The sequence below is a fragment of the Perlabentimonas gracilis genome (assembly GCF_011174675.1).
GTDB lineage: Bacteria > Bacteroidota > Bacteroidia > Bacteroidales > Tenuifilaceae > Perlabentimonas > Perlabentimonas gracilis.
The window spans coordinates 1-55,338 of sequence record NZ_JAANIG010000031.1 but is presented as its reverse complement, the minus strand read 5'-3'; the positions used below and the strand labels follow the sequence as shown (position 1 = coordinate 55,338).

Annotated in this window: 38 protein-coding genes; 27 read left to right on the top strand and 11 right to left on the bottom strand. The window is 43.9% G+C overall.

Going from position 1 to position 55,338, the window contains the following annotated elements:
* Positions 1–261: 261 nt before the first annotated feature.
* The 8 genes from G8O23_RS12965 to lepB all read left to right on the top strand — a co-directional run bounded on the left by G8O23_RS12965 (position 262) and on the right by lepB (position 12,719).
* The gene (locus G8O23_RS12965; protein ID WP_166365514.1) at positions 262–2,145 is read left to right on the top strand and encodes a tetratricopeptide repeat protein; all 1,884 of its coding nucleotides are present in this window, start codon (positions 262–264) and stop codon (positions 2,143–2,145) included.
* A gap of 953 nt (positions 2,146–3,098) precedes the next feature.
* Positions 3,099–3,650: a hypothetical protein gene (locus G8O23_RS12960; RefSeq protein WP_166365512.1), complete on the top strand. Its 552-nt coding sequence runs from the start codon at positions 3,099–3,101 to the stop codon at positions 3,648–3,650.
* A 79-nt stretch (positions 3,651–3,729) separates the two neighbouring features.
* The gene (locus G8O23_RS12955) at positions 3,730–4,287 is read left to right on the top strand and encodes a hypothetical protein (RefSeq protein WP_166365510.1); all 558 of its coding nucleotides are present in this window, start codon (positions 3,730–3,732) and stop codon (positions 4,285–4,287) included.
* 41 nt (positions 4,288–4,328) lie between these two features.
* The gene (locus G8O23_RS12950; RefSeq protein ID WP_166365508.1) at positions 4,329–7,844 is read left to right on the top strand and encodes an OmpA family protein; all 3,516 of its coding nucleotides are present in this window, start codon (positions 4,329–4,331) and stop codon (positions 7,842–7,844) included.
* Between the two features lie 154 nt (positions 7,845–7,998).
* Positions 7,999–8,382, top strand: coding sequence for a four helix bundle protein (locus tag G8O23_RS12945; RefSeq protein ID WP_166365506.1), 384 nt, complete (start codon positions 7,999–8,001; stop codon positions 8,380–8,382).
* Between the two features lie 213 nt (positions 8,383–8,595).
* Positions 8,596–9,426, top strand: a complete 831-nt coding sequence (gene dapF / locus G8O23_RS12940) for a diaminopimelate epimerase (protein WP_166365504.1) — start codon at positions 8,596–8,598, stop codon at positions 9,424–9,426.
* Between the two features lie 1,145 nt (positions 9,427–10,571).
* Positions 10,572–11,288, top strand: a complete 717-nt coding sequence (gene dapB / locus G8O23_RS12935; protein WP_166365502.1) for a 4-hydroxy-tetrahydrodipicolinate reductase — start codon at positions 10,572–10,574, stop codon at positions 11,286–11,288.
* A 93-nt stretch (positions 11,289–11,381) separates the two neighbouring features.
* Positions 11,382–12,719 (top strand): signal peptidase I, encoded by a 1,338-nt coding sequence (gene lepB, locus G8O23_RS12930; protein ID WP_166365500.1) that lies wholly within the window; start codon positions 11,382–11,384, stop codon positions 12,717–12,719.
* A gap of 148 nt (positions 12,720–12,867) precedes the next feature.
* On the opposite strand, the gene G8O23_RS12925 is transcribed toward lepB, so the two are convergent.
* On the bottom strand, positions 12,868–15,783 hold the full coding sequence (locus G8O23_RS12925) for a DEAD/DEAH box helicase (protein ID WP_166365498.1): 2,916 nt from the start codon (positions 15,781–15,783) through the stop codon (positions 12,868–12,870).
* A 287-nt stretch (positions 15,784–16,070) separates the two neighbouring features.
* Here G8O23_RS12925 and bcp point away from each other — a divergent pair, with 287 nt between their 5' ends.
* On the top strand, positions 16,071–16,523 hold the full coding sequence (gene bcp / locus G8O23_RS12920) for a thioredoxin-dependent thiol peroxidase (protein ID WP_166365496.1): 453 nt from the start codon (positions 16,071–16,073) through the stop codon (positions 16,521–16,523).
* A 12-nt stretch (positions 16,524–16,535) separates the two neighbouring features.
* The gene (gene recA, locus G8O23_RS12915) at positions 16,536–17,564 is read left to right on the top strand and encodes a recombinase RecA (protein ID WP_166365494.1); all 1,029 of its coding nucleotides are present in this window, start codon (positions 16,536–16,538) and stop codon (positions 17,562–17,564) included.
* Positions 17,565–17,771: 207 nt separating this feature from the next.
* Here recA and dcm read toward each other — a convergent pair whose 3' ends face one another.
* The 3 genes from dcm to G8O23_RS12900 all read right to left on the bottom strand — a co-directional run bounded on the left by dcm (position 17,772) and on the right by G8O23_RS12900 (position 21,862).
* Positions 17,772–19,304 carry a DNA (cytosine-5-)-methyltransferase gene (dcm, locus tag G8O23_RS12910; RefSeq protein ID WP_166365492.1) on the bottom strand — a complete coding sequence of 511 codons (1,533 nt, stop codon included), beginning with the start codon at positions 19,302–19,304 and terminating at the stop codon, positions 17,772–17,774.
* On the bottom strand, positions 19,305–20,153 hold the full coding sequence (locus tag G8O23_RS12905) for a TdeIII family type II restriction endonuclease (RefSeq protein WP_166365490.1): 849 nt from the start codon (positions 20,151–20,153) through the stop codon (positions 19,305–19,307).
* Positions 20,154–20,248: 95 nt separating this feature from the next.
* Complete coding sequence (locus tag G8O23_RS12900) at positions 20,249–21,862, bottom strand: M28 family peptidase (RefSeq protein WP_166365488.1); 1,614 nt, start codon at positions 21,860–21,862, stop codon at positions 20,249–20,251.
* A 162-nt stretch (positions 21,863–22,024) separates the two neighbouring features.
* Here G8O23_RS12900 and G8O23_RS12895 point away from each other — a divergent pair, with 162 nt between their 5' ends.
* From G8O23_RS12895 to G8O23_RS12820, 16 genes are all read left to right on the top strand, one after another.
* Positions 22,025–24,340, top strand: coding sequence for a GAF domain-containing protein (locus G8O23_RS12895; RefSeq protein WP_166365486.1), 2,316 nt, complete (start codon positions 22,025–22,027; stop codon positions 24,338–24,340).
* A 252-nt stretch (positions 24,341–24,592) separates the two neighbouring features.
* Entirely contained in the window at positions 24,593–28,057 is a 3,465-nt protein-coding gene (locus G8O23_RS12890) for a PAS domain S-box protein (protein WP_166365484.1), read from the top strand.
* 28 nt (positions 28,058–28,085) lie between these two features.
* Positions 28,086–29,951, top strand: a complete 1,866-nt coding sequence (locus G8O23_RS12885) for a transporter substrate-binding domain-containing protein (protein WP_166365482.1) — start codon at positions 28,086–28,088, stop codon at positions 29,949–29,951.
* 37 nt (positions 29,952–29,988) lie between these two features.
* Positions 29,989–31,281, top strand: coding sequence for a radical SAM protein (locus G8O23_RS12880; protein ID WP_166365480.1), 1,293 nt, complete (start codon positions 29,989–29,991; stop codon positions 31,279–31,281).
* Between the two features lie 215 nt (positions 31,282–31,496).
* Positions 31,497–32,558 carry a cobalamin-dependent protein gene (locus G8O23_RS12875; RefSeq protein WP_166365478.1) on the top strand — a complete coding sequence of 354 codons (1,062 nt, stop codon included), beginning with the start codon at positions 31,497–31,499 and terminating at the stop codon, positions 32,556–32,558.
* A gap of 3 nt (positions 32,559–32,561) precedes the next feature.
* On the top strand, positions 32,562–33,767 hold the full coding sequence (locus tag G8O23_RS12870) for a sensor histidine kinase (protein ID WP_166365476.1): 1,206 nt from the start codon (positions 32,562–32,564) through the stop codon (positions 33,765–33,767).
* Positions 33,768–33,780: 13 nt separating this feature from the next.
* On the top strand, positions 33,781–36,660 hold the full coding sequence (locus tag G8O23_RS12865) for a PAS domain S-box protein (RefSeq protein ID WP_166365474.1): 2,880 nt from the start codon (positions 33,781–33,783) through the stop codon (positions 36,658–36,660).
* Between the two features lie 12 nt (positions 36,661–36,672).
* Positions 36,673–37,815, top strand: coding sequence for a hybrid sensor histidine kinase/response regulator (locus G8O23_RS12860; RefSeq protein ID WP_166365472.1), 1,143 nt, complete (start codon positions 36,673–36,675; stop codon positions 37,813–37,815).
* A 50-nt stretch (positions 37,816–37,865) separates the two neighbouring features.
* The gene (locus G8O23_RS12855; RefSeq protein WP_166365470.1) at positions 37,866–38,300 is read left to right on the top strand and encodes a response regulator; all 435 of its coding nucleotides are present in this window, start codon (positions 37,866–37,868) and stop codon (positions 38,298–38,300) included.
* A gap of 51 nt (positions 38,301–38,351) precedes the next feature.
* Positions 38,352–41,405 (top strand): PAS domain S-box protein, encoded by a 3,054-nt coding sequence (locus G8O23_RS12850; RefSeq protein WP_166365468.1) that lies wholly within the window; start codon positions 38,352–38,354, stop codon positions 41,403–41,405.
* A 29-nt stretch (positions 41,406–41,434) separates the two neighbouring features.
* Positions 41,435–41,824: a response regulator gene (locus G8O23_RS12845; protein WP_166365466.1), complete on the top strand. Its 390-nt coding sequence runs from the start codon at positions 41,435–41,437 to the stop codon at positions 41,822–41,824.
* Positions 41,825–41,881: 57 nt separating this feature from the next.
* Positions 41,882–42,556 (top strand): HAMP domain-containing histidine kinase, encoded by a 675-nt coding sequence (locus tag G8O23_RS12840; protein ID WP_166365464.1) that lies wholly within the window; start codon positions 41,882–41,884, stop codon positions 42,554–42,556.
* A 2-nt stretch (positions 42,557–42,558) separates the two neighbouring features.
* Positions 42,559–45,579, top strand: coding sequence for an ATP-binding cassette domain-containing protein (locus tag G8O23_RS12835; protein WP_166365462.1), 3,021 nt, complete (start codon positions 42,559–42,561; stop codon positions 45,577–45,579).
* Positions 45,580–45,648: 69 nt separating this feature from the next.
* Positions 45,649–46,521: a hypothetical protein gene (locus G8O23_RS12830; protein WP_166365460.1), complete on the top strand. Its 873-nt coding sequence runs from the start codon at positions 45,649–45,651 to the stop codon at positions 46,519–46,521.
* Positions 46,522–46,543: 22 nt separating this feature from the next.
* Positions 46,544–47,020, top strand: a complete 477-nt coding sequence (locus G8O23_RS12825; protein ID WP_166365458.1) for a hypothetical protein — start codon at positions 46,544–46,546, stop codon at positions 47,018–47,020.
* Between the two features lie 155 nt (positions 47,021–47,175).
* Entirely contained in the window at positions 47,176–47,763 is a 588-nt protein-coding gene (locus tag G8O23_RS12820) for a YqgE/AlgH family protein (protein ID WP_166365456.1), read from the top strand.
* Here G8O23_RS12820 and G8O23_RS12815 read toward each other — a convergent pair.
* From G8O23_RS12815 to G8O23_RS12795, 5 genes are read right to left on the bottom strand one after another with little or no spacing between them, the layout of a single operon-like run.
* The gene (locus G8O23_RS12815) at positions 47,760–48,614 is read right to left on the bottom strand and encodes an aminotransferase class IV (RefSeq protein ID WP_166365454.1); all 855 of its coding nucleotides are present in this window, start codon (positions 48,612–48,614) and stop codon (positions 47,760–47,762) included. The two genes, G8O23_RS12820 and G8O23_RS12815, sit on opposite strands and share 4 nt — an antisense overlap.
* Positions 48,615–49,046: an NUDIX hydrolase gene (locus tag G8O23_RS12810; protein WP_166365452.1), complete on the bottom strand. Its 432-nt coding sequence runs from the start codon at positions 49,044–49,046 to the stop codon at positions 48,615–48,617.
* Entirely contained in the window at positions 49,040–49,657 is a 618-nt protein-coding gene (locus tag G8O23_RS12805) for a rhomboid family intramembrane serine protease (RefSeq protein WP_166365450.1), read from the bottom strand. The genes G8O23_RS12810 and G8O23_RS12805 overlap by 7 nt, the downstream gene beginning before the upstream one ends.
* Positions 49,658–49,680: 23 nt before the next feature.
* Positions 49,681–50,718: a DNA polymerase III subunit delta gene (holA, locus tag G8O23_RS12800; RefSeq protein ID WP_166365448.1), complete on the bottom strand. Its 1,038-nt coding sequence runs from the start codon at positions 50,716–50,718 to the stop codon at positions 49,681–49,683.
* 15 nt (positions 50,719–50,733) lie between these two features.
* Positions 50,734–51,504 carry an AMP nucleosidase gene (locus G8O23_RS12795; protein ID WP_166365446.1) on the bottom strand — a complete coding sequence of 257 codons (771 nt, stop codon included), beginning with the start codon at positions 51,502–51,504 and terminating at the stop codon, positions 50,734–50,736.
* A 149-nt stretch (positions 51,505–51,653) separates the two neighbouring features.
* On the opposite strand from G8O23_RS12795, the gene G8O23_RS12790 reads away from it, so the two are divergent.
* Positions 51,654–52,109: a type I restriction enzyme HsdR N-terminal domain-containing protein gene (locus tag G8O23_RS12790; RefSeq protein ID WP_166365444.1), complete on the top strand. Its 456-nt coding sequence runs from the start codon at positions 51,654–51,656 to the stop codon at positions 52,107–52,109.
* Position 52,110: 1 nt separating this feature from the next.
* Here the strand turns inward: G8O23_RS12790 and G8O23_RS12785 are convergent, their stop codons facing one another.
* Together G8O23_RS12785 and G8O23_RS12780 are read right to left on the bottom strand one after the other, a co-directional pair.
* Positions 52,111–52,677 carry a GNAT family N-acetyltransferase gene (locus G8O23_RS12785; RefSeq protein WP_166365442.1) on the bottom strand — a complete coding sequence of 189 codons (567 nt, stop codon included), beginning with the start codon at positions 52,675–52,677 and terminating at the stop codon, positions 52,111–52,113.
* Between the two features lie 164 nt (positions 52,678–52,841).
* A complete protein-coding gene (locus G8O23_RS12780; protein ID WP_166365440.1) occupies positions 52,842–55,103 on the bottom strand; it encodes an OmpA family protein in 2,262 nt (753 codons plus the stop codon).
* Positions 55,104–55,338 lie beyond the last annotated feature (235 nt).

The window sequence follows — 55,338 nt, the reverse complement described above, 5'->3', positions numbered from 1 at the left end:
CGATATTTTGGAGCGAATCTATTTGATAGACTACTAGTTGCAGCTGTCGAAGATACTTGGTATGGAAAACTTAGGTACAATTACGGATAATCATATAATTTTAATAAGCAACTTAAACATTGTACTTCTATATCAATCGAACGAATCGGCCATTAGTAAAACCAAAACACCTATTGACCTGCAAAAAGAAAAGATTAATCAAAAAGTAGCTTGTATAATAGATTTTTAACTATTTTTGATCTACGGATAATTGTTCCACATATGATTCGAACCAGCTTTGCCCCAAAAATTAAGCTAATTGTTATTGCGCTTTTTACCTGCTGCTGGGGAACCATCTCAATGGCTCAGCAGATAAATGTATTGCCCAAGGAGAAGCAAGAGGATGTAGACAGATACCTTGAGCTAGTAGCACGGTATAAACAGGCCAACAACACAGAACAAGCCATATTTTACCTTAACCGGATAGCCTTTACCTACTGGGAAAACGGAAGCCTTCGCGAGGCTGTGTCCTACTTTCTCGAATCGGTTCCCCTGAACGAGAAAGTTCGTAACTACAACGATATTAAATCAATTTACAGCAACATTGCCTTAATTTATACCGACCTCGAACGGTTTGACCTGGCTTTGGAATATTTTAACAAAAGCCTTGAGGCCCGGCGCATTCTCAATAACAAATCGGATATAGCTGCGGGCTTAATCGATGTTGCCTATATACATGGCGCACTCCGACAGCATGAAAGGGCCATACCTTTGCTCGAAGAGGCTCTTGCATTATCAAGAGATTTGGGTAACCCACGTCTCACCCTGAACTGCTTACGTCTTTTAAGCTACAACTACGATCAGCTTGGTAACCTTGCCAAGGTTCAGGAGATGAACAACTTGTCGGCGCAAATAGAGCAACAGCTTACCCGGGCCGAGGTAAGGGAGCAGTACGAAGGCATTGTGGGAAAAACCGAAGCTGAGGTTGAACGCGAAAGGGTCCAGCGTACCGCTCAGGCGCTTGAAATGGAGCTCCAAAAAATTAGGGCACAAGCCACCGAGGACTCCTTGGGGTTTGCAATACAAGCGCAAAGGGACTCGCTGCTTCGGGTTGAGCAACTTGCCCGACAGCGCCAGCAGGAAATTGAGCTACTGGAGTCGCAACGACAGATACAGGAGCTTGCCGAGAAAGAGCAGCAAGCCCGACTACAGGCTCAGCAAACAACCATTTACGCCGGGGCAGCGGGTATCTTCCTAATGATTATCCTCTCCCTTTTCATATTTAAGGGATATCGCGATAAGCGCAAAGCCAACTCGCTTCTTAGCAGTCAAAACGAGGAGATAAACAAGCAGAAGAATCAGATTCAAAAGCAAAACGAGAATATCAACAAGAGTATTAACTACGCTCAGGGTATTCAAAAAGCGTTGCTCCCTTCGCAAAAAACGCTGGAGCAGTACTTTGTTGACTCATTTATATACTTTAAACCCCGCGATGTGGTTAGCGGCGACTACTACTGGTTTACACCAATCCGCAATGGTAATGCTGCCTACAATAAGGAAACCGATAAGTTTGCCATCTCGGCCATTGACTGTACAGGTCACGGGGTGCCGGGTGCGTTCCTGTCGATGATTGGCTACAACCTCCTCGACGAAATTATTGACAAGGGCATCCATAAACCTGGGCAAATACTCATGGAGCTAAACAAAGGGATTAGGCGCACCCTTAGGCAGGACGAGACCGATAACCGCGACGGTATGGATATGGCTCTTTGCGTTTGGGATCCCAAGGAGAGAGTGATTGAGTTTTCAGGAGCAAAAAATCCCCTCGTTTACATTGCCAACGATGAGCTATTTAGGATTAGGGGAGATAAGGAATCCATTGGTGGAGGCAGTACCAATACCGACTTGGAGTTTACTACCCACAGAATACCCATTGATTGTCCAACTTGGGTATACATGTTCTCCGATGGCTATATCGATCAGTTTGGAGGCAACGATGGTCGCAAGTTCATGATAAAAAACTTTACCGAGCTACTTGAGCATATCCATAAGCTGCCTGCCAATGAGCAACGCGAAATCCTGAAGATTACATTTAACGAATGGAAGCGCCAGGAATACCCTCAGGTGGATGATGTGCTGGTGATGGGATTTAAGATTGACTGCTAGCGGTGGTATAACTGACGGGGTGACTTTTCGCTAAGCGTAAAAGTAACCCCACCTGTACATTTAACACAAACTGCCTGCAATAATTCCTAGTGTTTCCCCCTTCAGTCTTCTCTCTTCGGTCAATTGTCTTTCAACTTTAAACTTTAAACTTTAAACGCAAAGACACTAAGGCGCAAACACCAAATCTTTAAACACATAAAACTATACTTCCTAATGTATTAAAGACGCAACCACCCTCTTTAGGCACTTAATACTCTAGGCACTTTATGAACTTTCTTTTCGGTCTTCGGACTTCCGACTTCCGACTTCTGACTTTCGACTTTCGACTTTTGACTTTCGACTTTAAACGCAAAGACACGAAGACGCAAACGCCTTATGTTTAAACACATAAAACTATACTTCCTAATATACAAACGACGCAACCACCCTCTTTAGGCACTTAAAACTCTAGGCAATTTATGAACTTTCTCAGTGGTCTTCGATCTTCTGACTTCTGACTTTCGACTTTCGACTTTCGACTTTAAACTTTAAACGCAAAGACACTAAGGCGCAAATACCTAATCTGTTAAACACATAAAATAATATTTCCTAATGTACAAAGGACGCAACCACCCTCTTTAGGCACTTAAAACTCTAGGCACTTTATGAACTTTCTTTTCGGTCTTCGGTCTTCTGTCTTCTGTCTTCGGTCTTCAATCCTCAATCTTAAATCTTCAATCTTCAATCTCCGCCCCCTCCGCCCCCGTGCCAACCCACCCATATAACCGTGCCATATATCACACTTTTTCAAACATTCATCCGCAATTTACCTCACTTACTCAATATTAAGGAGTTTAGCGGCAAAAAAAGATGAAAACTACTTGTATTATAATTTTTTTGCAATATTTTTACATAAGTTTTCAAAACGCAAACAAATTAGCAACTATACTACTAACAATTAAATTTTAAATCCTATGAGAAAACTATTACTTGGAGTAGCCATGCTACTTTTTGCCCAAATGGGCTTTGGACAAATGGTATCTGACCAAGCTGTGATTCCTGTTTCCGTAACCCTTAATTCAATTCTTCGCCTAACCGTTACTTCTGGTGGAAATATTGTGTTTGTTTTTAACACCATCGATCAGTATGAGAATGGTATTGGTGGAACCCCAAGAACAACCACAACCTTTCAGGTTTCATCATCGAGAGACTATAGCATTACCATGGTACCAGAGAACGGAACATTCATTGGCCTTGAGACAGGTAATACTACTTTTGCATTAAACAACGTTGGCTATACACTAGGAACCACTGATGGTGAGGTTATTGACACTGACCTACACGCATTAGCCGCTACCCAAGTATTAACCCCTGTAGCAGGTGCAAGTGCTGGTGGTAACCATCAATACACAATCCAATGGGAAGTTGGAACGGCTGGAGCAGGAATGGCAGCCGCTCTATCGGAACAAAGTTTGGAGACAGATATTTATGTTAACAACATTTTCTTAACCCTAGCACCAGATTAAAGTTAAACTATAGATGTTAATTGGGCAATAGAGCCAAGCGGAGTTCGTTTGGCTCTATTGATTGGTTAACTAAAAAGAAATGAATATTCCTACAAAGAGTTTCATTAAGATATATATGCTGGTCTTTGTATTGGCTGGGTTATTATTTGCCAATAGCTCTTCGGCAAGGCCTGTTAGACTGACCTACTCTGGAGGTTTTATTCAGCTCAACATTACATCGCTTGACCATTACAATAATGGCATTGAGTTGCCAAACTGGACAAGAATAAAAATTGTGATTGACACAACGGGGTATGACCTACCAGTAGGTACCTACACAGGTTGGAGGTTGTACATCTGGTCTGCAGACTCGGCAATTCAATCTGACGATGGGAATGATCCGTTAGATCTTGCATTGCTTACAATGCAACCTGTAGGCTTTTCAGCTAGTCACCCTGCCACAGAATATACATTTCCAAACTCTACTACACCTTATACACTTTCAAATTCTGAAAAAGTCTTTATCGAAGGGACTGTAATAGACGGATTTGTAGCAACATTCGGATTGACTTATGAGTTTGGAAAAACGGCCCCATTACTTGATTCGCCATGGGGGTTTTACTATACTCAATTATATTTTAAGTTAGAATTGTACTAACGAAACAATTAGAGAAACTACTAACTTACTCCAGGAAATAAATGAAAATATGGGTAAAACATATCGCATTATCTTTTGCTCTAATATTTTCACTAAATTTTGGCAGTTTTGCTCAATTCTTTCTTTACAACGAAGCTCCTGTTGATGTTGACGCAAGATTTTCTCGTCAAACCATTGAATCTGCTGCAAAGCAAACATTCTTCAATGCCCTAGTTATAAAAAACAACTCCAATAGACAAGAAACCTTTACCCTAAACTTCACAGTCCCCGAAGGATGGACAGTTATCGGTGGAGATAAAATCGAGATCAACCTTCCTCCCCTAGATTCAATTACTGTCCCCTTAAGAGTAGCCATTGGTAGTAATGTTAGAGGCGACATTGGCTACAATGTTATTGCTTCACTAACAGATACTAGAGGCAACACTATAAAAAACGAATACTGCTTTGTAAAAATACCCCGCACTGCAGATCTAACCATTCGCTATTCTAACAGAATTTTTTATCTTGACCCAACATCAAAGTCGGCTGAGTTTTCAGTAAGCATTCATAACAAAGGAAACCGGGAGGAATTAATAAATTTCCTCTTTGATGGCAATAGCTCTCTTACGGTTGGCGTACAACGTGAAGCATTATTTACAAAGGATGTATCCATACCACCCCATTCAGACAGCCTTCTAACCTTCAGGGTATCACTGGCAGATATAGAGCAATACGGGAGAACTATATTTGGTCTCAAAAGTATGATCTCATCGATTGACACAGTTTATCAAACAAACCTATGGTTTAAGCTAATAAAATCGACATTCGTTAATCAAATCCCCTCTAACGAAATCCCCTTGAGTATATCAGCGTATGCTCAAGGTATTGCAGACCCATACAACACTCCAGTTTACACTTTGAACCTTGAAGGGAAGCTTCTATTTGAAGGAGATAGTGAAATTGGATATTACTATAGGAATTTCTCTTCCCGCAAACCAGAAGACCTTTACCTATACAACAAAATGCACATAAGGGGCCAAATTAAAAATTGGACTATTGAGCTAGGAGATGGGTATAGAAACGTTGAAAGCAGCATGATGGGACGGGGTGGATATTTAGCATATGATAACCCAAGAATTAAAGCCGAACTTATTGCAACAAGGAATTTGCAAACAGATGTAGATAATTTAGGAAGTAATTTTAGTTATCGATTCACACCAGAGGTTCAAACCAATTTGGGGTTAGCATATAACGAAAGCCGACGGGATAACTTTAATTCTAAATTAGTTTATGTAGGTTCAAGGTTTACTCTATTTAATCAGCACAATTTATACCTCCAATCATCATACAATTTACTGGAGAGACAAATTGATAATAAATCTAATCATAACGAGTTCGGATGGCAAATGTATTACACCTCGAACGTAGGAAACGTATCAACGTCCATTCGTGCACGATCTGCCAGCGCATTCCACTATAGTCCTTATGCCGGTCGATTTGAAGTATTTGGGTCTATGATCTGGCGTAAGAATCAAGACAATCAACTTCAAGTCTTTTACAACGAAAACACCAACCAATTCGCAACAATCCAAGCAGAAACTATAGTCAACAGATCAAGCCTCTCAACACGAGACGGATATGCACAGTGGAGGCATTTTATTGCACCAGAAGTTGAAATATTTGGGGGGCCAGCAGTTACTAATTATCAAAACGCAGGGTTAAGGATGTTTCCTGAAGGCAGAGGTTTTAGTAGTTTAAACATAAAAGCTGTTTTTGGAACTAGAATTAAAAATCAAACCAACTCTATAATATTAACTCCTACTTTTGAATTAGCTCAAGCAAGGATACTTGACAACCCTTTTGCTCCAGATAACGACAACAACAAACACCCTTTATTTCATCACCTATCACTGACGTTGCGTAGCCGTAACTTCACAACAATGGCTTATTACACATCTGGACCAAGATCGTCTTATGATCAGATTAAATATTTACAGACAAGTATTGGAACTCGAAAGATACAACTTTTACCAACCTTCGAATTTTTCATCTATAAGGACATCGTGAAACTCCAAACTGGAATGAGTTATGCCAATGATATGATTGCGAAGTCAACTTATACGACCCTACATGGTCAAATTAATTGCTATTTCCCAAACAATATTGAAGTGCAGGTTCTTGGCGTATACTCCATGCAAAACAGGTTAAACCAACAAGATGCCGTTGAAAGTTATCAAAATTTATATCTTGAATTCGGAGCGAAAAAAGATTTCGCATTAAATCAACCAAGGGTTAAGTATCACAATATTAACATCGTATTTTTCAAAGACTATAATGGGAATTTCATTCAGGAGCCGAATGAGCCAGGAATAAAGAGTGTGTTATTAGAAATTGAAAAAGTAGATTCTGAGATTAAAGGCAAAATACCAGGAGACTTTCATAGCTCTGAACTTATTTCTGACAATATTGGAATAGTAAAAATTGAAAAAATCCCTGAGGGAACATATAAATTTAATTATACTCCATTAAGTGCTGATGTTGGAACATATAGCAAAGCTATTGAAGAAACGGAGATTAAAATAGACCGATCTGGCACATACTACTTTCCATTCGTTGAGAAAAACAAAGTCTTTGGTAAAATTATCCTTAACCGTAGCCGCCTTTCGGGCTTAGGACGTGTTGATGTTTCCAACGTTCGCATAACCGCCACCGATAGCCAAGGACGCTCCTACTCTACGCTAACCGACAGAAATGGTGAGTTTGTGCTATTTGCCCCCGTAACCGATGAGTATATCCTTACTATCAATAATATTTACTACGAAAACTTTGACCTTAGGCAGAACAGCTTCCTAGTTCAATTTAATGGCTATAAGCAGTTTGAGGTAAACTTTGTGTTCGACGAGAAGGTGCGCCGGATTAACTTTGCTGCCACCGACCAGGATATGCAGCAGGGTGTTCAGCAGGTACGCCGTACCACAATATCGGGCTCAGTTAAGGATGTAAACACGCAACAACCCATTAGGGCTAGGGTTAACCTAATAAACACTCGCACCAACGCCATAGTAGCCTCGGTTAACTCTAGCGCCACCAGCGGCGACTACACCCTAAACTTCATGGCCAGCGACGATTACCTACTTGAGGTTCTGGCCGATGACTACTGGTACTTCTCCGAGAACCTAGTTCTACAGCAGGTTACTACCTTTATGAATATCAACCGAAATATTCAGCTTAAACCCATCTCGGTTGGTTCAAGCATTGAGCTAAATATTCAATTCGGTGCCAACAGCGATTACCTTGCACCCGAATCGGTTGCCGAGCTTAATCGTCTGCTCCGTCAGGTTAGGAATAACCCAACCGTTCGCCTCGAAATTCAGGGCCATTGCGATGATCTTGAGGCAATCCAAAAACCCGAAATTGGTCGCGACCGCGCAGGTGCAGTGGCCAAATACCTTATCGAAAATGGCTTTAGCAATGTGGAGGTTAAGGATATGAAGAACAACGTTCCTCTTACTTCAAACGACACCGAAGAGGGCCGTGCCCGTAACCGTAGAATTGATGTGGTGGTGTTGAGGAGGTAGGCGGTGGACGGTGATCAGTGGTCAGTAATCAGTAGGCGGTGATCCCTGCCTGCCTTGACGTCAGTCAGGCAGGGGTAGTCAGTAATCAGTAATCGGTGGTGGTTGGTGGTGGTGGTTTTCCTATATTATTTATCTTTGTCTAAACAACATCGATATGAATTTTGCAAATAGTTTTCGTGATTTGGAGGTTTACAAGTTATCCCGTGACCTCTCAAAAGAAATTTTCGAACTCACAAAGACATTCCCCGCTGAAGAAAGATACTCCTTAACTGATCAAATAAGACGATCGTCGCGTTCTGTTGGTGCGCAAATTGCCGAAGCATGGGCAAAACGACGATATGAGAAGCACTTTATCAGCAAGCTAACTGATGCGGATGGAGAACAGCAAGAGACTCAACACTGGATTGAAGTTTCATTTGATTGTGAATATATAACCCTCGATTTGATGAAGATGTTATTAGATAAGTGCTCGTCAATTGGTAAGATGCTAAACTCAATGATAACAAAGTCAGATCAATTTTGCAATAAAAATCGATAAGCAGCATCCCCCGGTCTCTGATCACCAATTACTCTCGTCAACCTGACTGTTTACGAGACAAGCAAATACTGATTACTGATTACTGATTACTGATTACCGATTACCGATTACTGATTACCGATTACCGATTACCGATCACCGATTACTGATTACCGATTACTGATTACCGATTACTGATTACCGATTACTGATTACCGATTACTGATTACCGATATGATCATCAACTTCAAAAAATACCACGGCGCAGGCAACGATTTTGTGATTATTGACAACCGTGAGCTTAATCTTACCCCTTCGCCCCAACAGGTTGCTAGCCTTTGCCATCGCCAGTTCGGCGTGGGCGCCGATGGGCTAATGCTGCTAGAGAACGACGCCAGCTCAGACTTCAGGATGCGCTACTACAACTCCGATGGGCACGAGGCCACCATGTGCGGCAATGGCGGCAGGTGCCTTGTGATGTTTGCTTATCATCTGGGAATTATTGGCGAAAAAACCAAATTTACTGGCATTGATGGCGATCATGAGGCAATTGTTATTGACCCGCAAACAGTCCGCCTAAAAATGATAGACGTTGATGATATTACCATGGACGAGGATCACTACCTAATCAATACAGGGTCGCCTCACCTTATTCAGTTTGTAACCGATGTGGACCATGTGGATGTTCCCTACCAGGGCCGATTAATGCGCAACTCCTTTGGCAAGCAACCCGCTGGGGTAAATGTAAACTTTGCCCATTTTGTTGACCAAAGCATTAAGATTCGCACCTACGAGCGGGGTGTTGAGGGAGAAACGCTTGCCTGCGGCACTGGAGCCGTAGCCACCGCCATTGCGGCAAACCATTGGTACAACGAGGACAAAAGTTCGTACACGCTCGAAGCTCGGGGAGGCACCCTTACCGTAACCTTTCAAAGAGTTGCTACCAACAAGTACCAAGATATCTGGCTACAAGGCCCAGCCCTTAAGGTTTTTGAAGGGGAAATTGACCCTGCCTTTGCCGGCCCGTCTGACCACGGTAGTCGGGCAGACAGGCAGGCAGGCTGACAGCCCTGCCTGTAGGCAGACAGGGTGCGGAGCTCCCTGCCATAGGCAGGCAAGCCTACCAGAGGCAGGTAAACTGTCAGCGTCAATTAGACATTAGATTGGTTGACCCGCCAGTGGCCTGTCTACCCTGCCTACCGGCAGGCGGCAGGTAGTGCGGGCAGGTTGGTTGATTGATTGGAAAATAGAACGATTGATCTGTCTTTCTCGTCAACCTCCAAAAAAAAGTCTGTGTCCCTCGTTATCTCGTCAAAAATGATGACGAGATACGAGACAAGCTGAGACAGGCTCCTTACCGTTTACCCCTGCCTGACTGCCTACCCGACTACTGCGGTCAGGCAGTCAGGCAGGCAGGGATCACTGACCACTGCCTACAGATCACCCCTGCCTGACTGACGTCAAGGCAGGCAGGGATTACTGATTACCGATTATCTCGTCAACCTCCAAAAGCGTCGGCTTACGAGACAGGCCGATTACTGACCACCGACTACTGACCACCGACTACTGATCACCGACTACTGCCCACCGATTACCGATTATCTCGTCAACCTCCAAAAAGCGTCGGCTTACGAGACAGGCCGATTACTGACCACCGACTACTGCCCACCGATTACTGCCCACCGATTACCGATTACTGATTATCTCGTCAACCTCCAAAAAGCGTCAGCTTACGAGACAGGCCGATTACTGACCACCGACTACTGATCACCGACTACTGCCCACCGATTACTGATTACCGATTACTGATTATCTCGTCAACCTCCAAAAAGCGTCAGCTTACGAGACAGGCCGATTACTGACCACCGACTACTGATCACCGACTACTGCCCACCGATTACTGATTACCGATTACTGATTATCTCGTCAACCTCCAAAAAGCGTCGGCTTACGAGACAGTCCGATTACTGACCACCGACTACTGACCACCGACTACTGATCACCGACTACTGCCCACCGATTACTGACCACCGATTACTGATTATCTCGTCAACCTCCAAAAAGCGTCGGCTTACGAGACAGGCCGATTACTGACCACTGATTACTGTCCACTGATTACTGACCACTACCGATCTCCAAAAACTAACCCTCCCACAATTTGCTCACGCAGCTACAACTTTGTATTTTTGCCCCAACAAATTTTATATCAAATGAATATTGCACTCATTGGCTACGGTAAAATGGGCCATGAAATTGAGGCCATCGCCAAGGAGCGAGGGCATACCATCACCCTGATTATTGACAGGGAGAACCAGCATGAACTTAACCCTACCAACCTAAAGGCGGTGGATGTGGCCATAGAGTTCTCAACTCCCGAAACGGCTTTCGAAAATATTAAAACCTGCCTACTGGCAAACACACCAGTGGTAAGCGGCACCACGGGATGGCTCGATAATTTCGAAGAGGCAAAGCAGCTGGCCGAGAGCGGACACGGTGCGCTATTCTATGCATCAAACTTTAGCATTGGGGTAAACCTTTTCTTTAGGCTTAATCGTATTATGGCGCAATACATCAACAGGGTAAAGGGCTACGATATTGCCATTGAGGAGATACACCACACCCAGAAAAAGGATGCCCCCAGCGGAACCGCCATAACGCTAGCCGAAATAATATCCAAAGAGATAGAAAAACTTGAGGGCTGGACTCTTGAACCCGATATGGCTGAAAATAAAATACCAATAAAGGCAAAAAGAGAAGGGAATGTGCCCGGTACGCATTCCGTTACGCTCAACTCCGAGCAGGATGAAATTACGCTTACCCACCGCGCCAAAAGCCGTAAAGGATTTGCGCTGGGCGCAGTGCTTGCAGCCGAATTTGCAGCTGGCAAAAAAGGAATTTTAACAATGGATAGCTTGCTACAGGTTTAATTATTCGTGAAAATGTAGTAAACTTACCGATGAAAAAATGAACACTCACCTTCATTTCAATAAACTAAGAGAACAAACCTACTATTGAAAATAATGGAACAAATTAAAAACATCCTGAAGAACAGATACTTTCTGTTTGCACTTTCCACCTCAATATTTATCCTTTGGGTAATATGGGTTGGCAACTACTGGCTACTGCTGGGTATTCCAATCTTTGTTGATTACCACATCACCCGTAAGGTGAACTGGACCTTCTGGAAGAAGCGTGGGGTGAAAAAGCAAACCGCCCTGGTTGAATGGGTTGATGCCCTAATTTTTGCTGTGGTTGCAGCCACGCTAATTCGAATGTTTTTTATAGAGGCCTACACCATCCCCACCTCGTCTATGGAGAAATCGCTACTTGTTGGCGATTACCTGTTTGTGAGCAAGGTGAGCTACGGCCCCAAGCTGCCCAACACGCCGCTCTCCTTCCCATTTGCGCACCATACATTACCGCTAACCAAGAATACCAAGTCGTACCTCGAGTGGATTAAACGCCCCTACAAGCGGTTGGCTGGTTTTGGCGATATCAAACGCGACGATGTGGTGGTTTTCAACTTCCCCGAGGGCGATACAGTGATTGTGCAGCATCAGGAGCGCAGCTACTACTCGGTGGTTAGGGAGATTGGTCGCGAAAGGGTTCATAGGGATTACGACATTGTGGTTAGGCCTGTGGATAAGCGCGAGAATTACATCAAGCGATGCGTTGCTGTTGCTGGTGACACCCTTAGCATTAGCCGGGGTCAGGTATTCATCAACGGGCAAAAGCAGGAAACTATCGATGATATGCAGTACAACTATATCATTAGGACAAACGGCACCTCTATCAACTCAAAAATTCTGGATGATTTGAAGATAGCCAAGGCCGACAGGTTTTTTAACCCTGCTGGAGGTATTTACGAGATGCCCTTAACCTCTGAGGCATACGACAGAATTAGGCAGCTCAACAACGTGCACTCGGTGCTAAAGCACGAGAATACCAATCCAACCATGATGACCAAAGCCATTTTCCCTCACTCGCCCAACTACCCTTGGACCGAGGATAACTTTGGCCCACTGTGGATACCAAAAAAGGGAGTTACCATTGATATCGACATAAATAACCTACCGCTTTACGAAAGGATTATAGACCAGTACGAGGGGAACCTCCTTGCTGTGAAGGATAGCGTAATCTACATCAACGATGAGCCGGCCACCAGCTACACCTTTAAAATGGACTACTACTTCATGATGGGCGACAATCGACACAACTCAGCCGACTCGCGGTTCTGGGGATTTGTGCCCGAGGATCATGTTGTGGGTAAGGCATCGTTTATATGGCTTTCGCTTGATACCGATAAGCGTTTCCCCGCCAATATTCGTTGGAATAGAGTTTTTAGGGGGATTAATTAGCAGTAACATTGTAATCGCATCTTTGAGTATTTTGTGTCTTCTTTGTGCTTTGTGTGAAAACAGTTTTATTGTATCACAAAGAGCACAAAGAAGTCACAGAGTTCCACAAAACACATTCTGGGCAGCGACTTGTTTTTAAGGATAGACTCTACCCCAATATCTCCATCATCTGCTCCTGACTAATGGCGCTTAACGGGTTTGAGTTATCAACAAAATGGCTCGACAGCAGCAGCTTGCTTTCCTGTAGGCGGCGGATTTTCTCCTCCACCGTACCCACCGAGATAAATCGATATACAAACACGGGCTTATCCTGACCAATTCGATGCGCACGGGCAATGGCCTGGTTCTCCACGGCGGGGTTCCACCATGGGTCGAGCACAAGGATATAGTCGGCAGCCGTAAGGTTAAGCCCTACCCCACCCGCTTTTATCGATATAAGAAAAACGTGGCATGACGGGTTGTTCTGAAATCCGTCCACAATCTGCTGACGATTGGTAGTGGAGCCCACCAGCATTTGATAGGCAATACCTGTTTGTTCGAGCTGTTTCTCAACAATCCTCAAATGTTTTACAAACGACGAGAAGATAAGCACCTTGTGGTTCTCCTCCACCAGTGCCTCGATAGTGCGCACAACCTCATCGAACTTGCCCGAATCGGCATGCTGGTACTCCTCAAGCATCTGAGGGTGATTGGATATCTGCCTTAGCCGGGTTAGCCCTCTCAGTATCGAAATGGCCGACTGGCCATAGCCAACACTCTCGATGTTCTCGAGGATGCTGTTGCGTACCAACGATTTCTCCTCCTCGTAAATGCTACGCTGCTCCTCGGACAGGTTGCAATACACCACCTCCTCGGTTAGCTGGGGTAGTTCTGGTGCCACCTCCTGCTTGCTCCGCCGCATGATGAATGGCTCAACCAACCTTTTGAGAGCATCTTGTACCTTCTCGTCCTTGTTCTTCTCAATTGGAGTGATAAACTGCTCCCTGAATGAGCGTAACGACCCCAGCATCCCTCGGTTTAGGAAGTTGAGCTGTGCCCATAAATCGGTGAGGGAGTTCTCAATGGGCGTTCCGCTTAAGCTGATGTAATGCTTTGCCTTTAGCAGCACGGCAGAGCGGTAAACCTTGCTGGCAGGATTTTTTATGGTCTGGCTCTCGTCAAGTATCACAAAGTTAAACCGCACATCCTTAAGCAGATCTATCTCGTTACGAAGCACACCGTAGGTGGTGAGCACAATATCGTAATTAATAAGTTCGGTAACAGAACGAGTGCGGTTTGGACCAGTAAACTGATAGATGGTAAGGCTTGGCGCAAAGCGTTCCACCTCGCGCTGCCAGTTGAATAGCAGTGAGGTGGGAACCACCAATAGCGAGGTCCGCCCCATTTGCAGTAAGCCATTGCTTGCCAATTGATCTCCATTGCTCTCTCTTCGCTCAGCATCATGCAAGAGCACGGCAAGGGTTTGAATAGTTTTCCCCAACCCCATATCGTCGGCTAGGCATCCACCCATACCGCTATCGTACAGCAGCTGTAGCCACAGCAGACCAAGACGCTGATAGTCCCTTAGCTGCGCTTTTAGCCCAGAGGGGATAATCACCTGTTGAGCCAATGTCACGTTTGCAAACCGCTCCTTTAGTGTGTCTGCATCGGGACAATTAACTTGCGCTTGCTGAATAAACCCAAACCCCGACTGGGGCAGCACAAGCTTATCGCCATCGACACTACCCACCACAAACAGCCCCTTATACTTGGCAAACCACTCCTCCGGAATAACAAACACCTCTCCATTGGGCAAAAGGTACTCCCTAATTCCCTTGATGATATTCTTGCGTAAAAGGATGAACGGAAACTCTAAATCGGTTAGCTTAACCATTCCATAAATATCGAACCAATCGTTCTCGAGTTTGGCCTTTAGGTCAAGATTGTACCCCTTGATGTAGTAGCTAATATCCCTAAGCTGCTGAATAACCTCCACATCCTTTTGGGCCAATGCCAAGGCGTTGGTATTTACCCATGAAATCAGGTCGTAATCCGATGCACTATCGGCAGGGGTGAACTCGGCACCCTGAATATTGGTTAGGCCAAACGACTTGATTGTATCCTTTACAGCACCCTCCCACTCCTCATTGCGGCTAAATCGTGTGAATACGTATGTTTCGTTTACAACCTTAAGCGACACCTCTTTCTGCGGTTTGCTTTGGCTCAGGTAGTTCTTATCGCCATACCTAAAGTACAACACTAAACCTAACGATCCATTAAGTCTGGTCTCGAGCGATAGTATAGCTTTGGCCGAAAGTTCAGCCTCAACTATTTTAAACCCCTCGGGTACTACAATCTGAGTCTTTAAGGCATTTAGTACAAAGGTTTCGAAATACTTCTTTTCAGCCGACTGAGGAATGGAGATAAATTCCTTGGTAAAGAAAGGCAGCAGCTTTTTAGCATCAATGCCATGGAACCTAAACAAGCGATACCCCAATCGGATAATACAGGGGTCATGGGTAACAATCTGGGCTTGCCTATGCTTTAGGCTAACCCTTTCGCCTTTGCAGGTTGCCTCAAGCGTGTATCGTGTTTCTATTGGGGTTACCGAAAATCGGAAAACGGGTTCAGCATTCTCAGGCTCCACCAAAAGTAGGTGATCGTGATACAGATTGCTAAACTTCTTATCCTTCAAAAATATTGGAATATTGCTGCTAACAATGGTATCGTAACATTTCGCTATGCGTCGTTCGAAATACGACCGAACGTAGCCGCCAAACACCTCGTCGGTTTGAATGGCCTTGTAGAAATGGGCAACCGATTTTTTGCCCTTGCCCACCATGCGAAACATGCTGCTATCGCTTATCTCATCGAGAGTTCGAACAACTCGTTCCGCCTCAGGAGATATCAACTCACTCCATTTGGCAAGGTTATCAGAAAAAACATTGTCGAGCACGGTGTAAATACCACCCTCGCTACTTAGCAGCTCAACAATATGTGCAGTGAATGTAGCCCCAAGAACCTTATGATCCTGTAGCGATATGGCAAAAAACTTACCCCGAAAAACATCTATTGAATTCGACATTAAAATCTAACTCATTTTTTATCAACATAATAATTCCCAACCAACGTTGGGAACAAAACAACTAGCAATGATAGCTGATTTTTTTGGGGCGAGAAAAAGTTTTTCCACATATATGGCAAATCAATAACAATCATTCTGTAACACAGCAGGCACATAAAGATATTATAAGCAAATAGCTAAAAACTCCAACAAACAAAGAGCGTTGCGGGGTGTTAATAAATTGTAGTTCAATTCAAGAATTATTCTAACCAATCTTATTAACTTTACAATTCTAAAAGAGATTAGCTATGACACATCTTAAAGTGGGCGATAAAGCACCTAGTTTCATTGGGATAGATCAGAATGGCGAAAGCATTGACTTAAGCCAGCTGGCAGGAAAAAAGGTAGTGCTGTACTTTTACCCAAAGGATAGCACCCCGGGGTGCACAGCCCAAGCCTGCGACCTCAGGGATAACCACCAGATGCTACTTAGCAAGGGGTATATAGTGTTGGGTGTAAGTGCCGACAGCCAAAAATCGCATCAAAAGTTTATCGAGAAGCACAACCTACCGTTCCCCCTAATTGCCGACACCGAGAAGGAGATTATCAAGGCATTTGGCGTTTGGGGGCCAAAAAAATTTATGGGCAAAACCTTCGATGGAATTCATCGCACCACATTTATTATTGACGAGCAGGGTGTTATTGAAGAGATTATTGACAAGGTAAAAACCAAAGAGCATACAAATCAAATAGTTAAATAATACGTACTAGGAATGGAAAACGAGAAAGACACCAAAAAGCAAAAGAAAGAGATTAATCAGGAGAAACTGAAGGCTTTACAGCTCACCATCGACAAGATTGACAAGGACTACGGGAAAGGAACCATTATGAAGATGGGCGACAAGGCAGTGGTGGATGTTCCTGTAATCTCTAGCGGATCGCTTACCCTTGACCTTGCCCTTGGCGTTGGAGGATATCCAAGAGGTAGAGTAATTGAAATATATGGCCCCGAATCGTCGGGTAAAACCACCCTGGCCATTCACGCCATTGCCGAGGCGCAAAAGGCTGGCGGTATAGCCGCCATTATTGATGCCGAGCACGCTTTTGACCGTTCCTACGCCGAAAAGCTGGGGGTTGATGTTGAAACGCTACTTATATCGCAACCCGACAGCGGCGAGCAGGCTCTTGAAATTGCCGACCAGCTTATTCGCTCCAGCGCTATCGATATCGTGGTGATAGACTCGGTTGCAGCGCTGACTCCCAAGGCCGAGATTGAAGGCGAGATGGGCGACAACAAGCTGGGCCTACAGGCACGCCTCATGTCACAAGCGCTTAGGAAGCTAACCGCTAGTATTTCGCGAACCAACACCTGCTGCATCTTTATTAATCAGCTGCGCGAAAAGATTGGTGTGATGTTTGGCAACCCCGAAACCACCACTGGTGGTAATGCCCTTAAGTTCTACTCATCGGTTAGGGTAGATATCCGCCGAATTGCCCAGCTAAAGGATGGCGATGAGTCGACCGGTAACCGTGTGCGCGTTAAGATTGTGAAGAACAAGGTGGCTCCACCATTCCGCAAAGCAGAATTCGACATTATATTTGGCGAGGGAATCTCAATAACCGGAGAAACCATTGACCTTGGCGTTGAGCACAACATCATCAAGAAAAGCGGTTCATGGTTTAGCTACGGCGACACCAAGCTGGGTCAAGGCCGCGAAGCGGTACGCAGCCTTCTAATTGACAACCCTGAACTAGCCGACGAGCTCCAAGGAAAGATTAGGGAAGCAATGAATATCAAGTAACACATCGATACAGAACCAAAAGAGGGGTAAACTGTAGATCGTTTACCCCTCTTCACTTTTAATAATACCCATCAGCTGGCGCTATGATTAGGTGCTAATTTCGAGGTATTTTCTAGTCAAGTTACTACTACTTTAATAGGAGGTACGTCTCAGATACACACTACAATGGCAGTTAACCATTGCATTTGTTGCGCTAGGTTGGTGAATTCAGGGTTTTTCATTACTATCAATCTTTTTAAATACGCCAGTACTAATAATTGCCTTACATAATTTATCAATTACAGGAACAGAAACACTATTCCCTATAAGTTTCATCCACCTTGACCGTGATTCAGGAAGTTTAAAATCTTTTGGAAAACCCTGTATTAAACAAGCTTCTGACCTAGTAATGCGTCTAAACTTTTTAGGTTTATAAATATTGTTGATAAAACTTTCTTTAAATTCATTATTGTTTTTCGCAGTAAGAACTTCTTCTGTAATAAAATCATTTGTATCGCTCGCAACAAGGGTAGGAAAAATGTCAGATGTAGGTAAAAATATTCTGTTTACACCGTATAAGCCAGTACTTATTTTTGTGTTTTTAAAATCATAGCGAGTTTCAGCAACTTTAATGATTCCTTTATCTTTAAGATTTTCAAGAGTCTTCGAAATGGATACTTTTTTTACTTTAATTTCTCTTTGAATTTTTAATTTATCAACAAAAATCAAATTTTCGGTTTTATATGATAAAAGAAGGTTTTCTTCATCGGATAAATCAACGTTTATATTGTTCATAATTTCAAACGCATATTCCTCTTCTTTAATTATTTCTAAATCAATCAATTCATTAATCTCATCCTGTGTTATAGTAGAGTCAAGTTGCTGAAAATGTTTTAGTGATAATGGATTACCGTCTAAATCACCAAATTCACTTTTCCTTCTATTTCGCAATAATAATTGACAAATCTTCTTTTGCCTTTCAGTTGTATTCATAATATCCCATGAATGAATGGTTGTATGACCATTTCTCAAATCATTAAATAAAAAATAGTCGTTAAACCCATTCGTTTTAGAAAGGCTCATTCCTCTGGCTTCGATAATGTTGCCAAATAAATCTTTTTGTACATATGTATCCGATTTGGCAAAGTAACTAGAATTAACTCCAAGAATATCAAAGAGTTTTACTTTTTTATCCACACTAGGAGGTAATAAAAACTTATCAAAATATTTTTTCTCTTTAAAACCGATGATATAAATTCTCACACGATTCTGTGGAACACCATAATTAAAAGAATTTATTACATAATAGTTAGCGAAATAACCTGCTTGGTTGATTCTATCCAAAATATATTGAAGAGCCTTTTTATTTCTCGGGTCAACTAATCCTTTTACATTTTCAAAGATAAAAGCCTTTGGTTGCGATTGTTTTAATAGAAAAATTGTATCGTTCCATAACTGCCCCCTGTCATCATCAAATCCTAAATTTTTACCTGCAATAGACCAACTTTGGCAAGGAACTCCTGCGGTAAGAATATCATGCTCAGGCAACTCTTTAATTTTTGTAATATCACCCAGATTGAACTCTTCGCCAATATTAAAATTTTCACAATAGGTTTTAATGGCGTCCTTATTAATTTCGCTAAAACCGAGACAATATCCACCATTATTACTTAATGCCATTTTAAACCCACCTATTCCAGCAAAAAGGTCAATAAAGGAGAACTCCTCTTGTTGCGTTATTTTATGTTTAGTTGAGTTCATTTATTTTAAGATGCCTTCTTCAAAATCTTTAGGTGGTTCAATTCCAAGAAATTCACGATATATTCTTTCTCTATATTCCTTCCCTAGCACATTAATTTCTTTGATGAAATTGCTATATGTACCATTACCTCCTATTAAATCCCAAAATTCGTTGCCTATCAATACAGATGCATCTTCGTGCATATTGAACCATCGCATAGGAAAAGTCCATTTGTAGTCAGATTTCTTACCATATGGATTATATGGCAGAGCATAATAAGCGAAGTCTACTACTTTGGGCTCCATAGCCAAAAGTTTAAAAAGCTTTTCTTTACTTACTTTTGTTTGATCGCTATTTGGCAGAGGACCTTTTAACTCAAAAGCGTATCGAGTATCGCTTTCTTGGTTATGAATAAAAATATCACAAACAACACTGGAAGGGATGAGTTGCCCACCTCCTGCTTTAATATATTTTAATTCTGTTTCCCAATCAGGTTTTACTTTTTCTACTCCTTTACTATGTTCCAGTTTGTTTAAAACTTCCTGAATTCTTCTTAAACTTTCTTTTCCTATTGTTCCCTCAACTACTTTCCCCATTTGACAATTTTCATGAGCCTCAATTGCTACAACTTGTGCAAGTTTTTCCCAAACACCTCCAAAAGGAGTTACAAAACGCCTTTCAAAATGAGAACCTTTAAAAATCTCATCTGGAACTAAAGCAGCATATAATGGCTTGCTTGAACGATGGTTTTCTTTAATAAACGGGTCGGTAATGAGGACTCTGTTCATTACCCTATCCATCATTTCAGCAACAACATCTTTAATGGCTTTGGCAATTCGTTTTTGCTTATTTTTTGTCATTTTATTCATCTAGATACGCCTTGCAAAGATACAAAATTCAGATTAGGTTTCAACTCGTTGGTATGGTTGTCTGTTCCAAGGATGACGCACAATTAACTGTTAGATTATCTCTCCACATAAAACTCGGAGGTCTTGCTCCACTTCGGAAAGTACGACTCGTTGGCCAGCTTATGCCCCAACCTAAAGAACAGCTTAGTATCTTCAACTAGCCCTTCAAGACTATGCTCCTCCGGGATGTAGTGGTCGCTAGGTTTATGGTAAGTAACACGCCAGTACTTCTCCACAGCCTTCAGGGTTTCCTCTTTGCCCATTTCCACCTGATGCGTGTATCCCTTGGCAAATAGTGCGGGAACTCCTACCCTGAGGAACGGCAGCTGGTCGGATCGGAAGAACATCCCATTTTCAGGATTTGGATCCTCAGCAATATACCGTCCCTGTTTAGCGGCCTCCTCGGCAAGGTATTCGTCCAGTTCGGAGTGGCCAAGGCCAGTAACCGTAACATCCTTAAATCGGCCCAGAAACAGTATAACATCGCTATTGAAGCATGCTGCAGTTTTGCTATGCTCAAACACTGGGTTATTAACATAGTGCTGCGATCCAATTAGCCCAGCCTCCTCAGCAGTGGGCGAAAGGAAAAGGATGGAGCGCTCTGGAGCACTACCCAACTTGGTAAACCCATCGGCAATGGCCAGCATCCATGCAATGGCGGCCGCGTTATCGGATGCGCCATTGTAAATGGAGTCGCCATCAACTGGTACGCCAATTCCAAGGTGGTCCCAATGTGCAGTATAAACCAAAGCCTCCTCGGGCCTTTCCGATCCTTTAATAACACCACCCACATTGTATGAACTGGACTCGATCCAAGTATTACGAATTGTTGCGCTAAACTTAGCGCCCATAGGTATAGGTTTAAACCCCGGAACGGTTGCCTTACGCTTCATCTCCTCGTAATTGAGGCCGCAAAACTCGAACAGGTTACTGGCTGCCTCACGAGTTATCCAACCATTTGCCCCGCAAACATTGGTTGTAAGCGCCTCGTTATTCAGGTAGTACTCCGTATTGTTTCCGCTTCTATCCACCACGCTCCATGGGTAGCCAGCGGCAGCCTCCTCGTGCACAATTATACATCCAGCTGCACCAAACCTATTGGCTACATCGAACTTGTATGGCCATCGACCATAAAAGGTCATGGCGTTACCGTTGAATAGATCAGTATCCCCAGTATGAAACCCCGGGTCGTTTACCAGAACCACCACTGTTTTTCCAGCAAGATTAATTCCCTCAAAGTCGTTCCAGCTGTACTCGGGCGCATCAATACCGAAGCCTGCAAATACTAGCTCCGACTGGTTGAGGGTAAACTCATCCTTCAGCAGAGGGCTCCATAGGGTATAATCCTCACCATCAGCCATGCTCAGCCTACCGCCAGCTATAGAAAACTCAATCTGTTTGGGTGCAGCCGAGGTTATCTCGGCAAGGGGAACCTCCTGCAAGTAACTATCTCCAAAAGCGGGATCAAGACCAATGCCGATCATTCGCTCCTCGAGGTAGGCCAAGGTTTTCTGCTCGCCAACGGAAAGTGGTGCTCGCCCCTGGAGGCTGTCGGACGCCAGCACAAGTATATCCTGCTCTATCTGTTTTGCATCAATTAACTTATCGAGATTAGGGCTAGATATGCAGGAAAATATACCAAGCAATAGGATTAGGTAAAGGTTTTTCATAGCTACAATCTATAATTTTAACTTTATGGGTTATTTACAATCACTAAAATTAACTTTTTTTCAGTGGGCATCTGCTAATCTCGCCAATTTTCTTTGATTATTCGCCAAAACCATTTAAGTTTAGCCGTTGTTTTTCAGTATCACCAAAAGTAAACCTCCCCTATGAAAGTTAGACTGAATATCAGGCAAAAAATTTTCCTTTCGGTTCTGAGCGTATCAATGGTACTATATGTGGTTGCCGTTGGCTACATAGTTACCTCTTCGCGCAAGGCAATGCTCGACGATGCTTTTTTGAATGCACGTAACACGGCAAAAATTGTTGCCGAGGAGATTGAGAAGGAGTTTGAACGCGACCTAGCCGTAACCCGAACGCTAGCGCAAGCATTTACCGTTTATCAAGATTTAGCCCCATCGCTTTGGCAGGAGCTATTTATGAAAATGTACGTTCCTGTTCTGGAGGGAAACAAGCACGTTTACTCCATTTGGGACAGCTGGGAATACTATGGATTTGTTCCCAACTACGACAAGGAGCACGGCAGGTACTGTATGACTGTATGGCGGGAGGACAACAGGATTCTCACCACCACTGACGAGCGAAGTATGACCGGTGACCCCGACAAGTACGGAGCATTTAAACAAAAAAACCGGGAGGGTCTTTGGGAACCTTACTTCGATGAAATTGTGAAAGGCAAGAGCGACAGGGTACTCATGACCACCGTTGCATCACCCATCCAGATTAAGGGCAAATACTTTGGATTGGTTGGATTTGATATCAGCCTGGAAAGTTTACAGGATATGATTTCGAAAATTGAGCCCGTTCCCGGGAGCTTTGCTTTCCTACTTTCGTCCGAAGGAATTATAGCGGCACACCCCAATACTGAGCTTATAAACCAAAACCTCAGCGAGGTTTATGCCGACGATTTCCAAAGCCAATCGCTTGGCGAGGTGATTCGCGAGGGGCGAGAGCACAGCTACATCAAGGGCGATGGCAATGGCGAGTCGCACTACGTTACCTATGCGCCCATACAGGCCGGCGACTCCTATTCTACCTGGTCGTTGGCATTGAGCATACCCATGAGCGTGATTACCGAGAGAGCATACGAGAACCAAAGGGTATCGCTACTGGTTGGAGCCGGGGGGTTACTTCTGCTGATGCTGGTTCTTATATTGGTATCGAATGGATTAACCCGCCCCATTGTTCGCATTACCAAGTCGCTTAATCGGATGCAGAAGGGTGAAATATCCGGCGATCTTATCCTTTCCATCAACTCGGGCGACGAGATTGGGGTTATGGCCAACGCCCTTAACACAACCATTGAAGGGCTAAACAAAAAAACTGCATTTGCCGATGATATTGGCAAGGGTCATTTGGAGAGCAACCTCGATTTGCTTGGCGAAAACGATGTGCTGGGAAAATCGTTACTGGCCATGCGCAATAGCCTTAAGAAGGCCAAAGAGGATGAGGCAATACGTATTGCCGAAGACAACAAGCGAACATGGGCCAACGAGGGCTATGCCAAGTTTGCAGAAATCCTGAGACAAAACAACGAGGATCTTCAAACACTTGTTGATGAGGTACTTAAAAATTTGGTGAAATATTTAGGTGGAAACCAAGGCGCCCTGTTCCTAGTAAACGACGACGACAAGAAGAATGTAACCCTTGAGGCAAAGTCGGTATATGCCTGGGATCGCAAAAAGTTTGTGGATACAGAAATTATGATGGGCGAGGGTTTAATTGGAGCCTGCGCCCTCGAGGGAGAGTCTATTTTCCTAACCGAAATCCCCGACAACTTTGTTACCATAAACTCGGGGCTTGGCGAGGCTAACCCCAGCTGTATACTGCTGGTACCCCTCAAGCAGAACGAGACTGTACTGGGGGTAATAGAGGTAGCTTCGTTCAAAGTATTTGAGCAGTTCGAGGTCGATTTCCTTGAGAAGATTGCCGAAAGCATAGCCTCAACCGTTGCCACGGTTAAGATAAATGCCAAAACCCGATTCCTGCTGGAGCAATCGCAGCAACAGGCCGAGGAGATGCAGGCGCAGGAAGAGGAGATGCGCCAGAATATGGAGGAGCTGCTGGCCACTCAGGAGGAGATGAGCCGCAAGGAGAAGGAGATAACCTGGACCATGGAGGCCATAGGCGGGTTGGCCATGGTTATAGAGTACGATTTTAAAGGCGTAATATCATTCGTCAACCCATTACTTTGCACCATCAGCGGGTACACCAAAGAGGAGCTACTAGGCCAGCACCACAGCATACTCTTTGAGCATCAAGATGTTGTTACCTCCGCTGAATACAACCAGTTCTTGGACGATATGCGTAACAACAAATCGTTTAAAAACATCCTTAAACGAAAAGATAAGCAGGGTAATATCTTTACCGTTAAAGCCCATTGCTACCCCATTTTCGATGAGGAAGGTACTCCTCTTAAAGTTGTAGAGGTATCGGTTGATATTACCGAACTAGTGGGAAAGTAGGATTGAACATCTCCAAATGAACTAGCTATTACACCATTAGTTTCTGACAAGACACTACACTTCTTGAGAATAGTATAACCTTGTATACATCCCAGCCTCACTGGCATTGAGGCTGGGCATTTTGCTTGTATGCTAAACTCATCACGTGCAATCCATAGCTTGGGTAATTAGAGGATCATTACTATAGGCATTGACTTGACTTGAAAAATTGATATATTTATATGTTATTATGTGCGTATAAATCATACCGATGTGAGAACCCAAAGCGTATTTACCTCAACGATAATAGCCTTTACAATAACATCCCTTGTTGTTGTTGGAGGCTTCTTTCTCTACAAGCACGAGAAAGAAACCATAATTATCGATAGGCACAATGAGCTCAGTGCTATTGCCCAGCTAAAGGTAAAACAGCTGGTTGATTGGCATAGGGAGCGTATTTCCGAAGCACTTTTCTTTAGCCAGAACACCCCCTACACAAACTATGTTCAGGGAGCAATTGATGGAAATGATGCTCAAAAAGCCCTTTTAGGAGCATCCCTTGAGCATATTATGACCAACAAAAGATACGAGAACATTTTTCTTATCCTTGAAAACGGCCAGCTACTTTTTAGCATGGATGAAGACTTTGTTTTCCTCGATTCAACGACAATAGGCTATTCAAAACAAGTTTTTAGTACAGGACAAATTTTCAAAAGCGAAATCTATTACTGCAAAGCCCACGACGCTATTCATTATGAGATTTTGGCCCCGGTAAGTGTTGGACAAAAAACCATAGCCGTTATGGTTTTTCGTATTGATCCTTCCGATTTTTTATACCCGCTTATAGAGAAATGGCCAACGCCCAGTAAAACAGCCGAAACCTTATTGGTACGAAGAGATGGCGATAGCGTTACCTTCATTAATCATCTTCGACATATCAAAAACGAGAGCCTAACCTTCAAACTACCTATCACCCAATCCAAGGTTTCAGCCGTTGCAGCAGTTAATGGGCATACGGGAATATTTGAAGGAGTTGATTACCGTGGAGAAAAAGTGCTTTCAGACATTAGCAAAATAGCAAACACCAATTGGTATTTGATCTCCGAAGTTGATCAGGATGAGTTTTTTGCTGAGTTCAACCAGCGAGTAATTTTAATTGCAATTATTGTGACAATTGCCATTCTGCTTGTGGTGGTTGCCATGGCATGGATGCATAACTATCGGCAAAGAAATATTTACAAGGAACTGTACGAGAAAAGGGCTGAGCTTCATGAGTCGCAAGAACTATTCCGTGCAACCCTTTACAGCATTGGCGATGGGGTAATCACAACTGACAAAAAAGGGCTTATTAAGCAGCTAAACCCCGTGGCTGAAAAACTAACCGGTTGGAATGAGGCAGACGCTCTAGGGAAAAGGCTAGAAGTGGTTTTTAAGATAATCAATGAGGATACCAGAGAGAATATTAAGAATCCTGTTGATAAGGTTTTAAAGGAGGGGTTAATAGTTGGACTAGCAAACCACACCCTGTTGCTATCAAAAAATGGGGAGGAAATACCAATTGCCGATAGCGGTGCTCCAATCAAAGATAGCAAGGGAAATATTATTGGTGTTGTTGTGGTATTTAGCGATCGGTCTGAAGTTCGCAATAACATTTTGGCCCTCGAAGAGCGAGAAAAGCGCTATAGCAATTTGCTTGATATTATGCCTGACGCCTTGTTTATTAATAAAAACAACGAAGTAGTATATGTAAACAAAGCCTGCCTTAAACTTTTCGGGGCAGATTCGCCAAAACAACTTATTGGCAAATCACCCTTGGGGTTATTTCATCCCGACTTTCATGAGATTATCAAAGGAAGAATAGACAGCATGCTGCTCAACAATCAAAGCGCACCAACCATAAAGGAAAGAATAGTAAGGATTGATGGGACTGAGGTAAATGTTGAAGTTACGGCAACCCCGTTTTATGATGAAGGCGAAATGGCCATTCAGGTTCTGCTTAAAGATATAAGTGAACGTATTAGAGCAGAGAAGGCTATCCATGAATCAAGCAAACAAATGCGCCTTTTGCAAGAGGCACTTGACAAATTGTCTACTTGCGTATATATGAAAGACATTAACTCGCATTATACTTTTGGTAACCAAGCCACGCTCAATCTTTTTGGATGTCAACTCGATGAACTTGTTGGAAAGACGGATGAGGACTTCTTCTCCGCCGAAACCGTAAAGACAATAAAAAGCATTGATAAACGAGTATACGCTGGTGAGCAAAGTCAAGAGGAGGTTCACACAACCAACTCTCGAGGCGAAGAATCTGTTTACCTAGAATTAAAGACACCAATCTATTGCGAAAATGATAGAAAAAAAGTTTGCGGATTATTAGGCATATCAACCGATATTACAAAGCAAAAACAGACCGAAAAAGAAATCTTGCTGGCCACCCAGCAGCTAAAGTATCATATCGAGAACTCTCCTCTGGCAGTAATAGAGTGGGATGAAAGTTTTAGGGTTAAGCGATGGACTGCCCGGGCAGAGGCGTTCTTTGGCTGGAGCGAAGAGGAGGTGATAAACAAACATCCAGCAGAATGGAACTTTGTGCATGAAGATGACTCACAGGAAGTAAACAGGGTAATGAGTGGCCTTATAAGTGGCGTGGCAAACAAGAACATCTCTTCAAATCGCAACTACGCAAAAGATGGAAGCATAGTTCACTGTGTTTGGTTTAATTCTGCATTGGTTGACGGCACTGGTAAACTGCTGTCCATTTTATCACTGATACATAATATTACCGAACGAAAAAATGTCGAGGCTGCACTTTTGGAGAGCGAAGCATATCAAAAAGCATTAATCGACAGTTCGCCCATTGCCATTTACAGCCTCGATGTAGATGGAAATATCATTTCATGGAACAGGGCAGCAGAGCAAATCTTTGGTTGGACCTTCGATGAGGTTAAAGGGAAGTCAAACCCCATTGTTCAAAAAGAGAAACAGCAGGAGTTCAAAGATAATATGAGACAAATTATGAGTGGCCAGGGCTTTAAAGCAAAAGAGTTAGTTAGGCAGAGGAAAAATGGGGAGAAGATAACTATTAGCTTATCCACGGCTCCTATATACGGCAAAAGCAATCACGTTAAAGGCATAATGGCTGTGGCCGAAGATATCACCATGAGAAAAAAGACCGAAGAATCTCTCCGAGAAAGCGAAGAGAAGCTAAGCGGGATTTTAGATAACATTACCGATGTGGTGTGGTCGCTAACATGGCCCGACATGAAACCACTATACTTAAGCCCCTCGGTGGAAATTCTGTACGGGAGAAGTGTTCAGGAATTCCTAGAAAACCCTTCTCTATTTATGGAGATTGTTCACCCCCACGACCAACACCTTACAGATATGGCTTTTAAACAATTACAGAAATCGGGAGAAACTGTTCGGGAATGTCGTATTATTCGCCCCGATGGCAGTATTGTATGGATTTACGATAAGTCAAAACTGGTGTACGACGAGAATAAAAGACCCGTAAGAGTAGAAGGGATAGCACACGATATAACCAAACGCAAACAGGCCGAAGAGGAGCTGCTTGCCTTTAAAAACGACCTAGAAATTAAAGTGCAAGAAAAAACCAAGGAGCTCAGCGAAAGGATTGAAGAGCTTGAAAGGTTTTACAATGCCACCATCGATCGAGAGCTTCGTATGAAGGAGCTAAGGGACGAGATTAAACGCCTAAAGGGTGAAAACTCCTAATGCATAACTAACGCTTAAAATTAAACCTATGAGAGCGAATCTTTTCATCCACTTTGCAATAACATTTCTCCTTGCCATACTATCCATAGCCAAGAGTGTCAATGCACATCCTCATGATACCGACACGCTAAAGCGTGAGCGTATAGAAACCATTACCATTGCCGTTGAACCCGATTACCCACCCTACTCCATTATTAACAAGGATGGAACCCCCGATGGGTTTGCCCTTGAACTATTTTTAGCAGCCACCGAAGCAGTTGGGATTGAAACACATATTCAAATTGGTATTTGGAGTCAAATAAAAGAAGACCTAGCCGAAGGCCGAATTGATGCCCTCCCATTCGTTGGGCGCACTCCCGAAAGGGAACATCTGTACGATTTCACCCTACCCTACCTTTCACTTCACGGGGCTATTTTTATAAAAAGTGAGAACAAAAAGATAAACATCGAAACCATTAGCGATTTAAAAAACCTAAGGATTGGGGTAATGAAGGGCGACAATGCTGAAGAGTACGTTAAACGCGAGAATATTGCAGACCATCCAATCGCAACGTACACCTACGAGGAGGCGTTCCGTATGCTCAACAACAACGAGCTCGATGCTGTGGTTACTCAACGAGTTATGGGAATAGCACTACTTAAAAGGATGGGAATTAAGAGCATCATCCCACTTGACATTCAGCTCCCTGGCTTTCGTCAAGATTTTTGTTTCGCTGTGCAGGAGGACAATACTGAACTCTTATCGAGGCTTAACGAGGGGCTTTCCATTGTGTTTGCAAACAAAAAGTTCGATGAGATTCATCTAAAATGGTTTGGCCCCAGCACACCAACAGGCTACTCCGCTAAGGAAATAGTAAGGGTAGCCTTATACATCCTAATTCCAGCATTAATCTTTCTAGTTATCTTTGTAATTGGGCTCCTTCGCCGACAGGTAAGGAATAGAACTGCCGAACTAAGCCAAGAGGTTGAAGAGCATAAAAGAACATTGGCAGTACTAAATAATCAGCAACGCCTCTTCGAAAAGGTTGAGAATGTGGCTCATATTGGAGGATGGGAACACAATCTTGAAACAGACGAAATTGTTTGGACAAAAGAGATTTATAAGATATTTGATGTTAACCCAGAAACTTATGACGCCTCTATCCTTAAAAACAACCTTGCACTATTTGATGAGGAGAGCAGCAAGAAGTTGAAAAACGCCATCGACAAGGCGATTAACCAACTACAACCCTACGACTTGGAATTGAGAGTTAACACTCCGTTGGGCAACAAGAAATGGATATGGGTCAGTGGTCAACCTGAGGTATTGAACGGCAAGGCAATTAGATTATACGGTAGCCTAATGGACATAAGCGAAAGAAAAGCAGTTGAGGAGAACCTCCGCAACGAGCGCCAACGCTTTAAGCAGATACTCGATGAATTCCCTTTGGGTATTCATATTATTAACAGGGACTACAACATCGAATTCCTCAACAGCCGGATGATTGAAGAATTTGGTGAGCATAAGGGAGAAACTTGCTATGAGTACCTATACAATTTAACCTCTCCGTGTGAAAATTGCAATCACGATAAGGTTCTGCAGGGGGAAGCATGCATCCAGGTCTGGGAATCGGACAAGAACAGTAAACTATATGAGGTGTACGACATTCCCCTTAAGAATACCAATGGATCCATCTCTAGGCTTGAGGTGTTTTTAGATATTACCGACAAGAAGAAAGCCGAGGATGAATTACTTGCCCTAAAAAATAGCCTGGAGGAGAAGGTTATTGAGAAAACTAGGGAGCTTAACGAGCGCATCTCGGATCTGGAGCGATTCCACGAGGCCACCATCAACCGCGAGATTAGGATGAAGGAGCTAAAGGAGGAGATTAAAAGGTTAAAAGGTGAGGTTTAATTTGATTGATTTTTCACAATAAGAATCGATAATAAGTATGATATTAAACCCAATGGAATTGCCATTTAAAAACCGGGTTAAGAGCCCCACACAAGCACGAAGGGTACTACCCTTCAAACCGATACCCACAAGTGGAATGGCCGACACATTCCAATCGCTCCTAAACCAACCAGCCCAAAACCCCGATAGACTACTGTACATACATATTCCATTCTGCAGCAAAACCTGCTCATTCTGCATTTACAATCGAAATGAAAGCACTCCGGCAAACACCGTAAAATTATACGTCGATACTATTATAGACCAGATCTATTCGGTTGGTAAAACACCCTGGGTGCAGTCGGCTCCTTTCAAAGCCGTTTATTTTGGTGGGGGAACCCCAACGGCCATTCCTGCTCAGGACTTAGTAAGTATAATTAAAGCAGTAAAAGAAACCATTCCGCTAACCAACGATTGCGAAATTAGCGTTGAGTCAACCATTAGCGCCGTTACCCCTCAGCTGCTCAATTCAATCACTAAGGCTGGGGTTAACCGGATCAGCCTTGGCGTTCAAACCTTTGATAATGGCATTAGGAGGAGCTTAGGGCGAGAGTCGGACAACGAAACCATCGCTCGCAAGATTGGACTGATAAGCCAAAGCGGCATTCTCAACATATGTATCGATTTAATATATGGCCTACCAAACCAAACCATTGAAAGTTGGACTAACGATTTGAATATGCTGCAGCAACTCCCTATCACAGGTTGTAGCGTGTACCCACTAGTCAGCAAGCCCAATGGACATGGCATTTCAACAGAACTCGATATCGAGAAGGAATACGATTTTTTCGCCTCTGCACACCATACGCTCAGCAATATGGATGGTTGGCAACAGTTCACCCCTGTTCAGTACGGACATAGCGTCAACGGTAAAGCCATTTACGTAAGTGGGCACGGACAAAGTGCCGATTTACTAGCCCTGGGGGCTGGTGCAGGTGGGCGAATAAATTTGTACACCTACCTTGCAAATCCAAACATCGAGGAGTTTTTGGCCAACAAGGCCAATTTCTATCAAACGCCCAAGGTGGTGCTTAGCATTGACAAAGAATACCATAACCTCCGAAAGGTATTCAACTTAAGTGAGGGGTTATCGTTGAATAATCAGCATAATCAGGATCTAAGAATGCTGTTTAATAATGAGTTTGATTTTTTAAATAAGAACGGGCTTGCGACAGAGATCGGTGCCTCGGTTCAGCTAACCCAAAAGGGTTGTTTTTGGGCGGCGAACATATCGGAGTTATTCGCTAAACGAATTGCGGTTCTTTTGCAGGGAAACGAGCCAAGGACTTAGGTTAGGTTTGGTAGATGGTGGCTATCTGTTTGCCAGTTGAGGACAGGCGGATGATGGCTAATTAGGTTATTTGTCCTGCTTAATTTGCATTTTCGGAGTCTATTTCGCCTAAGCCCCAAAAAACAAACAGAAAAGGATGATATAGCGCATTAACCCTACTATATCCGTTGAATATCGCCAATCATTGGTTATATTGCAGATAAAAAGCCAAACATATGGAAACCAATCTTCCTAAACAATTTGAGATTCTTGTTCAACAGCAAAGCGCAACCATTGCCGAAAAAATTGTGGAGCTTCAGTATAGGCTCCAACCCGAGTTTTGGAAGCCCTATGGCTCTGAGGGTAGAATGATTAGCGTGCGCGATGCGGGGTATCACCTCCCCTTCCTCACCGAGGCGGTGATGGCCAACGATCCGAGAGTATTCAAAGACTACGTGGCTTGGGTAAAAACCCTTTTCAAAGGGTTGAACTTCCCCGACTCAGTAATGATAACCACCCTTAAGTGTACCAAAGAGGTATTGCAAGAGGTACTTCCCAACGAGTTGCATCCCATTTTTGAGCCAATAATCGATGCTGGGCTATCGCAAATGAACGAACAGGTGCATGAGCAGCAAAGCGCCATTGACCCCACAACCAGCATTGGCCTGCTCACCCAAAGCTATATCAATTCACTTTTAAAGGGCAACAGGCATAGCGCCAGCAAGCTTATCATGGAGGCTGTGGAAAAGGGTGTTCCCGTGAAAACAATCTATATGGAGGTTTTCCAAAAATCGCAGTACGAGATTGGTCGCTTATGGCTTAGCAACCAGATAAGCGTAGCGGTTGAACACTTTTGCTCCGCTGCCACTCAATCCATCATGTCGCAGCTATACCCATTTATTTTCACCACGCAAAGAGTAGGAAAAACGATGGTAGCCGCATGCGTTGGGGGTGAACTCCACGAAATAGGAATTCGCATGGTGGCCGATTTCTTTGAGATGGATGGGTGGGACACCTACTACCTTGGCGCCAACTCACCAGCCAACAGCATTATCAAGGCCATTGAGAGCAACAACGCACAGGTGGTTGCTCTATCGGCAGCAATGCCCTTCCATAGGCAGCTAATGCGCGAAACCATATCGAAAATTCAACAGAGTAACGCTGGCAGCAACGTTAAGATAATGATTGGAGGGCATGCAGTAAATACCACTAGGGATGACTGGAGATCGTTCAATGCCGACGGCTATGCTCCCAATGCACAGGAAGCCATTGAGGTGGCAAATAAACTAACGGCTTAAGCTATGGGAAACGACAACCTACTGGGCTTAGTTTTACAGTGCAACGACACGGGAAAGATTTTGCGATTAGTTCGCGACGATTTTAACCTGCCCACTAGCGAGGTAGTAGGCAAATTATTTTCGACCCTTGCCCCAAAGGACTCATCATTCCTTATTCTCGATTTCATTGCACAAACTAAAAGCAATGGTGTTGCAATGGACTTCCCCCTGCCCGTAATAATAGGAGGAACAAATCTTAACCTTAAGTATACAGGGTTTTATATCGACAAAACGATATGGGTGGTTGGTGCCAGTTCAGAATCGGCCTCTCACGTTTTTATCCACGAACTCCAACAGATAAACAACGAGCAAGCTAACCAAATCCGACAGCTGGTTAAGCTTAGTCACACCCAGAACGCTAAGAGGCAGAGGGATATCCCCGATGCATTCCTTTTCGACGAGCTTACCCAGCTAAACAACAACCTGGTAAACCTACAGCGCGAGCTTACCAAGAAGAACGCCGAGCTGGCTCGCCTTAACGAGCTAAAGAATCAATTTCTGGGAATGGCTACCCACGATATACGTAACCCACTAGGTGTAATTATGACCTATGCCGATTTTTTGCTCGATGAGACCAAGGATACCCTATCGGCAGAGCACCAAAATTTTCTGAAAATCATATTCTCCTCCACCGAGTTTTTGCTTTCGCTTATTGAGGATCTGCTCGATATAACACAGATCGAGTCGGGTAAGCTAACGCTTAATCTACAGTATTTAAATATTGTTGAACTAGCTCAGAACAATATCGCCCTAAACAATAGCCTTGCCGCCAAAAAGAACATCAAAATTAGCTTAAACCCTAGCAGCGAAAACATATATATTAACGTAGATCCACTTAAACTCGAACAGGTTTTAAACAATCTGGCATCCAATGCTGTTAAATTCTCTCACCCAGGCAGTAGTGTTCAGGCAAATATCATAGAGAAAGACCAAAGCGTTGCTTTTGAGTTTAGAGACCAAGGTGTAGGAATTCCTATCGAGATGGTGGATAAAATATTTACACCATTCGGAAAAGCATCGAGCGAGGGCACTGCTGGTGAGAAAACCACCGGTTTGGGCCTAAGCATAGTGAAAAAGATTATTGAAGGGCATGGCGGAACCATTTCGGTGAGTAGCAAGCTGGGGGTAGGCTCAACATTTAGCTTTGAGATACCTAAAGCACAGCAATAACCAACAATATCTAATGAGCAGCAGCAGAGGACAAATACTAATTGTTGATGATGAGGTGCATGTGGCCGACGCCATGGCTCGACTGTTAAAAAAGGAGGGTTACGAGGTTAAAGTGGCACACAGCGGCATGCAAGCCCTTGATATTGCCAAGCAAAAAGCGCCCCAACTTGTACTTTGCGATATTGTGCTACCCGATATTATTGGAACCCAAATTCTTTCTACGCTCAAATCAGACCCTAGCACCAGCAACTGTTTTGTAGTTCTAATGTCGGCACATCATACCGACACTAAGCATCAGGCAGAGGGCTTTGAGCTGGGTGCCGATGGATACTTAATTAAACCCATACAGAATCGCGAGCTTATTGCTCGGGTCGATGCCTTCATGAGGCATAAGAACACCATCGACCAGCTGAGGGAGAGTGAGAATCGGTTCAGGAAAATAGTTGACCGAAGCACTAACGCCCTCCTAATTATCGACTCAAGCAAAACAATACATTTTGCCAACCCCAACGCATGCAGCCTCTACAACAAATCATCAGAGGAACTAAAGGGAACAAGGATTCAGCTTGACTACCTTGAGGGGAAACCATACGAAACGGTTATCGAACTCCATGGTATTAGCTACACCTTCGAGGTACAAACTACTGATATTTTATGGGGCAACGAGCCCATGACCCTTATTTCACTCCATGACGTTACGGAACGCGCCGCTTACGTAAAGCGAATTGATGAACAGAACAAGCGCTACACAAGGGCACAGGCCATGGGCAAGGTGGGGAACTGGGAGTTCACATACAGCAACAACAACCTATGGATTTCCGATGAAACGAAAAGAATTATTGGCTTACCAACACGAGATTTTCTTAGCCTCGAGATGATGAGCAAACAGAATATTTTGGGAGCACAAGTTTATAGCGAATTAATTGGATATCTTGAAAGGAAAGAAAATTTCAGCTACATATTCGAAATAACTCCAGCTAATCAGCCAACCAAAAAAACTCTTATTACAAAAGCCGAGGTTGAGACAGCTGACGATGGGCAACCAGCTAAGATGGTTGGGGTTGTACTAGATATAACCGAGCGCAAAATGGCCGAGGAGGCCATTAGGGCAAGTGAAGTAAACTTTAGAACCATCTTTAACTCTACCAACGAAGCTATCTTCATTAGCGATACCAACGGCATCATATTGGATGTAAATAAACGAGTTCTCGAAATATACGGTTTTAAAGCAAAGGGTGAGATAGTGCAGAAAACCCTCCACTTTGTAAATGCTAACGATCCACCTTATACACATGAGCAGGCAGAATATCACATTAAACAAGCACTAAGTAAGAACTATCATACATTTGAGTGGCTTGCCAAGAAAAAAAATGGCGAACAGTTTTGGATAGAGGTTTCGCTTAGTAGGGTAGATTTAAACAATGAGCAAAGGATTATTTCGGTTGTTAGAGATATTGGCTCTAGAAAAAAGGCTGAAAGGGAGTTTCAGCGTCTAAACCAAGAGATTGCAGCAATTTTTAAAGCCAGCAAACCCTTGCAGTACCTAAAAACACCCGAAAAATTGGCTAAAGAAATCATCCAAGTATTGGAGGATATCCTAAACTACGAGCACTGCTCGGTTCTGCTTGTCGATTCCGACGGAATAACGCTCAAGCCTTTTGCTGTTAGCGATTGCGACCTGGGCTACGTATACAACACCGCTGAAAAAACTTATATCGAGGGGCTAGACTTAGAAATTGGGAAAGGAATTGTAGGCTGGGCCATTGAGAATGCCCAAAGCCTTCGAATTAACGATGTGAACAAAGACCCAAGGTACGTTGAGTTTCGCCATGACACCCAATCGGAAATCTGCGTACCCATAATCTCCGATTCCACAATAATTGGAGCCATCAACATTGAGTCGAAGCTACCCAATGCCTACACCGAAGCCGATGTCAAGATACTAGAAACCATGTCGGCACAAATTGGAGTAGCCATCCAGAACTCAAAACTATACCAACAGCTCCAAAAGGAGCTAGAGGAACGCAAGCAGATTGAGGAACGACTAAGCAAACTGAACGAGGAACTTGAAGCAAGGGTTAGCGAACGCACTCAGGCCATAGAGCAGCAGCTCGATAAACTTCACAAAAGCCAAAAGGCCATGCTATATATGGTGGAGGATTTGAATGAGATGACCGAGGAGCTAAAACGCGAGCGGCAAAAACTCGAGGCTATTAACCACGAGCTGGAATCGTTCTCGTATTCCGTATCGCATGACCTGCGGGCACCCCTTAGAGCCATTGATGGCTTTAGCAAGATACTGGTTGAAGACTATGCCGATAAGCTCGATGAGGAGGCACAGCGCCTGCTGAATATAGTACGCACCAATTCGCAGAAAATGGATCAACTAATTATTGATCTGCTGGCGCTTTCAAGGGTTACCAGGGGATCGCTTAGGTTGGTTCCAACGGACATGACCTCGCTTGTAGAAAACATCTATAAGGATATATTCGAGCCAACGAACACCCGTAAGGTTTTGCTTGAGGTTAAAAAATTGCCAAGCACATCAATTGACCCCACACTACTTAAACAGGTATGGCAAAACCTCATTGGCAATGCCATAAAGTACAGCAAACCAAACAACGACATAACTATTGAGATTGGGGGTGCGGTTCAGGATAATATGTGCCAATACTATATCAAGGACAATGGTATTGGCTTTGACCCAAAGTATGCCACCAAGATTTTTGAAACATTCCAACGCCTACATCGGGTTAACGAGTACGAGGGCACAGGCATTGGGCTGTCGGTGGTGCAACGTATTGTACATCGTCACGGGGGTACAACCTGGGCCGAAAGTGAGACTGGGCAAGGTGCAACATTCTGGTTCACCCTCCCGTACACCACCGAATAAATAGCACATTTCATGCAAACCACAGGCAACATATTAATAGTCGACGATTCGCAGGCACTACTTAGCCTTATCACTAGTTTCCTTGAGGCTGAGGGCTATCGAACTTTTGCTGTTGATTCGGGTGAAAAGGGCATCGATTTCTTAAAAGATTTCTCGCCCGACCTGATCCTGCTCGACCGTACCCTACCCCAGATGGATGGCATTGAAGCTTGCAAGCAAATAAAGCAGAACCCCGCAACTGCGGGTATCCCCATAATATTTCTTACTGCTACCAGCGACACAAAGGCCATTGTTGAGGGGTTCCGAATCGGAGCAGTTGACTACATCACCAAACCATTTCAGAAGGAGGAACTGCTGGCCAGGGTAAGCTCGCACATCAGCCTTTACCAGATGACCCAAAAACTCAACGAGCAAGCATTTGTGCTAAAACAAAGTGAGGAGCGGCTTAAGGAGCTTAATGCAACCAAGGACAGGTTCTTCTCCATCATTGCTCATGACCTAAAAAATCCACTGAACAACATCCTAGAGCTTAGCCTTATGCTTAAGGAGAACTACAAGCCGAATGAAGACAACAGCAATGTAATTGACGATATTATAGAACACCTAACCCAAACCGCCGAAAACACCAGCAAGCTACTAAGCAACCTGCTCGATTGGGCTTTAGTACAACGGGGCTGTATGCGCTACAACCCCGAGAATTTAAACCTTGCTTCGTTAGCCAGCGAGTGTATCGAGCTGTTCGCCTCCATAGCTTCAACCAAAAACATTACACTAGCTCATAAAGTAGATAGTAAAACCACCGTTTTTGCCGATAAGAATATGCTGGTAACGCTGCTGCGCAACCTTATTTCCAACGCCCTAAAGTTTACGCCAAAAAACGGCTCCGTTACAGTAGCTGCCAACCAACAACATGGAATTGTTGAGGTTTCGGTTGAGGATACTGGAGTTGGGATTGAACCAGAAAAGTTGTCGCACATCTTCTCCATTATCGACTCAAAATCGACCTACGGAACCGATGGTGAGCACGGCACAGGTCTAGGCCTTATCCTCTGCAAAGAGTTTGTGAGCATTCATAACGGAAAAATTTGGGCAGAGTCGAAGCTAAACAAGGGTACGCGATTTACATTTACTATACCTACGGATTTTGTTGAATAGACGTTAAACTAAATTACTTGCTTTATGTTACTAACATAAAACATAGCTAAATGGATGAAATTGAGATACTACTGGTTGAGGACAACCCTGCCGACTTGGAGCTAACCCTACGTGCTCTGAAAAAAAATAACATTGCCAACAAAGTGCAGGTTGCCGAGGACGGCGAGGTGGCGCTCGACTTCCTATTTGGCCAAGGACAATTTGCAGATCGCAATACCGACAACAAGCCCAAGGTAGTGCTGCTCGATCTTAAGCTCCCCAAGGTGGATGGACTTGAGGTGCTTAGAATAATAAAGGCAGATCCAAAAACTCAGGCCATCCCCGTGGTGGTTCTAACCACCTCGAAGCAAGAAAGCGATATTATTGAGAGCTATAGATTAGGCGTAAACAGCTACATTGTAAAACCCGTTGATTTTGAAAAATTCGTCGAATCGGTTAAAGAATTGGGAATGTACTGGTTATTAATGAACCAGCCTCCTATGTAAGCATTTTCTGATCAACACACTGATTTAAAAACCCTACAAAACCATCCCCACATGCCGTTTGAGAATAGCAAAATTAGAATACTTTTCGCCGAGGATTTACCAGAGGATTTTGAACTTGCCAAGGCAACCCTTAAGCGGGGCGACATTCTATTCGAGGATATAAAAGTTGATACCCCCGATGATTTTGTGAGGGAACTACAGCAGTTCAACCCACAGATTATAATATCGGACTACTCCATGCCCATTTTCAACGGAATGGAGGCGCTGGAACTAGCCAAAAAGCACGCTCCCGACATCCCATTCATACTGCTTACGGGTTCTATAAACGAGGAAACGGCCGTTAAGTGTATGAAAGCTGGCGCAACCGACTACGTGCTTAAGGAGCGGATGGCCCGACTACCTTTTGCAGTTAAGGAAGCGATAGAACAAGCCAAAAATAAGTTGGAACGAAAGATGGCTTTACTATCCCTCAGAGAAAGTGAAGAAAAATTCCGGATGATTGCTGAGAATGCTCACGACTTCATTTTTAAAATTGAGTACCAACCAACCCTTCGCTTTGCCTATGCAAGCCCTTCGGCAACACAAATTACAGGATATACTCCCGAGGAATTCTATCAAGCTCCAAAACTAAGCGTAGATATTATTCACCCCGACGATCGGGAAAAATTCAGAAATCTACGTAAGCTAAGGAAAGAGGGCAAATCGATGCTCACCTACCGCATCGTTAAAAAGAGTGGCGAGGAGGCTTACCTGGAGCAAATTAATGTATTTACCTACGATAAGAACAAAAGAACCGTTGCCCTTGAGGCCGTTGCCCGCGACATTACGGATCGGGTGAAAGCCCAAGAGGCCCTAGCCCAAAGTGAAGCACAATACCGTGTGCTGTTCGAGGGCAACCCAAACCCAATGTGGGTTTACGACACCAAAACACTTCAATTCCTTGCTGTTAACAACATTGCAATAAATAATTACGGGTATAGCAAGCAGGAGTTCCTTTCAATGAGCATAAAGGATATACGACCCAAAGATCAACTCCCTAGGCTGACAGGCAATCTTGAAAATGAGGAGGACGACATCCAGCACTCGGGCCCATGGGTACATCAATATAAAAATGGCAAAACCATATTTACCGAAATCACCTCGCATAGCATTGAGTACAACGGAAGTCCCGCACGGCTAGTGGTTGCCTACAACGTAACCGACCGGGTTGAGGCAGCCCAGAAACTCTACGAACAGAAACAGGTGGCCCAAGCCACCCTCGACTCGATTAATGCAAACATATGCCTGCTCGATGGAAAGGGGTACATAGTTTCTGTAAACAAACACTGGATCGATTTTGCCAAGGCAAACAAGGGTAATCTTAATGAGGTGGGGGTTGGCAGCAACTACTTTAACGTATGCGAACGGGCAACCGGCGCCGACAGAGAGGATGCCATGAGCATGGTGAAAGGAATGCGCCAGGTGCTCGATGGCCAAACCCTTTTTGATATGGAGTACAAGATGAGTACACCCGACGATAACAAGTGGTTTCAGGTACGGGTTGTTCCATACATGGGGCATGATAAGCATAGCCAAGGGCTAGTTATCTCGCATATTGATATTACACCCCGAAAAATGGCCGAGCTGGAGCTACAAGAAAGTGAGCTGCGCTACCGTATCTTCATGAACTCCACACAGGATATGGCTTTCCTTAAAGATGAAGAGTTCAGGTACATTATGGTAAACCGTGCAGGACTGGGTTTCTTCGAGAAAAGGGAATCGGAGGTGCTCAAGCACACCGATTTCGATTTGCTACCCCATAGCACTGCCCACTCCTCAAACCTATCCGACAAGAAAGCCATTGACAGGGGAATGGTGGTAATAGACACCGTGCTACATAACGAAAAGATTTTCGAGACCCGCAAGTTTCCAGTAAAACTAAGCAACGGCAGCATAGGCGTTGGCGGCTTTGTTCGCGACGTTACCGATTGGTATAATGCTCAAAATGCAATAAGAGAATCGGAGAAAAAGTACAAATCATTGGTTGAGAACTCACTTGTGGGGGTTTACACAACAAATATCTCTGGCGAATTCCTCTTTGCCAACCAGGCCATGGCAAACATTCTTGAGTTCGACTCCATTCCCGAGCTAATGCGAACCAATATAAAGTCGTTGTACAAAAGCCCAGAGCAAAGGGAGATGCTAATTCAGCTGCTCAAAACCCGAGATAGCTTTAAGGATTACGAGCTGGAGTTTATTACGCCCAAGGGAAACACAAAGCATATTATGCTTAGCGCATCACTATCGGGAAAAACTATGTCGGGGATGCTAATGGATATAACCAGCCGTAAAGCGGCTGAGCTGGAGGTGCTAGAGAACAATAAAAAGATTGAGGCCCAGAATGAGGAGTTGGAAGCAGCCAAGCTAAAGGCAGAGGAGAACGACAGGCTAAAAACTGCATTCTTGCAAAATCTATCCCATGAAATACGCACCCCAATGAACGGCATTATGGGATTCACCGAGTTGCTCAAAGACAGTTCCGTTAGCAAAGAAACCAACGATTTTTACCTCGATATGATTGAGCAGTCGGGGGAGCGGATGATGAACATTATAAACGACCTTATCGAGATATCGAAGATAGAAACGGGACAAACCTCAATTTACATCTCCGAGTTCAACATTAACACAGTGCTTATTGAGGCACAGATGTTTTACAAAAAGTATGCTGACGAAAAAGGAATAGAGATTAAGCTTGGCCTCACGCAACCCGATAACTTTACCCTTACCTCCGATCGCGGCAAAGTATACCAAGTTGTTTCTAACCTTATAAACAATGCCCTAAAGTTCACAACCGAAGGATTTATTGAGATTGGCTATCACCAGCCTAAGGCAACCGAGATTGAGGTATATATTAAGGATACAGGCATAGGCATTAGCCAGGAGCATCAAGAGGTAATATTTGAACGCTTTAGACAAATTGACACATCCATCTCGCGCGGATACGAAGGTTCTGGGTTAGGACTATCAATATCGAAAGCGTTTATTGAGCAGCTAAACGGTAAAATATGGCTCGAGAGCGAACCGGGAAAAGGCACAACCTTCAGGTTTAGTATCCCAATAAAATAAGCTACATTTACTACACAAAATTATGTGATATGGACGAAATGGTTGGAAAAATAAAATCGCCCCTGAAAGCGCTGGTGGTCGAAGATGATGTGGTAAGTCGGATGTTGCTGGCCGAAATACTGAAGAAGAGTAACATTGAGGTTGACTTTGCCAGAAATGGCAAGGAGGCTGTTGATAAGGTAAGTGAGGATAGCGATTCCATCGACTTTATCCTTATGGATTTGAAGATGCCCATCATGAACGGGTACGAAGCCACGCTAGCGATTAGGGAGTTGGGCTTTACCAAGCCCATCATTGCGCAAACGGCTTATGCCAGCCAGGATGATAGGGAGAAGGTGCTTGCAGGTGGTTTCGATGCATACCTCTCGAAGCCCGTAAAGAAAGATGTTTTGCTTAGCCTTTTAGAAGAGCTGTGGTAAGCATCATCGCCACCCTCCCACTTCATCACAATATCGCAAACAATTGAAAACAGCTAAATGGAAGAGTACACCAAACACGTACCCAACACATTATCAACCAAGTTTCTCGAGGGATTAAGCTTTGAGCTACGTACGCTTCTTAACGGGTTTGTTGGTCCAGTCCAGCTGCTAAAGTATAAAGTTGACGACCCCTCACTAGTAGAGGTATTCCAAATGCTCGACTCTACCCTATCGCGCCTTGAGCGGCTTACCCTTCGAACATCCATAGTGCAGAATGTTAATAACCTTGAGCAACTAAAGCAAAAGAATGAGACAATAAACCTTGCCGATTTGGTAAAGTATTGCATTCTCGACCTGCAAACCATCTCCGATCTTGAGAACATCAAATTCAACCTATCTAACGATAGCCTTCCCATTAACATCACTGGCAACCATGAACTACTGCTTCAGGCGTTCGAAGTTTTATTCGAGTTGGCCATTTCGCTCTCCGAATCGGACTCGACCATTGACGTCGATTTTGCTCTGGAAAACCAACGTGCCATCTGCAGAGTATTGTCACCCACAGCAACTTTCCCCAGCTACCTGAACCTGACCCCTGCTAGTAACGACGACCAAAACGCTGCTCCATGGGATCTTCTACTGGCAAAGCATATAATAAACGGACACCAAGGGATTGTAACCACATCCGCACCCCAAACCAATTCGTTCACCATTGAATTCTTAGGATTATAGCCATGAACGAATCGATGTTAAACTCATTCATCAGGCTAGTTGCTGCCCTGGCCGTAGTGAGGAAGGATGTGAACATTAGGGTAACCCGCAAACATCTGGAGACATTCCTACAGCAGAACATCGACAAACGATTGGTAAAAACCCAGCTGCTTACATTCGACAGCACTCATAATAAATACAAAAAGCAAGGCATAAGCAACAATACGCTACAGACCATTTGCCGCGAGATAAATAAGGAGTTTAACGCCACCCAACGTTTTCAGCTTATTATTAACCTTTTCAATTTTTTCACCCTAACTCCCATCGATTTTGTTTCAACTCAGTTTACAGGCAAGGATAACGAGCCTGCAAATAACATTGAACAAATAGCCAAATGGCTTAAAGTTGACCATAACGACTACCTGAGTTTTCGTCACTTCACATCGGGGCAGCTGCACAGCATCCCAAACCGTGAAAGCATCCTGATAGTTGCTGAGAAGGATCCAAAGATTAGCCACACCCAGTTTTCCGAGCGCGAAGGAATAAAAGGATTTTTGTCTTTCCTCCGGATTCCATCGGCAAACCTTCTGCTTTTCAACTATAATGGTGCTTCTGTCCTGCAGATAAACGAAAAGCCAATTTTTAGTAAGCAAACCTATATCCTCCATAGTGGAGCCATTGTAAAGGGCAAAAGCATTGCCCCAATTTTTTATGGAGAGATAGTAAAAAAATTGCTGCAAAGCAACTCCAGCAGCCCGGTAACGCTAGTAGCCAACAACTTATCGTACACCTATCCAAACTCAGCTCAAGGAATAAAGAGTTTGAGCCTAAAGGCCGAAAGTGGAGAACTAACAGGCATTATGGGTGGTAGCGGGGTGGGGAAATCTACCCTAATTAAGTTACTATGCGGAAATCTTAAGCCCCAGTCGGGCAACGTGCTAATTAATGGCCACGACCTATACCAGGATCATACGCTTCACCAAAACTTAATTGGTGTGATGCACCAAGAGGAGTGCCTGGTTGAGGAGCTAACCGTATTCGAAAACCTATACCACAGCGCAAGGATTGCCATAGGCAACATACCAAACGAAGAGCTAATTGAACTTGTAAACAAGCACCTGTTCGAACTCGATTTGCTCGATTGTAAAGACAATAGGGTTGGCTCACCCGATAACAGGATGCTAAGCGGTGGACAGCGCAAACGGCTAGCCATTGCCATGGAGATTATTCGCGACCCCAAAATTCTTTTTGTTGATGAGCCAACCTCTGGACTCTCGTCGGCCGATTCGCTCATGGTCATGCGCATCCTTAAGGACATTGCCCTCTCGGGCAAGGTGGTGGTGGTAAACATTCATCAGCCCTCGTCGGAGGTATACAAACTGTTCGATAGCATTCAGATTATCGACAAGGGCGGATACCCCGTTTTTTATGGAAACCCCATTGAAGCCATTCTGCATTTTAAGCGGGTAACAAATAGAATTGACCGGGACAAAAGTGGCTGTGAATGCTGCGGGAATGTTAAACCCGAAGATATTTTCGATCTGCTTGAGGAGCATTTTGTTGATGAGCTAGGCCACCAAATGGCTAAACGCAAAATTGAGCCCCAGCAGTGGCATCAGTTATATCTGGACATGCAGAACAATCAGTCCAATCAGGGCAGCATTACTATGGAGTTACCCAAGGCAAAGCACATCAAACCAAGCATGCCAAAACAGTTTTCAGCGTTCTTTGCGCGAAACCTGCTAACGAAACTCCGCAACACTCAGTTTCTTGTATTTGCCCTGCTACTCCCTCCAATCCTATCCGTTGTGGTATCCATATTTTTGCGATATTCCATTCCAGCAAATTTGAACAGCACAACCGAGGCCTACACCCTTTTTGCAAACCCAAACATACCCTCTTTCTTTTTGATGAGCGTTTTGGCATCGCTTTTCTTTGGGCTGATAATTAGCTGCGAGGATATAATTAGAGATAAGCGTATTGTTAGCCGTGAAACGAGCATTGGGCTTAGCCTAAAAAGTTTTTACAACGCCAAGTTTCTTTTCCTGATTACGCTAAGCGCAATACAAACCATTGCCTTTATTATCCCCGGGGTATTAATACTCGAACTAAAAGGGGTTACCATTGCGCTATGGCTTGTGCTTTTTATACTTTCCCTTTCGGGTAATCTCCTGGGGCTAATCCTATCATCCACACTAAAGTCGGTGGTTGCCATATACATCCTAGTGCCATTCCTGCTCATACCTCAAATACTTTTTAGCGGGGTGGTAGTGTCGTTCGACAATCTGAACTCGAAACTTGCAGCCTCGGACCATGTGCCATTGGTTGGCGAGACGATGATGTCGCGCTGGGCCATGGAGGCTTCCATTGTTCATTTTTACAAAAACAATCGCTACCATAAGCCATTTTTCAATATCGACCTACGCGAGAGCGAGCTACGCTTTAGGCTCTTACACCTTATCCCCGAGCTAAACCATCTGGTGAGCATCTTAAGAGAAAACCCCCAGGATATAACCAACAACGACAAGGAAACCATAGCCAATGGGCTGCAGCTCCTGCACCGCGACCAAAAGTTGCCAAACCCAGATTACATCTATACCCCTTGGACAGACAACTCGGTGTTCCAACTATCGGACTACCTTGCCGATGCTCGCCAATCCATATCGCAGCAATACACCAACACCCGCCATAAGCGCGACAAACTATCGCAAAGCTTATACCCAAATACCGAGGAGGGTCGGGAGTTTATGAACACCAATAGGGATAAGTATTTTAATAGAGCCATCGACGACTTGGTGAAGAATAAACACTACCCTGCAGCCCTAGTCCGCAAAGGAAACAGGTTTATTCAGAAAGCCGATCCAGTTTACCAGATTTACCCTTCGGCAATAGGCCGATCGCACTTTCTGGCTGCTTACAAAAGAATTGGAGACAGCTACATCGAAACCTACTGGTACAATATTATCATTATGCTACTGATGACCATTAGTCTTTACTTGGTTTTTATCCTAAATTTTTTGCCCAGGATATTCAAAAACAAGTAACTAATGCTGATAACCAACGTTAAAGAATTTAATTTTTTATCTTTGTAAGAATAAAAATACAATACCACAATGAAAAGGACACTCCTGATAACCATTGCTTTTCAAATTCTTTTGCTGGGATGCAAGTCACCCAGAGGCGAAGCGGAAAGTTCGGATCAGCTACAAGCCGATTCGCTTCAATACGTCCAAGAACTAGAATACCTACTCCCCTCACCTGCCGAGTTTTTCTCGGTTGTGCAGGAGGTTGGGCTCGAATTCGACCAAAGCATTATTCGCCCCATCGAAAGCACAACAAGTTTTCAACTATACCGTAACCAGGCTTTAAACTTTGGCTTGTACCTAGCAGATTTCTCATATCTGCTGCTCTTCGAGAAGCAAAGTGAGTCCATTAAGTATTTATACCAAATTCAGGAAATGGCTCAGCTGCTTAACATTGAGAACTATTTCGATGATGCATTCTTCAACAAGCTACTTACGAGCCTAAACGAACCCGATACCATCAGGGCCATCTCCATTGAGCAGTCCGCTTCGTTCTTCAACCGAATGGATGTAATTGGCAACAAAGACTTGGTAATCCTGATAACCTCGGGGTCGATTATTGAAACGATGTACATTGCGCTAAACGTGGTGGACGAGAAGAGGATTACCGATCGGGCTATAACAACAATTATCGATCTTGCCTACATTTTCGACTCGTTTTACCTACACTACACCATAACTCAGCCAAAGGGCGATGAGGTTGCCCCACTCTCGGAAGATCTGCTAGAGCTAAGGAAGATTTTCAACTCCATGGCTATAAATCAGGTATCTAAGGCAATCCGTAAAGACGGGAACCTTGTGCTGACCAGTGAGGTAACCCATGAGGTTAATGAGTATAACGTTAGGAAGATGAAGGTGATGGTTAACACCATTCGCGAGAAGATAGTAAACCAAGTGTACTAACACCTAGTAATTCCCAAAAGATATGAAGCCTTTTATCATCACAATAACAGCACTACTGTTTAGCATGGCGAGCTACTCGCAATGCGATGAGTATTACAACCGTATTAGCTGTAGACCCAGCCCTCAGGAGGCTAAAGATATGATCCTGTCGAGCCAATCGAAAAGTTCATACCTCGAAGCACGCAAAACCTACAAATTCCAGATGACCCTTTTTGGCAATATGGATTACCGCATAATATTTTGCACCGAACGCAAGTTTTACCCAATCCACTATGTGATTACCGAAAAGGACACCGGCATTCCATTGTACGACAACGAGATGGATGATTACGTGGAATCAATTGGAGTTTCCATTGAGAACACAACCATTGTGATAGTGGAGGTTACCTTACTGGCCAAGGATGCTAAATTCAGAGACTTTAGGCAGAATAGGGCCTGCCTGGGTGTTCCAATACTCTATCGACGCATACCAAAATCGGGGTTTGCCGGAGAGCTATAACCCAACCTGGGGTTAGCCAAACCAAGCGTAATGGCACGCCATTTGTATCTGTAGCCTTGTTGATTTCAAGTACTGAAAGTGTAGCAACAGCATAATACATAAGACAGGTTATTGCTACAAAACAACATATCGAGCATAGTTAACAGCATACAACCATGGAACGGAATATTGATTTCTTCAACATTAAGCACAACCTAATCTCCCCCAAGGAGGGCAGGGTGCTTATTGCCGAGCCAGGGCTGATTGATCAATATTTTAAGCGAGCGGTTATCCTTTTGGTTGAGCATAACGACCAGGGCACCATAGGCTACGTTCTAAACAATATCATTGATGTTAAGCTTAACGAGCTGATTCCCGATTTTCCCGATATAAAAGTAGTAACCTCCATTGGAGGGCCAGTAAGTCCAAACAGTATACATTTTATACACACGGTGGGTCATTTAATACCCAACACCAACGAGGTTACCGATGGTCTTTTTTGGGGTGGCGATTTTGACGCCGTAAAAAAGCTTATCGAGCAGGGAAAGCTTACCTCACGACAAATTAGATTTTTTGTTGGCTACTCGGGTTGGGGAAAAGATCAGCTGGCCAATGAGCTAAAGGAAAACAGTTGGGTAGTTTCGGAACTCGATATGGTACAAATCATGGCCGGTAAGGATGACCTGTGGAATAGAGCCGTTATGCAAATGGGGCCAAAGTACAAACCATGGACTATCTATCCGCTCAACCCATCGCTAAACTAAACGCCGAAGGTTTCCTCGTTAAGCAAGTCACTTAGCTTTCGGCTTACCAATCCAAAATATCGCTTTTGGCGAAGGCCTACAATCCACTTAATACCGCTTACAGCGTTGGTTAAAAACAACTCGTCGGCATTGAGCAGCATTTCGGGCTCAATGGCTGCATTTGTATTGAGTTTATAACCATTCCTAATGGCCAAATCGATAACCACCTGTCGCATAACTCCAGCAACACAGCCTTCGCCAAGCGATGGGGTAATAATCTTGTCGCCTTTCACCAAGAAAAGGTTTGATGATATGGCCTCAACAACTCTGTTCTGATCGTTGATCAATAGGCAATCGTCAACACCCAGCCGCTGCTTGTGTAGACCAGCCATAACGTATAGCTGAGCATTGCAGCTTTTAAGGGGCGATAGTATATTAATAGGCTTGCGAATATCTGTGTACAAATCTACCACCAACCCTTTAGAATTTAAGGGGTAGTAGTTGCTTTGCAGGGTTTCGGCAAACATCAACATACCCACGGTACTTCTGGTTGGGGTGTACAGCCCCCCTTGCTCTCGAAAGATTGTTAGGCGAACCCTAGCGCTATCGAAAATTCTATTCTTATTCAAAAGCCGGGTAATCTCCTTGCCAAGAAAGTCATCCTTGAAAAATGGAGGAAGCTCCATCGATAACAGCTCGGCACTTTTAATAATACGGGCCAGATGATGCTGTAGGTACTTAGCCTCTGTTCCAAAAGCATGAATGGTTTCGAAAAATCCATCGCCATACAAAAACGATCTATTGCCTGCGGCTACAACAGGCTCGTTGATACGAGAAAAATCTCCATTATGCCAAACGTATTGACGATCCATTTAATTCTCCAGCTTTAGCATATCTATTGCCCTTTGCATTAGTATGGGCTGTATGGTGCCATGGGTTAAACTTTTGGGAATACTACTGGAAAACAACACCTCCTGAATCTCAAAGCTGGGTAGCTCGCCAAACTCATCAACCTGAGCAAAAAACAGCCTATTATAGCTGCGCTTACCCAGGCTTACAATGGAAAAGTCGCACACTGGGCTTAAGCTGTATGTAAGCGCACCCGTTTCCTCCCACAGCTCTCGCTGAGCGGCATCCTCGGGCAATTCACCAGCCTCAACATGGCCTCCTGGAACTTCCCATGTATGCGAATTATGCTTTCGAACCCAAACCCACTCGTCGTTGTATCGGGTTATAATAACCACGTAGTTGTAACTTGGATTACTGCTGTCGATGCTATGAAAATTCAATTGGTAGTCTACCATAACCCCAGCTGACTTAGGAAAACCCTAATTAGTTTAGGGTCAATTAAAAGTGGATAGATAAAGCCATAAACAGCACCAATAAAGTGGGCGTCATGGTTGATGTTGTCGCCAGATTTCTTGCTCATGTAGTGCGAGTAAACTAGATAGCCCACGCCAAATATTATGGCAGGCACGGGAAGTATACCCATGATGTAAAGATTATCTAAAGGCCTAAAAAAAATGCTGGAAAAAACCACCGCCGAAACGGCACCCGATGCCCCCACCCCTTGGTAGTAGAAATTATCCTTATGCTTACGCAGGGTCGAAAGGCAGCTAATAACTACTCCCCCAACATAAAGAGTAAAGAAATGAAAAGTTGCACTGCCTATTACACCATTCGCCTCGAGCTGCTTAAAAAGGGACTCTACGGCCAACCCAAACGACAGGAACACTATCATATTGATAAGCAAGTGCATAAAATCGGCATGAACCAAAGCATGGCTTAAAATGCGATACCACTGCTTACGGTGTACTACTTGATATGGGCTTAGCAAAAGTTTACCCATTAACTCTTTATTGCTTAAAGCAAGAAAGGAAACAACACCTGTTATGGCAATTATTAGAAAAGTCATAAAAAGAAAAGCTTACGCTAGTGCTAATGAAGAATTTTGTATACCAGTTCCTTGAGGAGCTCTCCGCCGTCTACATTATCGTTATTTACCCCCTTTGAGCGCAGGTCGTACTCCCTAAGCATTTCGAAAATTTGAACGCATTTACGAGGGTTATACCTTTTGGCTGCACTTAAGTAGTCTGACACAAAGAAGGGGTTTACCCCCAACGCTAGGGCGAGTGACCTCTCCGACTTATCGGCTATAAAGTGACACTTAAACACCTTGTTGAAATAGCTGTAAATGGCCATGGTAGTCAGCACCATTGGATTTGGGCCAGGGTTTTTGGCAAAATAATCGACGATACGATTCGCCTTAAGCACATCGCGAGCACCCAATGCGTTGGTGAGCTCAAAGCGATTAAAATCTTTACTAATGCCAATATTTTGCTCAATATGCTCGGTTGTAATCTTTGTTTGCCCTTGGGGCAATGTTATTATTAGCTTATCGAGCTCGTTAACAACCTTGCTCAAGTCGTTGCCCAGGTAGTCCTTTAACAGCTCTGCCGATGCTGGCGACAGGGACAATCCCTTTTGAGCAAGGAAGCTGGCGATCCAAGCGGGAACCTGATTATCGTAAAGCCGTTTGCTCTCGAAGTAAACCCCAACCTTACCTGCCAGGGTGAATAACTTTTTAAGCCCAACTCCCACCTTTGCCCCAGGAGCCAGCTTGTGACAGATTACCAGTATGGTAGACTTTTGAGGAGCCTTTAGGTACAACTCCAACTCCTCGAGCTTCTTAATCTGCTGAGCCTCCTTAACAATTACCACCTGATGATTTGCCATCATGGGAAACCGACGCGAGGTTTCGATTATTGCATTCACATCTATATCCTTGCCGTACACCACGGTTTGGTTAAACGCTTTCTCAGAATCGTTCAGCACATCCTCGGCAATAAAGTCGGAGATTACATCAATATAGTAATGTTCATCACCTGAGAGGATGTACACGGGCTTGTAGATCTTTTTCTTGAGCTCGTTAACAATCTCAGCAGAGGTATCGGCAATAGTTTTACGCTTGGCCATCAAAAAAAATACTTTTTAAAACCTTAGGTGTTTTACTGATTTGCCCTCGTTCTTGAGCTCCTGCAGCGACTCAATACCAATCTTAATATGATCGTCGACATAAAGGTTTGTGATTACCCTATCGCTCTCAGAGGTTTTTACCCCTGTTGAAATCATTGGCTGATCGGACACTAGCAGCAGAGCTCCCACGGGGATTTCGTTGGCAAAACCAACAGAAAATATTGTGGCAGTTTCCATATCGATGGCCATTGCCCTAATGGTGCGAAGGTACTCCTTAAAATCTTCGTCGTACTCCCAAACCCTACGGTTGGTGGTAATTACAGTACCTGTCCAGTAGTCGCGGTTATTGTTACGAATGGTTGTTGAAACGGCCCGCTGCAAGTTAAATGCGGGTAATGCAGGAACCTCAGGAGGGAAATAGTCGTTTGAAGTTCCCTCATGACGAATGGCGGCAATGGGGAGGATAAAATCGCCCAGCTCGCTTTTCTTTTTAAGGCCTCCGCACTTACCCAAGAACAAAACAGCCTTAGGCATAATGGCGCCAAGCAAGTCCATAACGGTTGCTGCATTGGGGCTACCCATACCAAAATCGATCATGGTAATACCATCGGCAGTAGCACAGGGCATATTAGCCTGTGGATCTACAATTGAAGTATTATGGAACTCGGCAAAAAAGTCGAGATAACCTCTAAAATTCGTTAGCAATATGTAGCTTCCAAAATCCTCAAGCTTTTGGCCAGTATAACGTGGCAGCCAGTTTCTTACAATTTCTTCTTTAGTTCTCATATGGTTTGCAATTAATATTTATCCAACGCTAGATGCCATTACCGGCAAGATTGAACAAAAATACAACTTTTTTTGCCCTTTCATAAACAGTAGGCATATTCCTTTTGCGGTGTAACCATATTTTGCAATCTTTGCAGCAAATCCACTCTATGGAACACCAGCTAAATCTACCTTTTTTTGATGTGAAGACACGCACCTTGAATGGGCAGAAACAGATATTCGATATCATCCGAAAAAAGTTTGTAGCCCTTACCCCTGAGGAGTGGGTGCGTCAGCATTTCATAAACTACCTAGTGGAAAAGAAGCAGTACCCCATCGGCCTAATATCGGTAGAAATGCCCGTGATGATAAATGGGATGCCCCAGCGTGCCGACATAGTTGTTTACAACCGAATGGCCAAACCGGTTGTGGTTGTGGAGTGTAAGGCCCCCACGGTTATCCTAAGCAATTCAACCTATACCCAAGCCGCACGCTATAACCTTGTGCTAAAAGCACAGTTGCTTGTGGTTACCAATGGAGTTTCGCACTTTTGTAGTAGAATTGATTTAGAGAAAAGATCATTCACCCCGCTATTGGAGATTCCAAGTTTTGGGGAAATTGAGTAGTTTAACTTTTTGCTAAACTATTAAGGGGATTTAGCAGCTGAAACATTTTCTCATCCTTCCACCCATCTACCCCTTTAATCCACTCCTTTTTTGTTCCCACACATACAAATCCAGCGTTTGCAAATAGCTGAATGCTCACCTGGTTATCGGCAGAGATGTTGCAGTACAGCTGATGCAGCTGGAGGGTTTCAAACGAGTATCGAACTAGAAGGCTTAGAGCCTCGGTGGCATATCCCTTTTGCCTATACTCCTTGTTGGCAATAAGAATTCCAATACCCGCACGAAGATGGAAGGGATCGAAATCGAAAAGATCAACAAGCCCCACGGGCACCATCATAAGTGAACTTTGAGTTTTAGCTTCGATAATAAGCCTCAGCTGTTTGGTCTCCCAAATATCGAGGTGTGATGTTTCGATGTACTTCTTAAGCACGTAACGCGAGAAGGGGGTTAGGGTATTGCTGGCCTTCCATATCTCCATATTATTCTCCCAGGCATAAAGCATATCAACATCGTCGGGCTCGGGAGCCCGTAGCTTAACCACGCTATTCTCAAGGGTACTGAACGACATAAGCATTTGTTTGCCACAAAGGTATTTATTTTTGGAGTGAGAACCTATGCCGTGGCTCGATTCAATTACTCACTTCAAAAAAGAGAATGGTTCACATCCACTTTGGGCTGTAAACCATAGTACAAGTGCAGCTTACAATGATTAATTATTGAGATTTGTAACAACTACTCAATCAGCATTTTTAAATCGTCCTCGCCAACAATTGATGCCTGAGTGAAACCACTATCGATGGCCAGGTTAAGAGCGACAATGGCATCGGACTTATGATCGAAATGCCCCAAGGCATAAGCAAAGCTATTCCTACGGCCAATTAACCGGAAACTCTCAAGCCCCGACTGAGAATTAACGACCTGCAGCTTATCAATATCAACATTTGTGTTAACTGGAGCCAAAAGGATGGTGTAGTTCTGAACCCTAATCTTTAGATGTTCTGGCACATCCAGTTCATCCACAACATCTACATTCCTTTCGGAATTCAACACCCTAATCGACGATCGGCGATTCAACCTCCTGCCAGCGGGATTATCGGTTCCATCGGGGAACTTATTTTGCGCTATGCTCTCCATTGAGCCTGCGCCTCTTACGGTTAAGCGTTCTGGCTCAATCCCTCTGTCGGTAAGATACCCTACAACTGATTTTGCCCTTCGGAGCGATAACCCTTTGTTATAGGCTCTTGACCCCTTGCTATCGGTATGTCCGCACACCTCTATTTCAAGGGTGGGGTTTTGATGAAGGAACAGGTACAACTTTTCCAACTCCCTTACAGCCTCATCCGATAGAGCATCGCAATCAAAGTCGAAAAGCACGCTTCGAATGGCCAAAAGCTTTCCTGCGTTAACCTCTTGGGGCTTGAGGTTAATGGTTACCCCAAAATCGGGCTCGGCAAAAGTATTAGGTATTGCAATGGAAATACTCTCCGTGACGTACCCTTCGCCTTTGGCTTCAATTCTATACTCCCCAGGGGTTACATCAAAAGCAAATAAGCCGCTAATATCTTCGGGGTTAACTTGATGTATGGTGTCATTAGTTGATGGACTTACAAGGACAACGTTAAAAAGTTGGCCTTGCACCTCGTAGCTATTTGCGAGCTGTAGGTGCCCCTTTATGGTTACCATTTCGGGTTTAACCTCGTTTACCAGCGAAATCTGATACAAATTGCTAATCCAGGGCTGACCTCGCTCAACCAACGACACGATTCCCTCCTCGGTGCTTATGGGGAAATACCACATGTCATCATCGGGGGTGCTAATGGGATACCCCAGGTTTAGGGGTGTCGACCATTCGCCACTCTCTAGTTTTTGCGAGTAAAAAACATCGTATCCCCCCAGCGACTTGTGCCCCTGGGAAATAAAGTAAAGCCTTGATCCATCGGGCGAAAGGTAGGGAGCCTCCTCGTTATGAGGTGTATTTATATTTGATCCCATATTAACAGCCTCTCCCCAGTCGCCGTTGGGTAGACGGCTGCTTTGATAAATATCAAGACCACCATATCCTCCTCTTCGGTTGGATGAGAAGTAAAGGGTTTGCCCATTGGGCGATATGGAAGCAAAGGTTTCCCAATACCTTGTATTGATAGGTTTACCTAATTTTTTCGCCTTTTGCCACTGCCCATCAACCTTTACGCTGCTATATATATTACCTGTACCATTATCGTTCTTAAAGAGGAATATTTCGGTGCCATTGCTATTTATTGATGTGGAAAAGAGTTCTCCCTCAAGACCAATATCCAATGTTATATTGTGGGGCGTTCCCCAGGTACCCTCCTCATTCTTCTCGCACACATAGATAGCATCGTAAAATTTTTCCTTAAGCGTGTAAAGCAGGGTGTTCGAATCATGAGAGAGTGCCGCGCCATGAATAAACGATTCGCCCTGGCCAATGGGAACCAAATTGCTTTGTAGCTTCCTTGACTGATCAATCATTCTGTCGGCACGCAGGCATGCCTGAATCTGCTGATCGACGTAGTCGAGGTTGTACACATCCTTTGCATCGAGCTGCTGCCTAAATACGTTGTAAGCTTCAATAGCCTTGTCGAACTTACCCTCAATACGGTAAGCCTCGCCCAGGTAAAAATACGCATTGGGTGGTGCTCCAACTTCGCGATACGACCCTTCCTGATATGACGGATTGATGCTTTTAACAGCTTCAGATAGTGGTTCAATTGCCTTGTGCTTAAGACCTGGGATACTAAGGTAAGAACGCCCTATGCGGTAGAGAAGATTAGCATTATCTGGGTTCTCGTTGTGTAACCTCAGATACAACGGCAACGCCTCCTGAGCATCGTTAAACAGGAAGTAATACTCGGCATCGGCAAAGGTTGTTTTGTAGTCGACCTCCTGGGTCCATCCGCAAAATGCCGGAGCAGCAAGCAGCCACACTAGCACAACTCTCACCAGGGCCTTGGGACTTTGCAATTGGGTACACATAGCTGATTAAAGGTTTTTAGGGTGTTTTAGGCTTTATCGATAGATCTGTTGGGTTTCTCCTGTTTAATCACCAGCTAACAAAAATAACAATATCAGCATTATAAATGAAATTTATACCTATCACTTTATCAAACTATGGCTAAATATTATTTTGAGGTGCTAAGAGAAATAGTTCCTTAGCCTAAAGTAAAAGAACTCCCGATCCCTAGTGCCCTGATTGATCATGATAAAGCGC

What these genes read in the sequence shown, in the direction of transcription:
- G8O23_RS12865 (WP_166365474.1), top strand. Translation starts at nt 33,781, where the DNA reads ATGAGCAGCAGCAGAGGACAAATACTAATTGTTGATGATGAGGTGCAT.
- dapB (WP_166365502.1), top strand. Translation starts at nt 10,572, where the DNA reads ATGAATATTGCACTCATTGGCTACGGTAAAATGGGCCATGAAATTGAG.
- lepB (WP_166365500.1), top strand. Translation starts at nt 11,382, where the DNA reads ATGGAACAAATTAAAAACATCCTGAAGAACAGATACTTTCTGTTTGCA.
- G8O23_RS12875 (WP_166365478.1), top strand. Translation starts at nt 31,497, where the DNA reads ATGGAAACCAATCTTCCTAAACAATTTGAGATTCTTGTTCAACAGCAA.
- G8O23_RS12905 (WP_166365490.1), bottom strand. Translation starts at nt 20,153, where the DNA reads ATGAATAAAATGACAAAAAATAAGCAAAAACGAATTGCCAAAGCCATT.
- G8O23_RS12820 (WP_166365456.1), top strand. Translation starts at nt 47,176, where the DNA reads ATGGAACGGAATATTGATTTCTTCAACATTAAGCACAACCTAATCTCC.
- G8O23_RS12960 (WP_166365512.1), top strand. Translation starts at nt 3,099, where the DNA reads ATGAGAAAACTATTACTTGGAGTAGCCATGCTACTTTTTGCCCAAATG.
- G8O23_RS12795 (WP_166365446.1), bottom strand. Translation starts at nt 51,504, where the DNA reads ATGAGAACTAAAGAAGAAATTGTAAGAAACTGGCTGCCACGTTATACT.
- G8O23_RS12805 (WP_166365450.1), bottom strand. Translation starts at nt 49,657, where the DNA reads ATGACTTTTCTAATAATTGCCATAACAGGTGTTGTTTCCTTTCTTGCT.
- G8O23_RS12885 (WP_166365482.1), top strand. Translation starts at nt 28,086, where the DNA reads ATGAGAGCGAATCTTTTCATCCACTTTGCAATAACATTTCTCCTTGCC.
- G8O23_RS12925 (WP_166365498.1), bottom strand. Translation starts at nt 15,783, where the DNA reads ATGTCGAATTCAATAGATGTTTTTCGGGGTAAGTTTTTTGCCATATCG.
- G8O23_RS12810 (WP_166365452.1), bottom strand. Translation starts at nt 49,046, where the DNA reads ATGGTAGACTACCAATTGAATTTTCATAGCATCGACAGCAGTAATCCA.
- G8O23_RS12895 (WP_166365486.1), top strand. Translation starts at nt 22,025, where the DNA reads ATGAAAGTTAGACTGAATATCAGGCAAAAAATTTTCCTTTCGGTTCTG.
- G8O23_RS12870 (WP_166365476.1), top strand. Translation starts at nt 32,562, where the DNA reads ATGGGAAACGACAACCTACTGGGCTTAGTTTTACAGTGCAACGACACG.
- G8O23_RS12860 (WP_166365472.1), top strand. Translation starts at nt 36,673, where the DNA reads ATGCAAACCACAGGCAACATATTAATAGTCGACGATTCGCAGGCACTA.
- G8O23_RS12780 (WP_166365440.1), bottom strand. Translation starts at nt 55,103, where the DNA reads ATGTGTACCCAATTGCAAAGTCCCAAGGCCCTGGTGAGAGTTGTGCTA.
- G8O23_RS12790 (WP_166365444.1), top strand. Translation starts at nt 51,654, where the DNA reads ATGGAACACCAGCTAAATCTACCTTTTTTTGATGTGAAGACACGCACC.
- G8O23_RS12825 (WP_166365458.1), top strand. Translation starts at nt 46,544, where the DNA reads ATGAAGCCTTTTATCATCACAATAACAGCACTACTGTTTAGCATGGCG.
- G8O23_RS12830 (WP_166365460.1), top strand. Translation starts at nt 45,649, where the DNA reads ATGAAAAGGACACTCCTGATAACCATTGCTTTTCAAATTCTTTTGCTG.
- G8O23_RS12840 (WP_166365464.1), top strand. Translation starts at nt 41,882, where the DNA reads ATGGAAGAGTACACCAAACACGTACCCAACACATTATCAACCAAGTTT.
- G8O23_RS12945 (WP_166365506.1), top strand. Translation starts at nt 7,999, where the DNA reads ATGAATTTTGCAAATAGTTTTCGTGATTTGGAGGTTTACAAGTTATCC.
- G8O23_RS12815 (WP_166365454.1), bottom strand. Translation starts at nt 48,614, where the DNA reads ATGGATCGTCAATACGTTTGGCATAATGGAGATTTTTCTCGTATCAAC.
- G8O23_RS12900 (WP_166365488.1), bottom strand. Translation starts at nt 21,862, where the DNA reads ATGAAAAACCTTTACCTAATCCTATTGCTTGGTATATTTTCCTGCATA.
- dapF (WP_166365504.1), top strand. Translation starts at nt 8,596, where the DNA reads ATGATCATCAACTTCAAAAAATACCACGGCGCAGGCAACGATTTTGTG.
- bcp (WP_166365496.1), top strand. Translation starts at nt 16,071, where the DNA reads ATGACACATCTTAAAGTGGGCGATAAAGCACCTAGTTTCATTGGGATA.
- G8O23_RS12845 (WP_166365466.1), top strand. Translation starts at nt 41,435, where the DNA reads ATGGACGAAATGGTTGGAAAAATAAAATCGCCCCTGAAAGCGCTGGTG.
- G8O23_RS12855 (WP_166365470.1), top strand. Translation starts at nt 37,866, where the DNA reads ATGGATGAAATTGAGATACTACTGGTTGAGGACAACCCTGCCGACTTG.
- dcm (WP_166365492.1), bottom strand. Translation starts at nt 19,304, where the DNA reads ATGAACTCAACTAAACATAAAATAACGCAACAAGAGGAGTTCTCCTTT.
- G8O23_RS12965 (WP_166365514.1), top strand. Translation starts at nt 262, where the DNA reads ATGATTCGAACCAGCTTTGCCCCAAAAATTAAGCTAATTGTTATTGCG.
- G8O23_RS12950 (WP_166365508.1), top strand. Translation starts at nt 4,329, where the DNA reads ATGAAAATATGGGTAAAACATATCGCATTATCTTTTGCTCTAATATTT.
- G8O23_RS12850 (WP_166365468.1), top strand. Translation starts at nt 38,352, where the DNA reads ATGCCGTTTGAGAATAGCAAAATTAGAATACTTTTCGCCGAGGATTTA.
- G8O23_RS12835 (WP_166365462.1), top strand. Translation starts at nt 42,559, where the DNA reads ATGAACGAATCGATGTTAAACTCATTCATCAGGCTAGTTGCTGCCCTG.
- recA (WP_166365494.1), top strand. Translation starts at nt 16,536, where the DNA reads ATGGAAAACGAGAAAGACACCAAAAAGCAAAAGAAAGAGATTAATCAG.
- G8O23_RS12955 (WP_166365510.1), top strand. Translation starts at nt 3,730, where the DNA reads ATGAATATTCCTACAAAGAGTTTCATTAAGATATATATGCTGGTCTTT.
- holA (WP_166365448.1), bottom strand. Translation starts at nt 50,718, where the DNA reads ATGGCCAAGCGTAAAACTATTGCCGATACCTCTGCTGAGATTGTTAAC.
- G8O23_RS12880 (WP_166365480.1), top strand. Translation starts at nt 29,989, where the DNA reads ATGATATTAAACCCAATGGAATTGCCATTTAAAAACCGGGTTAAGAGC.
- G8O23_RS12785 (WP_166365442.1), bottom strand. Translation starts at nt 52,677, where the DNA reads ATGTCGTTCAGTACCCTTGAGAATAGCGTGGTTAAGCTACGGGCTCCC.